We start from the raw sequence: 57,399 nt of genomic DNA, 5'->3' as shown, positions 1-57,399 counted from the left end.
CTGATTCCCGTACCCGCCTGAAGGACGTCTGCAAATAAACGAGAAACATAAGTATGACAGCGCCCGAATAAAGCCACAGCGTCATGCCTTCAGTCACAAACAGGGCAATAAACGGAAAGAGCTGTGAAATAAAGATGCCTGACAACGATACGAGTACCATCAGATAGCTGTAATATAAACCTGCAAACGTATTTTTCTCCAGACCGCTGATCGCTGCCCGAAGAGATGAGTACCATTCCACTTCCAGGTGGGACAAGGCAAAGCCCACACGCTGTTTCTTCCCGCTCTGTTTTATGTGGACGCCGAGCATTAAATCATCATCCGGCCGCATCCGTATCTTCTGGTGAGTGCCAATATCCTCATACGCCTCCCGTTTCAATAAGTTAAAGGCTCCAATTCCCAGAGCATGCTTGCTTTTATCATCATTTGTTTTCCAAGGCCGTTTAAAATACGAAAAGCCAAACATAAAAAAGGAAACAAAAGCGCTCGCCCAATACTTTTTCACGTTCATATCCGGCGCTAAAGTTAAATGATCGACCTCATGTTCCACCGCATAAGAGACTGCTTTCGCAAGAGCCTCCGGTTTGTAAATGACATCTGCATCAGTAAATAGAAGATACTCCCCTTTTGCTTCGAGGTATCCTTTATAAAGGGCGTGGTTTTTACCGAGCCAGCCTTCTTCCAGCTTCTCTATGTGAATAGGAGTCATCCTCGCCTCTTCTTTTCCCAGTTCCTCAATAATCTCTCCCGTTCTGTCTTCAGACCGGTCATTGACGACAAGCCATTCAATGTGCGGGTATGTCTGTTTAAACTGGGACTGTAAGCTTTCTCCTATATGGGTTTCTTCATCTTTAGCGGCGACAATGACAGATACTAAAGGTCCTTCCCTGAGTAAATGATCATTTTCCTGAATGTTTTCCAGTTTCGGCATCTTCCTCATTCCGGTGAAGGCATCAATAAGAACGAAAAGCCAAAACAGACATGTAACAGCTGCCAAATAAACCATCTTCCCCACTCTCCAGTTTCCGTGACGTGTGACTACATTTTATCACTGCCTGACGCTCAACTGCCAGAACCTCGCCCTGGCGCCTGTCTCAATTAAAAAAGTCTTTTTTTGCCGCTCTTCTGCGCTTCTTCCCTTCTGCCCTTCGCCCCCGAATACTGTACTCTTCCCAAAGCAGAGCTTTCACCCCCGCCTTTTTAAAAAAATAAACCATAAAAATTATCTGCTTTCCCCTTAGTCCTAAACGCCGACTGGAAAATAAATGAATATTATCCAATGAACTAAGCAATCTAACATAAGAGACTGACTGGGAACGGAGAGGTGTGTATGGATTCAGTATTGCTATCACGAATGTTATTCGGAACTTCAATGGCTTTTCATATTATTTTCGCAACCTTGGGGGTAGGAGTGACGCTGATGATCTTTTTCGCAGAGCTCATGCACTGGATAAGAAAAGACAGGGATTACGGGGTTATGGCAAAACGCTGGACGAAAGGGTTTGCCATTTTATTAGGAGTGGCGATTCCGTCAGGCACAATAGTCGGGGTTATGCTGTCTTTGTTATGGCCGGGATTTATGGAAATCGTAGGAAAAGTAATTGCCGTGCCCTTTCAGATTGAAATCTTCGCCTTCTTCCTCGAAGCTGTGTTTATGTCTATTTATGTGTACGCAGCCGACCGGTTATCAAGCTTAATGAGGATTATCAGTGTAGCGATCGTCGCATTCGGAGCGTCTTCCTCTGCCGTTTTAATTAACATCGCCCACTCCTGGATGAACACACCGGCCGGCTTCCAGCTGACTGAGGGAAGAGTGACTGATGTCGACCCGTGGGCCGCTGTTCTGAACGCCAGTATGCCCGTGACTTCAAAACATGTGCTCGCAACAGCTTACATGACAGGCGCATTCGTCCTCGTCTCAATTGCGGCATACAGGCTGCTTAGAAAAGCAAGCTCAGCTGCCGAACGGACTTACCATAAAAAAGGCTTAATGCTGGCCCTCGCAGTCGCTCTCTTAGCCAGTATTTACACCGCTGCAAACGGTCACGACACCGCAAAAATGCTCCATAACGAAATGCCCTTAAAACTGGCAGCCGCCGAAGGTCTGTTTGAAACGCAAGCAAGCGCGCCGCTCGCCATTATGGGCATACCCGATCCCGAACAAGAAGCCGTCGTCGGAGGAATTGAAATTCCAGGAATGCTCAGCTGGCTCGCAACCGGGTCCACTGACGGTGTGGTCCAAGGCTTAAATGACTTCCCGCAGGAAGAATGGCCCCCTCTGTTCGTCCATACGCTCTTTAATCTCATGGTAGGCATCGGATTCTCGCTGATTGGCATAGCAGGCTTTGCCCTTCTATGGTCCATCTTTTTCAGAAAGCGCGGTTTCCCGGCATGGCTGCTTATCCTTTTAATAGCAACCGGTCCTCTGTCGATGCTTGGAATCGAATTTGGGTGGATTTTCAGTTGTGTAGCCAGACAGCCATGGACCATATACGGCATTCAGTTAACAAGCAATGCCGCCACCCAATCAGGGAATATAGGGATTCTTTTCTTCCTCTTTATCACCTTATATATTGTCCTGCTCGTTTTAACAATCTTAGTTTTAAAATACTTTTTCTCAAGAAATCCTTTGCAGCGCGAGCTGACAGTATCTAACGGGGAGGCATTCTGACGATTATGACTGAACCTTATATTGCCATATTGATTATATGGGTGTTCTTATTTGTCTACGCCATCGCCGGCTCGATTGACTTCGGGGCCGGGTTTTGGGCAATGTACTACTCTGACAGGGAAACGAGCGCGACAGTCCTTGCCAACCGCTATTTATCGCCGTCATGGGAAGTAACTAATGTGTTTCTTGTCCTTCTCGTTATCGCACTCGTCGGCTTCTTCCCAGGCGCAGCGTTTTACATGGGCACATTAATGATTTTGCCTTTCAGCCTGGTGCTCATCCTGCTCACAATCCGGAGCGCCTTTATGGTTTTTTCATTCACTGTGAAAAAATATACGAAAGCTCTTGTCTACATTTCAGGTATCACAGGCCTGTTAATTCCTGCTTTAATGATTGCCGTTCTCCCTGTTTCTATCGGGGGGTTCATAGGCGGGGGGGAGCGGCAGTACATCTTATTTAACGAAACCCTTGCCAGCCCGGCTGTTTACACCCACGTCGGCTTCGGACTTGCAACAGAGCTGTTTTTATCCGCGCTGCTTTTAAGTGACTATGCCCGTGAATCCGGCTCAGAAAAGGCTTATGCCATATACAGGAAAAATGCTGTGATCCTCGGGCCAGTCACATTATTTTTTGCCGTCACTGCGCTGCTGACACTGATCCCGGAGGCTCCCTGGATGGTTGAAGCGATGGTCGATGTCTGGTATTTATTTGCTTTATCGCTGATCGCTGCAGTGATTGGCTACAGCTCGTTATGGTGGCCCTCTCAAAGCGCAGCGCCCGGCCGCCCGAGGGCAGGCGTCCTCCTGATCGTCTTACAGTTCGGGCTGGCCAGCTTCGCTTACGGCTATTCCCATATGCCGTATATCCTTTATCCGGATTTAACCATTCAGGATGCTTTTACAGATCCTGTGATGTTCAGGTGGCTCCTATACGGATATGGAGGAGGCCTCGCGATCCTTATTCCTGCTTTTTATATTTTCTGGCGTCTGTTTATGAAAGATAAACGCTATCTGCAGGCGAAACCAGAAGAAGAGAACCAGTATTAAATGTCATTCTTTCTGATGGTGCTCCCCTGCTTCTTCCATAATAAAAAAACCGTTCCTGACTCCATCAGAGTCAGGGACGGTTACATCCACGCCGTTTACAGACGTTCCAAGTGCTCGAGGCACTCCGTATAATGTTCATCTTCATCAGCCTTAAACTGCGTATTCATAAAAGTAATCTTGCCTTCTTTATTAACTACGAATACTGACCTCTTTGCCGTCTCATCTTCAGGGTTGAAAACACCATACTCCTTCGCGGTTTTTTTAAACCAATCGGATAACAGCGGGAACGGCAGCGTACCAAGGCTTGCCTCAAACACGTTATGCGAGTATATATGATCCACACTGATCGACAGCACTTCTGTATCGAGCTTCTGCAAAGCTTTGTAGTCCTCTTTCCAAGAGGTTAATTCCTTAATTCAGCCAGGAGTAAAATCCAGCGGATGAAAAGCTACAAGCACATTTTTCTCTCCCCTGAAATCACTTAATGAAATTCTTTCTTTTCTCGTGGAGGACAAGTTAAAATCCGGCGCTTCCATTCCGATTTCCAGTTCAGCCATATACTACACCTCATTTCATTTATTTTGACAGGTTATATCGCTTTTTAAAAAATTCCAGCCTTCTTAATTTAAGCTGTTCTTTACTGCGAATATGATTTCTTTCCCTTATCATTACCTGTAGTTATCCATTCCACTCCTCTGTCTTATATAAAACACTTTTCCACGCCCATCCCAATATCCAGAAAGCAGACAGCCGTTAAGCTGTCTGCCCGGAAGAATTAAACACATCATGTAAACGTCCGTTTTACTGCTTGCGTTTAATATCTCTCATAATTATTCTGCTTTCCGGAATTGTAGGAATTTCAGTCATGCTGAAAGATAAATCCTGCTCCGGCATAGAGTACGTGAGGTGATTGACAAGGTAGTCAAGACTTTCTTTCATAATATCAATAGTGATCCATTCTCCAGCGCACCTATGGCCAATGTCAAACTCCCCTCCACCTTGCGGAATGAAGTCAAATGGACTTCCATCCCACTCTTTAAACCGTTCCGGTTCAAACCGGTTAGGGTTTTCCCAGTCATCCGGGTGGTGGTTTGTACCATACAGATCCAGCAGAGTCATTGTTCCCTCTTCAAATTTGTAGCCGTCCCAAGTAAAGTTTTCTTTAACTATAGCTACTGTAAAAGGGAAGAACGGATAATAACGGCGGACTTCCTGAATGAAATATTGGAGCTGGTCTTCGTCCCCGCTCTCAAGAGCTTTCACTTTCTCAGGGTATTGATGAACCGCTAAAGCTGTGAACGCGATATAAATGGAAATGGCCACCATCGGACGCAGCAGATTTAATATCTCTACAGCCACAACACTTTCGTCCAGCAATTGATCTTCATGGTCTTTATGCCATGAAAACGCATATAAAGCCCGGTATCTGTCCACTTCCCGATCATGATTACGTACTTCTTTAACGAGCTCTTCAATCCAGTCTTCAGCTTTTGAACGGGCTCTCCAGCCTTTGAAGTGACTTAAACCGACCTCCGCAGGCTTCTCAAACATTTCACTCAGCTGGTCTGCCCGGTGGTCCACCTCATCTTCTTCAAGCGGTACGCCAGTCCATTCACAGGCAACCCGGGTTATGATTTTCTTAACTTCTTGATAAAGCACGATCTCTTCACGGGATTCCCAGTCTTGAGCTGCCTGTTCCCAGTATTTTTTTGTTAAACGACGGATTTCTGCTAAATCATCTTTTGACATTAATGACATAAACATCGCTTTCCGGTGTTTATGGGCCAATCCATCTAACCCTTGGACTCCTCCCTCGCCAAATAGCGTCTTTTCCACCGGTTTAGGCGCCGCTCCTTCCCGTTTAAACTTATCATTATCGTAAAAAATTTTAGCGGCTTCGCTTCCTGAAAGGCAAATCGCTTTATCACCGAGAAGCTTTGTCTCAAACACATTCGACTGCATCGTGTGGCGCCGGTTAATAATAAACTGGTAGCCTTCTTTCAGCAGCTTTAAACTGTGGTCAAGACCTTCCTCTTTTGGCATATTGTTTTCACTGCTCATATTATCCCTCCATATGACACCTGAATTTCCATTCACTATTAACCATTCCTTGGAAAACCCTTCATTCAAACCCCTTATTAGAAAATAAAAGGGCTGTTTTAATTTAGGACTTATCAGCATAGAAGCATTCCAGGAGAAACAGGCAGCGTTTAAGCAGCTTCATAACCTTCAAAAAACAGCTGAAAAACCCCTATTTAAAAACAATGAAAACGTTCACAAAAACGACACACTATTTCAGCTGAAAATAGGTTATTATATAAGTAAGAAATAAATAAACAAAAGTTGTTAACACCGTAGGAGACTCAACCATGCGGTTGGTTCCAATTAAAAAAACCAACAAATTTTCAAAAACATCTTAAGTAAAACCGGACAGTAAGTAAGGCTTAAAAAACCTGTCTGCCGGAAATGGATGGATGAAATTGATTCATGAAAGTGGAAAGATGATATCCATTTCAAAAAGATTGTTTTTGAAAGCGTCTGCAGAAAATGCTAATCATTCAGAGCCAGTAAGTGAAGTAATCAGTTAACAAAGTTTTATGAATGGCAGTTGATCCGCTCCCCGATAGTAGTAGCTGGTTTATTATAATCGGAAAGATCGAAGCCATTTAAAGAAACTGCGTTAATAGTATTTCTAAACTCTGACTGGATAGGCAGCATAGCATGCAGAATGGTGTTCAACGGAAGCAACTCACTTTTCATCTGTAGCATTTGAAAAGTAAGAAAGCCGGCTTTTGAAAAAAAGCTAAAGTTGAAATCACACAGAGTCGAAAAGTGAAATGGTTGGGTCCCCTAAGGTGTTAACCTGAAAAACGATCTTCAGCAAAACTGGAGGTCGTTTTTTTATTTGCCTGTAATCCGCCACTCATCATATTGCCTGTTTGTCCGGGACACACTAAAAAATAAAAACACCCAGGAGGCTTTTCCCAATGGACAAAAAGAACAGAACCGTGGCAGGAACAGACATTGACGAAGTGAAACGTTTAAACAGGAATTCAGGACTCACTTACAACCAGGTAAAAAACGTCCTGGCTAAAATGAAAAACTCTAAGCCTTCCCCTCCTGAAAACTAAAAAAGCTTTAACATGCCGGTTTCCTGCTCCAGACACAAAAAAAAAGCTTGAGGCCACTGCTTTATGCAGTGCCTCAAGCTTTACTCTCACTAGCTTAAATATTACTGATTACTATTGTCGTTATCCTCAAAATTTAAGCCGTCATCATTACTTCCGGCATCTTCTTCTCCGCCTTCAGTATCTTCTTCTCCACCTTCATTTTCTCCATCTTGATCCTGGCTCCAAGTCCACTCTGTTTCATTTTCCTGTTCAGCGAAATCGATTGTAAGAGTGTACTCCTGGAAATCATCTTCGTTAAAATCGAACGTATCAGCGATTTCAGAAGTGATTTCTTCCTGCTCACTTGCTGCATTTACATGGAATTCAGATAAATAAGATTCCATTTCTTCTACTGCTTCTTCACCTTCAAGGTTAATATCGTCGCCGCTTATTGTAGCTTCAGGCTCTTCTCCATCTTCCTGAGCAGGATTATAATTAAACTCCCATTCAGTGTCATCAACTAACGTCACGTTAAGATCAAAGTTTTGGAAGTCTTGATCCATGACTGCTTCAGCTTCCTCGCCGTCCTCTTCCATATTGTTTGCGGCATTATTATCATCGTTTAAGCCTGCATCATTGTCTGTGTCAAGCTCATCATTATTTTCGTTGTTGTCAGCCATGTTTACATCCGGCTCTTCGTTTACTTCTTCTGTCTGTCCATTGTTCTGGTTAGTTTCGTTTCCACCACCATTATTTCCTTCTTCAGTATCTCCGCAGCCTGCAATTGCCAAAACAGTTGCTGTTGCTGCTAAGCTCATTTTAAATTTCTTCATAATCTAACCCTTCCTTTCAGCAAAATAATAATTAATAGTAATTTTGAGGACTACTGGGGGTGTTTCCTATTTATTCATTTATTAAACAGAAACAGGTACGATTAATACTTTAGGGCTAAAAATTCAATTTTTTTAAAAAAATAATAACTCTTTCCATTAAACATTTACTGTTAACGCTAAAAGAGCTTGAGTAAGGCTTTTATCCGGCCTGCTTCCCGAATCGCATACTCCTTGTGAGAGCATAAACACTCCGCTGCCTGCAAATAATAAGGAAGGCTATAATTAAGCCCTTTGAAGGAGGATATTTCATGACAATAAAAGAGCAAAACGAAAAAAGTGACTATTCAACAGCGGCACTCAGTCCCGATCATCTTGACCGCCTGATTACGCTGGAAAAGGACTTTGCTGATTTTACCCATAAAGAGATTGTTTTGATCGCATATGAAAAAGAAGAGTTAAAATAATAAGGAGGCATAAGCCCTGTGACTGAGAAAAAGCGCCACATCGAAAAAAACCTCAATGCTGAATTAGGCGGGATGCGCCTGTATGGGACAACAAGCAACGTGGAAGTTGAAGGATATGAAATGTCCGGTGACATTGAAAACGCCGGGCAACTTGATAAAGGCTTTAAACGAAATAAAGAGCGCGATGGCGAGACAGCTTACTTTATTACAGATGAACTGCCAGATCAAAAGAATGACCGCGGCGGTTATGTTCTTGATCATCCAGATGATCAAGACACGGAATCACAAAGACCACGGCACACAGGCAAATAAACGCAAAAAGAGGGCGTTTCCTTTCGGAAAAGCCCTCTTTTAGTAAACCATTTACTAATTTCGTTCCGTTTACACCCCCGGTTCTTTAAGTTCACCAATCACTGTAACAGGCGAATGCACCAGCTTATTAATTATATGTAAGTCGTTTTCACCACAGGTGAGCAAAACACATGTTGCGGGACCTGCGGATTGCTTAAGATCAAGTGACACATCCGGCCGACCCACAAACACCTTGCCTACGCTCCGGGCCAGTTCCTCTGCCTCATACTGTACCCCTTTTGAACCTGCAGGCAATAGATCGTGGACGACCGCACTTTTCCTTAACTCTATCAGTTCCCTTAAGGTCACGATGTCGGGATCATCCGGATGTATGTCGTAGTCAGGCCCGCTCTTAGGGATGCCTACACATACGACCTGGTCTTCTCCTCTGGAAGCTCCAACAGGGAAACCTTTCCGGTCAGCAAGCCCCAGAATGGTCACGCCGATTCCTGATTGAACTGTCGGCACATTCTCTTCAGAACTTCCTGTAAATTGAATATCGTCCGTGATCCCAGCTTCCCGTACATATTGTTTAATTTCCGCCAGGATTTTTTCACCGGAAGGATCCATTTCAACTGCCAGGCAGTCGATGACCATAAACGGTTTCGCTCCGCATGACACGAGTTCAAACAAGGGGACACGAACAGCGAACTGGGCAAGAATCTCTTCCGGCACTTTTACAGTATCATACGGTTTGCTGCCTATTCCGCCATCTGAATCACATGCAATTACCATATACTGCTCATCGTTTACAGCCATGAGTGTCAGATCTCTTACTTTTTTCAATAATTTTACCGGGTCGTCAATATACATTGCGTTTAACTCCTCTTCCTTCCACAGGTGTCCTGAACTAGGGCACATTATAAATAACCTTCTTTTATTTCAAAAAACTCTCCGAGGATGTCCGCCAAAAAATTTAAAGGTGTTGTTTCCACCTGGCGATAGCCTTTCTCTGTATAAAGGTGTGTTGCATTTGGCAATTCCCTTTTCAGCTGCCGCCTCAATTTTTTCCCCGGATCGTCTGCATCTACCAGAATATAGACATCGAGATCTTCGATTGGATAAATCAATGTTTCCAGTTTCTCCTCGCTGAGCGTGCCGTAAGTGCAAATAATTTCAACGGATTCATCAAGCACCTGTTCAACACGCTTGCGGTCATTCTTACCTTCCACGATCAACACTTTATCTAACATTTCAAACATGAAAGCTCGGCCTCCTCAGTTCTCGCTCACTAAGTTAAAGCTCGTCTCTATTTTACTCAAAAAACGGGTTAACAACAAAACGCAGACGAAAAAACAATTTAGCGGACCACAAAAAACTACCGTCAGGGAAGAAACGAAAGTGATTCCTATTAATATAAGTTTATAAACTGTGGTAACGTGAGCTTTGCGACAATTCCATAACCTCTTCCCCGGCCGAGCGGCTTAACGATTACCGATCCCATATTAGGGATTGGCCCCAGTCCTGTTCCTTCCGGGAAACTGTGAGCTATAATTACTTTATTACATCCCCGCAAGGGCGGGGATTCCAGCACCTCATTAAGCACTTTTGATCCCGCCTGTTTTTCTTTAAAAGATGTCTCAGCAGACAAGAGAAACAGTTTTTCAAGAGACCAGTCGACTTGCACGTTTTCCTTTCCGAAAGCGAGCTCGACCGATTCTCTCGTCCTGCAAAAAGGACTCGCTACAACCGGGTATTGGACAGGTATAGCTAGATGGCGGAAGGTCATCCCGTATAAAGAGGCCTGATACCGCCCCTTCATCGACAAGTTTCTTTGAGTGGAACAGTCCATTAAGTTGTAATCCGGCTCGTCTTCTCCTATCGTTGCTTCTCCATGTCTTGCGTAAATAATTAAACCCCCAGATTGAAGAATCTCTAATAGTGAACCTTTCATAAGCAATTGAGGAAAGGAATGGACGCACACACGGTCGGAGAAATTATTATACGAAGTGCTATTTACAAAAGCAGGAATATTAGACGAATACCCAGGAAACCAATATGGATTCAAGCTGCAAGGACAGAAGAGATGAGGGTTAAGTAATTCCCCGCCATTCAGTTTAGGATAGCCCCTCAAGTGAATATGCTGCCAGACGTTAGGATTTAAGACTTCCGCCTCCTTTGTAACTACAGCAGCCATTCCAAGCCAGCCAGTAATCACTTTTATTCCTATTAATATATGTGCCTGCCTCGAATGTTTTACCCCTTTTTAAAATTCATTTTAAAAGTGCCAGTCCCCTTGCGCAGTAACGCATTACTGCATGAGGGGACTGACCCCCATTCGCCAGCAGCAGGAGCCGGGTTAAATAGATCACTTGTATATAAAAGGAATGAGAGGAGGAGATTGGGTACACCCCTTTGTATTTCTTTTTGAGGTCAGATAGGCTTTAGTTAGCAGATTTATAGGAGGTTATAACGATGAAGAAACTCATAGGATATTCTTTTGCAGCCGGGCTTCTCATCTCAGGTGGTATTATATATGCTACTTATTCACTGACTGATAACTACTTCGGTAGTTCAGAAGAAACAGCCACAGCATCAGGAAATGCATCAGAGAACGTATCAGGTAACGCATCTGAGGAAATAGATCTCGACACAAGCGCATTCGGAAATGATGAAAATGAAGAAGCTGCTAATGATGAAGATGAAAAGGGAGGTAATCCGGATGGGGTATATTTCTTGGATACCGCTATTTTTGATCTCGAACGGTCGGATCATGAGGATGCTATTAATTTTAAAGATGGACAAGAGGAACGAGCCGAAGAAAATATCGACTACATGCATAACGTCATGAATGATATTGTCGGTTATGGAAATGTCGATACCCTCGACTTCGATGATGTTCGAAATGGAGAGTATCATGATACTAAAAAGTTTATGGAAGGGATCATGGAACTGCAAGATGACCTTCTCGATGATTCCAGAGCCATTAAGGACATTGATATTTTTGAAAACTTTTATAAATTAGCTGTCAGTCACCACACCGAAGATCGGATGGCCCTCCGCTATGCTCACCGGATCATCCATGATCTCGATATCTATGTAAATGGAGATGGATCGGATGACGATCGGAGAATTTGGGGAGTAACACAAGCATTTGGGGATGATGACCGGATCGAAAGCATGTATAATTACCTTAGAGATCACGCCCAATAGCTGTCATGACAGGAGTTTAACCGCTCCTGTCATGTTTTTATATTATGGTCCAGGCTTCTACTCCTGAATCGTAAACTCTGCGGCAAGCTCCGCTGAAATATCAATCCCGTCAGCATACATATCTTTTATTAGCCTGTAAGTTCCGCTGTCCAACTCTGTCATATCGACCGTATCCATATGCTCTTCCCCAATACCCACATAAAGCCCAATATCATTAAACGCTAATTCAAGAGGCACCTTCCTCCATGTATCGCCCACTTTTTTCTCAACCGAATAATATTCGCCGATAAAAAGATACGTTGGCCCGGCATTTTCCAGAATTAACTTAACTTCCTCATCAGTTTCAGTGTAAGTCTCCTGATCCGTACTTAAAGAGGCATTCATTTCCGGCACCGGCACATACATAAAAGACAGCCGGGTGTCTTCCACTTCCCCTTCGTCATTTATGACCTCCACACTCAACAGGTAGCCGGCATTTTCGTTATCGGGCAGGTTCCCGGAATAGACTATTTCACTGCTCCCTGCCGATTCCACGTAGACTGTTTCATCCACGATCTTCTCTTGTTCTTCTATCTTTTCCATTTCAGTTAACCGCACTCTGATCTCGCGCTCCATAGTAACTCCGTCTTCCTCGTGAGCGATAAGTTCAACCGAGAAGATTTCCCCTGCTTTCATCGTTCCTGCAGGCATCCCGTACCCCAGGCTGCCTTCACCGTCCTTAAAAAACCACGTTCCGGTCGGAGCTGCATAATCTGTTTCTTTCCAAAGCTCCTCGCCATGGTCAAAATAGAGATATGTGTTCAGGAACGCTTTTTCTTCCGGAGAAAGATCCACACTTTGAGGGTTACCGACACTGTCAGGGAGATCCCCCCGACCTTCTTCCCAGTCTTCTTCCGGCTCCCATACTCCTGACTGGCCGTCCTGCCCGCAGCCACCAGCCAAGCTTGCGATCATAAAAATAAGACCCGCTGCAACCCATCCTTTATTTAACCGGATAAGCATAAGCCCATCCCTCCCCGTCCTTTTAGTCATTAGACGTTTCTTTTTAAAATAAGTTTCCTTCTGCTCAAAAAACATCCCGCAAAACGGCCAGGCATCCTCACTCTTTTTCACAAAAAAGAGCATTCCACCTAGGAAATGCTCTCTCTATGTAACACACTGTATATCATGCAGGCTCACACTGCCCATCGCTGCCGCAGATTAGCGGTAATTAATAAACTGGAGTGGAAGCGGCAGGTCAGCCTCTTTGATTGCTGCAATCACTTTCTGGAGGTCATCACGGTTTTTCCCGCTCACGCGGACCTGGTCGTCCTGAATCTGCGTTTTTACTTTAAGCCCTTTATCTTTAATAAGCTTAGTAATTTTTTTCGCGTTATCCTTATCAATGCCCTGAATAAGCTTCGCGCGCTGCCGGACTGTCCCGCCCGAGGCCGGTTCCAGCTTGCCGTAATCAAGGCTTTTTAATGAAACATCCTGTTTGATGAGCTTGCTTACAAGCACATCCTTCAACTGGTCCATTTTAAATTCATCGTCTGATACAAGCACCAGTTCTTCATCCTCAAGGGTCAGCTTGCTTTTACTCCCCTTAAAGTCATAACGGTTCTGAATTTCTTTCGTCGCCATCACAACAGCATTTTGCACCTTTGAAAAATCAACTTTGGATACGATATCAAATGAACTCTCTTTAGCCATTATTTACCTCCGAATAGTTTGTCTCCCTCATTATAGATGATTCCAGCCCTTGAATAAAGTCTCCACCGGCCTCATTGATTAGCCGCACACCCCGGGGATCTTGATCCTTATTCACCTTTAAGATCTTCCGTATAAAAAACCGGTGAATACGCATAAACAGCAGGGGTTCCTCCTGAATGAATAAACAGCACGCTGTCGCCTTTTTTAAAGAAGCCTTTTCGAGTAAGGTCAATGAGACCATCCATTGTTTTTCCAGTATAAACAGGGTCAAGAAGGAGAGCTTCAGTCCGGGCTGCCGTCTTGACCGCTTCAATCATCCCGTTTGTCGGAAGGGCATACCCCGGGCCGACATAGTCATCGAAACACGTCACAGCCCCATGCGGAATCTTCTGTTTCACCCCAATATGGTCAGCTGTTTCCTGTACGAGCTTATACACATTTTTTTCCTGCCCCGCCTTCCCGCGGCTCACGTTAATGCCTATCACTTCTGTGCGGGCGCCGAGTCCTTTGAAACCGGCAATCAGTCCGGCATGCATCCCCCCGCTTCCGCTCGTGCAGACGACATAATCAAATGAGAGGCCCTCAGCTTTTGCCTGATCATCGATTTCTTCAGCACATGCCGCGTACCCTGTTATTCCTGTTACATTGGATCCCCCAACCGGGATCACATAAGGCTTCCGGCCCTCCCGGCGCATCTCGTCCGCCGTCATTTCCATCTCTTCATACACATCGGTGCCGTTCGGGACAATATGAAGCGCTTCTGTCCCCAACAGCTGATAGAGAAGAAAATTCCCGTTTGTCTGCGTATCATACTGCGCCTTTTCATTTTCCTCTAAAATCAACACACATTTCAGGCCCTCTTTTACACAGGCAGCCAGAGTGAGCCGGCAATGATTCGACTGAATGCCTCCGGCTGTAATAATCGTATCTGCCCCTTTTGCCTGGGCATCAGCAATGAGAAATTCCAGCTTCCTCGTTTTGTTGCCCCCTTCAGTCAAACCGAGCAAATCATCTCTTTTTATAAAAATATCAGGCCCGCCCAGCATGGCTGATAAACGTTCGGCTTTTTCAATGGGTGTCTTAGACTGAGAATATTGATTACGCGGAAAATGAGACAAATTCACAGTGTCATCCCTCCAAACTCAAAAATATGATCTTTCCGGGTGCCCCTACAAAAATAAATACGAGAGAACCGCGGTTAGAAAGTTAGGCAATCCGATCATTGTAAACATCAAAGCCTTTCCCTTCCGCCTTCGGGTTCTCCGCCCTTTTCGTTCCATCTCTTCCTCCGTCCAGTTTTTCTCTCCGCCTTCTATAGCTCTCGAGGACAGAGCAGCCAGTAAAAAACTGACAGCGGCCGCAAGCCCGGACAGCGCAAAAATAACATCGGCATCTTGTATAATAAGGGCGAAAAGCAAGATTACACCCACGATTCCTAAACCAATAAAAATCGCTTTTTTCATAAAACCACCGGTCCTCTTTCCATTAATCAACTAAAACATCATTAAATCTAATCATATCTTAACTAGTCAATTTGCGTAATATCCCACGCCGTAATCATTCCTAACAATTTTTCCGTTTTCCTGCCGTGATGGGTAATTAATAACGCATCCAGCCTGGCAAATTCGTCTGCGCCCTCGTTCTTGAACAACTCTTTCGCCTCGTAAACACTCGTATGGCGGGAGATAAATTTGCAGTTATTTTTTGCTTCCTCTAATGATAATACCATTTCAATGGCAGTTTCAGGCAGTGAAATCAATTCCTCCTCAACATGCCTGGCTAAAAAATTTGTAATGCCATTCTCTGTCAGAAGCCCGGCAAATTCCCCGTCTTTATAAACAGGGAACTGTGAGAAAGCCTGATCTTTAATCACCCTTAAAACATCCGATAACGTATGGTCCGTTTCAAACGTCTTTACATCTTTGCTGAACATCGGAATCACTTCTTTAGGTTTTGAGATTTCCGCTTCGATCCTTTCAATAAGTGACACGGTGGAATCATGAGGCTCCGCAATGACATAGTCCTGCCGCGTTTCATTATGGATAATCGCATTCCGCAGGTTTCCAAGCATTTTAAGATCTTTTTCAAACCTTCTGACGACGTAATTATGTTTTGCCGTCCGGACGACCAGCTCCGAAAAAGGCAAGTAACGGTCACTGTTTTCCTGTTCTCGTAATTTAGCGTCAATCCTGTTATAGGCAGTCGTGAATCTCTGTGAATTTTTCATATATATGTTCTCCTTAAAAAGGGGCTCGGTCCCTGTTTATAAATTAATAATACTAAGAAGTGACAGCCTGTGCAGCCTGCAATATTACTTCAACACGACCAACCGCTGTCCCTGCTTCAGGGAAAAGATTCACTCAGTCACGCTGCGGGGTTACGTGGCCGTTATCCACAAAAAAATCCCCATCGCTTCTAGCGACGGGGCCAAATCTGTTAACATAGCGTCGGTGGCTGTCACTTCTTCCTTTTCTCAGAAACGACTTCGGTCACTTTTTCGTACATTCTGTCAACTCCGGCTGGGGAAGCTTCAAAGGCAAACGCATGATCCTCAGAAATACCAATACTGCCTGCTTCCTTTGCTGTATCAATGTTTGCGCCCATAAACACAAACTCCCAATTGTATGTCTCCTGCTGGTGTTTAATCAGTTCTTTAACTTTCTCATAAGTAAATTCCGTGCTGGCATTTTCCATTCCGTCTGTCGTAATAACGACGATGACTTTAGAAGGCCTTCTCTCCTCACTCGTATGCGACAACCGGTAACCCACATCCAAAATCGTCTTTCCGACTGAGTCGAGAAGCGCTGTCATCCCCCTGACACAATACTCTTTCTCAGTAAGGGTGACACTTCCTGCATCCACCCCATTCCAAAGGACTTCGTACCGGTCATCAAACAATGCAGCGGTTAAAACTGTCTCTCCTTCAAACTTACACTGTTTTTTTACGAAGGCGTTAAAGCCTCCGATCGTGTCGCTTTCAAGTCCTGCCATGGAACCGCTTCTGTCCAGCAGGAAAACAATTTCGGTTACTTGCCTTGTCATATTCCTCACCCTTTCCTGTTCTTGGTATAATAATAGATGAATAAACCTATCAGCAGGTCGCCTCGCAAGCGACATTTAGGGGAGGCAAAGGCAATGCTCGATTCTAAAATACTGAAAGAACTCGATGACTACATACAGGAGCACTTAATCGAATTAAGTTTAGTCCGTAATCAGCTCTCTGAAGAAATGGAAGATTTTATGTACGAGGAGATGAAGATGACGGATGTAGAAGACTTTATTGAATTAAATCGCCAGCCGTCCTTCAACTCCGTTTTATTTGCCTTTATTGACCAGAAAGGTGTCACTGACCCTGAACTTTACAAAAAGGCCGGTATTGACCGAAAACTTTTTTCTAAAATACGTTCTAAGACCACCTACCGCCCTGGCAAAAATACGATTCTTGCGCTCGCTTTAGCCCTTGAATTAAACCAGGACCAGACAGAGCAGCTTCTCAGCTCAGCGGGGCACTCATTATCGAATAATGCGACGGGCGATTTAGTCATTCAATTCTGTTTAAAAAAGAAAATTTATGATATAGACAATGTAAATCAGGCCCTCGTTTATTTTAACGAGAAGCCATTAACAGGCCTGCAGTAAAAAGCGCCTGGCCCCGACGCTAAGAGCACATCTTTAAGGCACAGGCGCTTCTATGAAAATATGTATGGAAAACTGAAGCTGATAATGAGATACACCAGTGTCCCCGTCAATAAAGGGTTCCACCTGGCCAATGCTTTTTGAGCTTTTGTCGATCCATGGAGACCTCTTGATTCCACATTCGCCTGCGCTTGCGATCCGACAGATAACCCCTCACCGCTAAATGAAAAAAACAGAAGGACGCAGAAAACAAGTATGGCTGCCATCCCTGCAATGTCAGACCAATGGAACCGCGTTAATCCACTTATTAATACGACGCCAATATGCAAGAGGATTCCTGTTCCTGCCGCCCAATATAAGTGCTTCATTTTTAATCCCCCTTTTAACCCTTATATGGAAAAAGATCTTATAAGTAATTGTATAAAAATATAAGGGAGAAGTATATTACTATTGGAAAAATAAGGGACAAAAAACCTGCCTCCAAATCGCAGCGTTCACGAACCGGAGGCAGGGACCTAGTAACTCTAAATAATTTAAATTAGATTGTACGTACTCTCACCATACCGTCAATCTGCTTAATTTTTTCCTCAAGACCCGGCACAACGTCGCCGTTTACTTCGCTGTCAATATCAATCATAGTGTAAGCATAGTCTCCGCGGCTTCTGTTAACCATGTCAGCAATGTTCAAGTTAAAGGTTGAAATAGCGGAAGAAATTTGTCCAACCATGTTCGGCACATTTTTATGGAACGCCGTTACACGGGGCTTGCCTGCGTAAGGCAAGGACGCGTTCGGGAAATTCACGGAGTTTTTAATATTACCTGTTTCCAGAAATTCTTTTTCCTGGCGCGCCGCCATAATTGCACAGTTCTCCTCAGACTCTTGAGTAGAAGCACCAAGATGCGGGATCGGTACCGCGTTTTTCATTTTCAGCACATTTTCCGTCGGGAAGTCCGTAATGTATTTGCCAACTTTTCCGGCTTCAAGAGCTTCTGCAATATCCGCTTCGTCTACAAGACCATCGCGTGAGAAGTTCAGGATATGAACGTCCGGTTTCATCAGGCTGAAAGTTTCTTTGTTGAACATGCCTTTCGTGTTATCAGTCAAAGGCACATGGACAGTAATATAGTCACTGTTGGCGAGAACCTGTTCAATGGTAAAGGCTCTGTGGACGTTTCGGGATAAGTTCCAGGCTGTATCTACAGAGATGAACGGATCAAATCCGATAACCTCCATATCTAAATCGAGCGCGTCATTAGCCACCATCGCCCCAATAGCTCCAAGACCGATTACACCAAGCGTTTTTCCTTTAATCTCTTTACCAACAAAATTTTTCTTCCCTGATTCGACGAGTTTAGGAACCTGGTCGCCTTCCCCTACAAGCGTTTTAGCCCAGGCGATTCCGTCAAAAAGGTTACGTGAAGAAGCAATTAAGGTGGTCAGAACAAGTTCTTTTACCGCATTGGCATTGGCCCCTGGTGTATTGAAAACGACAATGCCGTTTTCTGTACATTTATCAACCGGGATATTATTTACACCGGCTCCGGCCCGTGCAATAGCTTTCAAATTACTGCCGAATTCCAGGTTATGCATATTAAAGCTGCGGACAACGATCGCATCAGGATCCTCGCTTGTATTATCAATTGTATACTGATCCGTGTTAAAAACATTCAGTCCTTGATCCGCAATATTGTTTAATGTTTTGATTGTACGTGTTTTATCCAAAGTAAGTACGCCCATCTCTAAACTCCCTCTTTCTCATCCAAAATAGTAGTTTGTCTCCGCTCGAACGTCAGCACCTGCCTGCATACAACCTATCTAAACATCGCCTTTCCGCTTCAACGATCCCCCCTCAAATAAGCATAAAGAGGTAAGGGATCTGAAATCCCTTACCTCTGCCCAGGCGAACGGCAATTCGACACCATGTGCTCCCTCACGGTACTCCGTGTTCGCCAGTCACACACAGTCACTTAATTTCTCTCATACTAACAGACTCCCGCTTAACCTGCAACCCCTAAAAATAAAATTTTTAGAATCTTTCGTCAGACGTTATTCTATAAAAATATCATCCATCAAGGAGAAAAACAGTAGGAGGCTGGGACAAAACTAAAACATGTGTGTAAAAGCGGAAAATCGAACAAATCAGTAGAAGATTTGTTCGATTTTCTTTAGGCTTACTATTCTTTTGTGCCAGTCTCTTCGTATCCAATTTGCGAATACCCAAATAATGGGGGGACAGTCCCCCCATTTAGTCCCCCCATTTATTGGTAATCATCCAGCCCAACTGAACTTAAGCTGCAATATAGCTTTTACAGGTGGATCGTGACATCCGCGTCTTCACGAAGATTTTCCACAATTTCCTGGGCTGCTTGTCCTTCTTTTTCAGCTCTTACTTGTTCTTCAAGCTCTGGTTTAACTTCTTCAAATGATGGGACATCACCTTCTTGCCCCATCTGGGCATGCTGTGCTTCCAGCTGCTCATATGTCTCTTCCAGCTCTTCATCTGTCACTTCAATGTCGCCTGCTTCACTCGCAACAAGCTGGTCCACTTTTACTTGCGTTTCAACCTGAGACATCACTTCTTCTTCATCCGTGCCTTGTTCTTCCAAGGCAGCCAGGAATTCCTCTTCAGACGCCAGGCCGCTTTGCATCGCTATTTCTTCCAGCGTCTCATCAATTTCTTCTTCTGTCGCTTCGTATCCCTCATTTTCAGCTTCCTGAACGAGAAGCTCCGTATTAACCATATTGTCAGCGACCTGTTCTTTTAACATCTCCTGATCGACTTCTTCACCAGTCATCTGAGTTTGCATTGCCGCTTGCTGGAACTGTCCTTCGTATGCAGGCTCAAATTCTTCCCTCGGAATTTCTTCACCGTTTACTTCTGCCACCACATCAGGTACGCCTTCCAAGTCAGGCTCAGGCATTTCCGACTGTTCGGCCGTTTCTCCACCTTCACCTTCCAAAGCGGCTTCATTGTTAGCAGCCGGCTGCCCCTCCTGGGTCTCTGATTCTGTATTGTTATTCCCTTCTTCTGCATCACCGCAAGCCGTCATAACCATTGCAGCCGCAGCAAGAGATACGGCACTTAACCACTTTTTATTCATAGCCATTCCCCTCTCTTCAATCAATTTGGTGGTTATTCTACCATATCAATATGCCCTGTAAACATGTAATCAGATTGACGAGCCATAAAGAGGGAAGCAAGCCTGAAAGCCTAAAAAAATATGTATTAGACTGATTATTAAACAGTCCAAAAGTTTAGCTCTGTGACACCTTTCAACAAGCCTGAACTTAATCGATTTCACACGCGAAAGCCTCAAATAAACCTTATTATGTAAAAGTTTGTAATATCATCTTCAACGATGGAGAGGAATTAACTTACAAATAATAACTATATAGTGAAATAGCTATACCTTAATAATAGGGATCCTATTTGATAGCGCAGTGCTGATACTCTTTTAATAGAAAATCATTGCTCATATTTTAATTTCTTCACTTGGTACATGACAAACCCAATAATTAGCCCACCTGTCGCCAAACCTAATAAGTTCGGTAAATAAGAAACTGCCTCAATTGGCTGCCCTAAAAAATAGTCAAATATGATTAAGAGAGCAGTCACTGCCAAAGGAAAGACAATAAACCAAAATAACATAGTTTTAATTAACACCGTCTGAAACCTCCTATGTAATTTGTTAGCCCTGCTTGTTGCTTGCCGTGAAGGAAAGCCCCCATACCAGCGGGATACGTCCTGCTGGCCGCGCTTTATCTAACTTAGGTAATCCTCAACTTTTTCCACATCTGCAGAGCCGCTTTCCGTCAGAAACTGGCTGAGTAAATGAACATGGGCCCCACCTATGAGAACCAAAATCCGGTCTTCTGTATTTTCGGCCAGTTTCATTATGTTATTAAATATGATGAGATTTCTCTGGTACCACCAACTGACCCAGTCGACCCCGATATGATTCGTTCCGTCACTGATCTGGGCAATGTGCAGATACAGTTCATGTTCCACGTGTAATCTTTCTTTTTGATTGATATGTTTCAATCTCTCAACAATCGATAACCCTTTTAATTCAGGTGTAATCTGAGGAATGTAAAAACCGGTTATTAAATCATACATGTCTGTTTGGTTCGCTTTTGCCCATTCCAGCACGTCTCCAATGCTTCTATTCCCTATATCGCCCATCCAGTCTACCGCATAGATTTTCTCGTGGGCCATCTCCTCACATATCCGGAATCCTAATTGATAAATTTCACTTGCCGGGAGGATCACATGCTGGGCAAGATAGTCTTCATATGTTTTATTAAGGGCATCTTCTTCTGCTTTGACTGCTTCAACAGCCACTTTGGTTGGTTTAAATTCAGCTATTTTTTCCGCAGCTAATAAGACTTCTTTTTGTCTATGCTGTGAGAAGATATCGCCTGTGTCAGTCTGGATCATATCTGGTGATTCTTCAAAATGAAAGGTTCCAACGATTAGCACTTTAGGTCTCTGGTTATTCATTATTCCCCCTGTTAGTAACTGTGTTTATTAAAGATTCACACCTCTGCTCACTGAAATAACTTTTTAGGATAACTTTCGTAACTTTAAATGGTCAGCCCCTTCTATTTATGCCTAACTGTCCATTAATTTTCCGGCAATTAAACCTAATAAGACATTGGTTATTAATAAATTTAAATTGCCCGGAATTAAAATGGTAAGGATGCCTGCTATTATTCCATACGATAGAGCATTAGCATTAAACTTCATGCCAGATTCCCCTTTCCTTCCCAAGGATCATTCAGACGCTTGCCGCCTGCCATTTTGGTTATTTATATTTCCGCGCGTAAAAAAACTCAGTAATAGGCTGTATGATTAATGCAAGACCAACGACCATTAATAATGGGATATTCTCAATGTTATTAGCATTCACCCCTTCAGAAATGATTAAGATTAATCCTGCAGAAATCATTAATATGAGATAAGCAATTTTCCCGCTTTGGTTTTCTATAAGGTGGGCCTTGCTGTCATTCCTGTTCCCGCTTTCAGGATCACGTAAATTAAGTACATGAAAGAACACGGATAAGTGGACAAATATCAATAGAATTGATGCCGTATAAAAAGTATGTAAGTGAACCCAGGTGTATAGCGATAGACCGCTGACAACAACCAGTAATATAAACGAAATTGGAACTAAAAATTTTTTAGTTTCACTCATCTTTCTTCCCCCCTTTCTCTTAATAGCATGTTTTCATAGTGAACCTCCTAAGAAAATTTCTTTTTCCCGCTCTAATCCCTTCAGCTGATTTTCACTAGATCCTCTCAGTAAAATTTTAACATAAATATCCAAATCCCTTCGGTAAAATCCACAAAATCGAGTAGGGATAGCCATTACTGACTACCCCTCTCCCTCAACATATTTCTTGATTCCACGCATCACTCTTTCACTGCCTTTGGCACTGAAGTCATCTGCGAATCGCACGATTAGGTGCCCTCGTTCCAGTTATCGGCGGTGGACGGGGTACCCTTCTGTTCTGTACATTCACAGAATTTAACTAAAATAATATAAAGGACTCCGAGTCATCGAAGTCCATCAGAATTCGTTATTTTGTACTTGTAAACCCGCCATCAATACGGATAACCTCGCCGTTAATGTATTCGGCACCTGATGTAAGAAGAAATGTTACAAGCTCAGCAACCTCTTCAGGTGTTCCGAGTCGTTTTTGGGGAATGCCCTGTTCTGCCATTTCCTTCATTTGAGGGTTGTCTGTAAAATATTTCTCTACCATAGGTGTTTCTGTGCCACCAGGCGCCACTGCGTTAACTCTTAAACCGTCTTTTGCGTACTCAGCAACCATACTTTTCGTCATACCAACGATACCATGCTTTGTGGCGGAATATGTCACGACAGTACTTTGACCTATAACCCCTGCGCTTGAAGACATGTTCACGATGGAGCCGCCACCGTTTTTCACCATGACTTCAGCCACAAACCGCATGCCATAAAGCGCCCCCAGCATATTAATTTCAACTATTTTATTTATTTCTTCAATATCTGACTCCAGGAAATACTTCCCGCTTCCTGATATACCGGCGTTGTTGAAGAAGTAATCAATCGTGCCATATTTTTCAACCGCTTTATCCACATAATGTTTCACCTCTTCAGCTTTAGACACATCGGCTTTTATGAAAATGGCATCGGAACCCGATTCTTTTACTAAATCAACAGTTCCATGACCACCATCTTCATTTACATCAACAACCACAATGTTAATACCTTTCTCAGCCAACTTCTGAGCAGCGGACCTTCCTAAACCACTTCCTCCACCTGTAATCACAGCTACTTCACTCATGAAAACCCCTCCTTTAATTTTAAGGTCTATACATATAATTCCTTTTATGAGCAGTGGTTAAAACACTGTTATTCCAATGCCTGAACTTTATTTTTTCGGCCATATCCCAGGAACCTCTGGTGAGCCTGTCCTTCTAGGGTGATTTCGTAAAGGTGGCCTTCTACTTGTTCTAGAACAAAATCTTCATCTGATTCATTCCATTCATTAAAGTCTCCTACAAGGAAAATATCTTCGTCCGGTGTTTCTTCCGGCATTTCTACGCTGAACGTTACAGAATAATTTTCATCTGGGATTTCGCCTTCGACTTCTTGAACAGGTAACATAACCTGATCCGACATTAAAATTACAGAATCGTAAGGTGCAAGTTCAATGCCATCTCCATCATTATGTGGGCTGCTACACGCACAAAAACATGGAGGTCCATTTGAAACCCCCATGCGTAGCGTATGATGACCAGCTTTGTACCCTTAATTCAGAGCCATTCCTAATGGCTATCTGATACTGTGGAGTTTCTTTTCCTCCACAATCGATTCTCCAATCAGAGTAATGTCCTTGCCGGAAGAGACGACTTCATAGTAATCAGGAATTGTGACGTTTTCTCCAATAATGGCATTCTCAATTCTAGCGCCCTCCCCGATGACAGCGTTCGGGAGTACGACTGAATTTTCCACCACTGCACCTTTCCCTACTTTCACTCCGGTAAACAAAACCGAATGGTCCACGGCGCCGTATACTTCCGCGCCTTCGCTGAGCAGGCTTTGGCGAACAGCCGCCGATTCGTCAACGTATTGCGGTGGATAGCCCTGCTCCACGGTCATAATTTCTACTTCTTTGTTAGCGAGAAAAATGTTGCTTTCTTTTTTCAGCAAATCCATGTTCGCTTCCCAGTAACTTTCCAGCGTCCCGACGTCTTTCCAGTAACCGTTAAAGCGGTAAGCATACAGCGCGCACCGGTCGTGAAGCATTCCCGGAAGGATGTCTTTTCCGAAGTCATTCGAAGAAAATTCATTCTTTTCCTCTTCAATCAGCACGCGTTTTAACACACTCCACTTAAAAATATACACGCCCATGGACGCTAAATTCGACCTTGGAAAATCCGGCTTCTCGTTAAACTCTTCAATTTTGTTGCCGTCCCCGGTATTAATAATTCCGAAACGCCCAGCTTCGGTCCACGGAACTTCCTTCACAGACACAGTCGCATCAGCGTTTGTTTCGATATGATGCTCCAGCATCCTGTTATAATCCATTTTGTATATATGATCGCCTGAAATGATGAGGACATGTTCAGGATCATACTGGTCTATATAGTGTAAATTCTGATAGACAGCGTCAGCTGTTCCTTCATACCAGTGTGACGTATCTTTGCACTGATAAGGAGGAAGAATTGACAGGCCGCCATGTTTCCGGTCCAGCCCCCATGCTTCTCCCCTGCCGATATAATTATGCAGCGTATGAGGCGAATACTGGGTAAGCAGGCCGACAGTATCAATTCCGGAACTTTGACAGTTGCTTAAAGTGAAATCAATAATACGGTATTTCCCGCCGAACGGAACTGCAGGCTTTGCATTGTGCATCGTTAACTCTTTCAATCGTGTACCTTTCCCGCCAGCTAAAAGCATGGCAACACAACTTCTTTTTTTCATTGCACCCTCCAATGTATGTAGTATAGTTTTTAAAATGGTATTCTTTCTGCCACTTAAATAACACTCGCAGCCACAGATTTTAAAATTTTACATACACTTCCTGATATTGTCTTTCATACCGGCTTTATAATATCACAGGAAAGCACCCTCTTAAATTAAAACTTTCTGACTTTTCCTGACGGGGTGTGACACCATTTTACGTACTGAATAACGATTATTCCCGATTAGCTAAAAATCTCTAAAAACTGCCGGACACACGTCGAAAAGTTTTTTCACAGCACATACCGACTCAGCACGGGCTGAGGGCAGTATTTAAACAGTCATTCCACCAGTTTCAGCCCGCCGGTTCACAAAAAAGGCGTTCCATCTACGGGAAATTAGGGAAAAAGAAGTAAATAACACCCTATAGCACGGAGGTATGTCATGGTTAAAACGTATGCGAGACGATTGGATAAAATGGGCAGAATTGTTATTCCGAAAGAGATCCGTGAGGAACTTGAGCTGAATGACCATAAGGTTGCCGTGGACATTTTGACAGATAATAAAGCCATTCAGCTGTCGAAACCAGAGAAGCAAACGGAGGAGACTGAATCGCTGGATGATTTTGGACGGTTAGTCATTTCAGATGATATAAGAGAAGACTTTGACTGGAGTGACAGTCATGATATTGAATTTAAACTGGGAAACGATTTCGTTCTTCTAAGTCACTCTCTTCAAGTGTGTGAGCTTTGCGGCAATACGGAATCACTCCTTGAAATCCAGGATAAATGTTTATGTGAAAAATGCCTGGATGAGGGCACGCGAAAAAGAAATGAGCATTGGGGCGCTCCGCTTGATACACTCGTTCATGACTTTACAGACGCGTGCAAACAGGCTGCAGATGACCAAAAGCTTTCTCATCTACAGCAGGCCAAAGCAGCCGCTGAACAGCTTCAGACACTTTTTCAAATGCAGGAGATCCCTTCTGACCATCAGGTTCTGGTTAGACTTAAGGAAGTGGACAACCGGCTTGGAAAACTGATTAAACAAGAACTTTTTGCAGAAGACTTTGAAGCCCGCCACCTGCTCGCAGAAAAAGCTGAAGACAATAAACTGGCCAATTTGTTTGCGCAGATGCATCAGCTTGCAGATAAGAAACGGAACAAACAAAGGAAAAAAGTAAAAAAAAGACTTCCACAGTTAATTAACGATGAGTTTCTGGAGGAATGGAAGAAGTTCAAAGAAAAGGACTTGTCCATTGACGCCCTGTCTTCCCAACTTCACAGCCTTATTGAAGAAGAGGAACAGCGTGCAAGAGCAGCTGAAGTGGTCATTGATAAAGCTGCAGAAGAGAAAGGTGAGAACTCCGTTGAGACATTGGAGGCATCTGAACACCTCTTAACTCATAAAAAACGCCTGCAGGCTGTATACAGCTATTTAGGAGATGTCAAAGACGACAGCCGCTATAAGGAAAAAGCAGAAAACCTTCAGAGTGAGATCACCGAACTTTGCAAAGTAACAGCTGTGAAAGACCGTGTAAAAGAATTTGATAAAAGATGCAAAAAACTGGATGGCAAAAAGAAACACATGAAAGAAGTCAAACAGGCACTCATGGAAGAGATTCAGGACTAACCTCTTAACCGAGATCATACGAAAACGCCCGCTCCTTGTTCAAGGAACGGGCGTTTTATCATTTGTGGAAGTTAAGTTCCGCAGTAAGTGCGGTAAGGCTTATTCGACGGTTCCGGTGGTGAAGTGTAAGGCTCCTGGTCCGCGGTATGCGCGTATGGGTCAGACAGAGCGTTCAGCAGATTTTCCATGACGGTGTAGTCTTCTTTCTCCACGGCCGCTTCAAGGGCTTCTTCCACCCGGTGGTTTCGCGGGATAACTGCCGGGTTATGCTTCTTCATCAGGTCATGTGACTCGGCGGCTGATTCTTCCTGGCGGCTGAGCCTTTCTTTCCAGCGCTCTTGCCATGATGCAAAGTCTTTGGCACAGAACAAGGCGCCTTCACCGGTTTTATCAAATGTTAACGCACGGAACGTATTTGTAAAATCGGCTTCATGCTTTTGCATCATACCGAGAAGCTCGTCAATCAGGGTCTCGTCTTCTTTTTCTTCGTTAAACAGCCCGAGTTTCGCTCTCATCCCGGAGAACCAGTGAGATTTATACAGGTCAGTGAACCCGGAGATGACCTCCTGGGCCTGTTCAACCGCTTTTTCCTGGTCTTCATCAATGAGCGGCACAAGTGTTTCTGCGAAGCGTGCCAGATTCCAGCCTCCGATCAGCGGCTGATTGCCGTAAGCATAGCGGCCCTGAGCGTCAATCGAACTGAACACCGTTTCAGGGTCATACGTGTTCATAAAGGCACACGGCCCGTAATCGATCGTCTCTCCGCTGATAGCCATGTTGTCGGTATTCATCACGCCGTGGATAAACCCGACAAGCTGCCAGCTCGAAATCAGTTTGGCTTGCCGCTCGGCTGCTTTTTTAAGAAGAGACAGATAGCGGTTCTCATCCTGTTCAACCTCCGGGTAATGCCGTTTAATTGTATAGTCGGCAAGAGCCTCGAGGTCTTCGATGCTTCCCCATTGCCGGGCATACTGGAACGTGCCCACACGCAGATGGCTGTCAGCCACCCGGGTCAAAATCGCGCCAGACTGAACTGTTTCCCGGTATACCGGCTCACCGGTTGTGACGACACCGAGACTCCGGTTCGTTAAAATGCCGAGCGCATGCATCGCTTCACTCATAATATGCTCGCGCAGCATTGGACCGAGCCCCGCCCGGCCGTCTCCGCCTCGGGAGAAAGGTGTTCTTCCCGAGCCTTTCAGCTGAATATCCATTCTGTCGCCTGAAGGCGTGATCTGCTCCCCAAGCAGGAGAGCCCGGCCGTCTCCGAGCATTGTAAAGTGGCCGAATTGGTGTCCCGCATAAGCCTGGGCAATCGGTGTACTCCCTTCAGGAAGCCGGTTGCCGGCAAGGACCGCCACGCCTTCTTCGCTGCGCATCTCCTCTACGCTTAATCCAAGGGATTCAGCTAACGTATCATTAAACACCACCAGCTCCGGTGAACGAACAGGATCCGGATGGCGTTCAGAATAAAAATTTTCCGGCAGATCAGCGTAACTGTTCTCGAGCTTCCACCCTGCCTTCGTCATATCCGTTTTCTTTACCATACTATCCCCTTTTCTCCTTTTGACTTTAACGCCTCGTTTTTTTCGAAAAAACGAAGGCAATCTATGAGATGTCACTATCGTTTCGTTGACTCAGAAGCCTGAATTTATCATCTGCTTCTGTCCAGTTATTATACCCGTTCTGCCTGATGTTCACGCCCATTATCCGAGAACTTACAGGCGGAGACAGGCAAGGACCGCTCCGGGAACGCCGGCATCAAAGGGGTGCAGCCTGCTAATTTTTACTGATTTTGTAATAGTCCATTCTCGAGGTCACTTCAAAGCCGCACGAGCGGTAAAGTTCCAGGGCATGCGTGTTATTCGCCTCCACCTGGAGCACGACGTCCTGCACGTGCTGTTCCTGCAGCTTTTCAACAGCTTTCATCAGAATGCTTCTGCCATAACCGTTTCTCCGGTAATCGGGAAGCACCCCGAGCCCATAGACTCCACCCGTTTTACCTGTGACTTCAAGATGCACTTTTCCGATGACTGCGTGATCGACCTCAGCCATATAACTGGCCACTCCGCGTTTAGCTTCTTCTTCAGGAAGGGTCAATTCCTTCTTTTCTATGCCAAAAAAGATATGATTCTGCCTGGCAATCTCTTCAGCATCGTCATTCGTTGCTTTCCTCAGCTCCAGTCCGGTTTTGGCCGTTTCAATAGTTGGTTCGCCTTTTAAAAACATGTCGTACTCCGAATGTGCATAAGACGCCCCCATTGATTGAATAAAAGCCAGACCTGCCGGAGAGTAATGGTCGCTCAGCAACAGCATCTCCCGGTTGTCTCTTCTCGCCCATTCATCTTTAGCTAAAGTGAACAGCTTCGTAAAAATCCCCTTCCTTCGGTAGTCCGGATGAACCATCCCGTTCACTTCCAGCGCCTCTCCGCCAAAATGGCTTATACCGAGGTAACCGATCAGTTTATCTTCCGTATAGCACATGAATTCATTCAGCTCGTTTAAATCTTCACTCTCATCAGCAGCTTTACTCAATTTATAATCCAATTCGAGCTTGAGGCTGACACCGTCTTTTTCAACGCATTGCTTTTTGAGGAAGTTAATCTGATCGTAATCGTGTTTGTTAAGCTGCCCTTTTAGTTTAATGCTCGGGTTGATTAAGTGAGTCATCTGTCAGTTCTCCTTTTTTCAGCTTGGCTTTTGGCTGTGGTGCCGCGCGGGATTTCCGGGGACTTTGGTCGCTGAGGCTTCAATCAGAGTTTGAGCCGGGGCTGCCCTGGCTGTTCTCCCCGTCCAGCTCTTCGACGACCTTTTTGCCAAAGTGGCCAAGCTTTCCTTTCGAATAGGCCCTGACCACTTCCGGCATAAGCGAACGGAGAGCCTGTTCTCTGTAGACCTCGGAATAGCCTTCGTCGCTCATTTTCGTTTCCAGTTCCCTCGCTGCCTTAACAGCATGATAAGTGGCCAGTTTATTTACTTTTTCAGCTAGGGATTCGTCAGTTGTTTCCACTCTTCCTAAGGCTGTGAATCTGTTCAGAAGACTTTCATCTTTTTCATTTTCCGCTTCCGATATAAAAAGTCCATCGCCGTAGATTTTCAAACTTTCGGAGTGGCCAACAAACTTCATAGCGGCCCATTTAAGATCGGGAAATTCTTTTTTCAGTTCTTCTGTCGGCATTTTGGTCGCCATGTTTATGAGCACCGGCTTTTCGAGTGGCACACCGGACGACTTCAGATCGGTGATAAAGGGAATGATTTGGTCAGGCGGAAGAGCTAGAATGAGGTAATCAAGTCCGGCCAAATCTTCTTGTGCGAGCTTCCTGGCAGAAGGAAACTGGTTAACGGCGGAGCCGGCTTTCTCAGAGTCTGGATGATAAATGCCAGTTTCCAGCTGAAGCCGTTCCCATTGAGTAAGGATCGCTGTCCCCAGTTTGCCAATTCCGGCAATTCCCCACGTTGTTTTGTCGCTCATTAAAGATCCTCCTTTTTTGCAGGTTTGGAGGAAGTGACGCTTTTATCCTGGGAGCGAACCGTGAAGAAGCCTCCAAAGGGGGGATATATTGTGCGGGATCTTGTGCGGCTCGTTCTTCGGCAGGACTGCAGCGTGAATTTCCTCTTTTTTGTATCGTGTTCACTGCCATTATTATGCCTCATGGAAGGGCTTCTTGTCACTGAGGCTGCTGGAGGTGAGTTTGGGCTCGTATTCTGCCATATCGGCGCGGAACTTCATTTTATAAAAAATAGTATTCGATGATATAAAAGTGGGACTCTACCGTATAAAGAGTCGACTCTACGTTATAAATGCAAAACTCTACCGTATAAAGAGCTGACTCTACGTTATAAATGCGGAACTCTACCGTATAAAAAGCAGACTCTACCGTATAACAAATTTCGACAAAATCCTCCGCAGTTAAAAACCTAAATCACACGAAAAAGGCGTCCCCCTTTCTAAGGGGGAACGCCTGAAAATCTTATTTATTTATGCTGCCTGTTCAGCTGGTTTCTCAAATTTCTTTTTGAAGACGACAGTGCGGATATAAGGGATCACATAACGGTCGCCGCCGTATTTACCTGCATTGTAGCCAGCTGCAAGGATGAAAATGGTCAAAAGGACTAACAAAGGGTTAGAAGAGATAGTACCAGCGAACATAAACGCAAAGTTCATCACAATACCGAAGAACGCTGCTGCCGTTGTAAGAATTCCAAGGATTAAACCGAGACCGACCAGTAATTCGCCCCAGGCGACCATAAAGCTGAACACACCGGCATTCGGCAACGCAAAGTTCTCAATAAATGCGTGATATGTCGGATACTGCTCGATGACTGCTTCATTATTTACTACACCGGTTAAATAGCCGCTTGCATCAAACGGTTCCCCCGTGACTTTGCCCCATCCTGCTGTGAGCCATTGCCACCCAATGTACACCCGTAACACCGTCAAAACTCCCGCTGCAATTTTGTTATTTCTTAAGAAATCCATAAACATTTTTTATTCCTCCTCAGGAACCGTTTTTTTAAGAAGTCAAGTCGGCAATCACCGGTTTTAAAGAATAAATAAGTCCGCTTAGTCCTTTGGGATTTGAGGTGTGACGTTCCGTTCTCCCGCGTCCCAGTCTGAGTTAGCGATTACTAACTTTCTTTCTTGATTTCATTATATAATGGTTTTTCCTATTACGAACGTGCCAACTGTGAATAATTAGTTGCAGCTTCGTGTCCAAAGTGTGACATAAATCACACGTCATAAATTAGGGTCTCCTCCAACATAAAAAAGCCCTTAACTTTGTATTTAAAGTTAAAGGACTATTGAATAACCGGGCATCCATATCCCGTTTTGCCGGTGGCCGCCTCCAGGAGAGAGCGCTTGCCTTTAATATCCCGGTGTATAAAACAAGTGTGACGCACACTTGCAGTCAGATGACCCGAATCCTTTCACTGGAATGCGGCCGTTCTTCTCTTCCATCAGTCTGTGAAAAAGCCCGCACTCCCCTTCCTCACCCGAATAGGTTTGAACATCTGTAATATGGAGGTGAGGCCGTAAGTAATCATAATGCCACCTGAATTTCTTTTCTATTTGTACATGCCTGTTAATCCGTGAAGCGATCCGGCGTTTAGCGCTGCCTACATAGACATATAAGCCTTTTTGAAAAGAAAAAGTTCCCAGTTTTCCAATGGTAATATTTCTGGCCGATTCAGGCATTCTTGCCGTGATGGCGTATAATGTATCACCTTCGTTGATCTGAAACATGTGACATTCCACTTCCAGTCACCCTCTCATTATAAAAATACCGTGATTAGAAATACGTATGTACAAGCAGAATAACAAATTAGGATAACAGCCTGGAAAAGAAAATTTGTTGCACAGTTGCTGTTAAACCAGGATATGATGTATTACGACTAGCTTTTTTGAAAAATTAATAGTATCTTTCGGCGTGAAAGCCTGGGGCGAGTTTATCACCCGCTCACTTGCCCTCAAGCTCGGCGAGTGACTCGTATTCCTTTTTTATGCGAACGACCACACGTCAACTTTAAACCTATGATACGAGGTGCATCACTATGAAAAACAACAAATTATTAAAGGATTTGGCGAGAAAATACTCATCTAAAAAGCCTGCCCTTGCCTGCCGTCCGCTGCGAGGACTTAAGGTTAAAACAGGCGAGCCGTTTATAATCCCTTTTAATGATCCGAGAGACAGCAAAAGCCTGGCTCACAAAAAAAACCGCAAGTAACTATGTACTAGCGGTTTGCTTGTTTAATTCGTTTATCCAGCTTATTAAAAAATGTAGCCGAGGCCGCTTCATTACTGTTTTTATGCAGCTTTGCGTATTTGTTCAAAACGGCTTTCTGGTCCCTCGTATAAGGCCTTTTATCCTTCTCCTCAATAGGTAACCCCATCAAAACCGCCTCCTTTAATTCATATTTTATCACAGGACTTTAATTTTTTGTATCATCAAAAGAGCCACTATTTCCACTGTCATCTGTTCCCTCATCCGACTCCCCCGGCAATAGCGTGACCATATTAATCATCTCATACAGGATAATTGAGTATTCGATGAGACTCGCAATCGATTCTTTATCGTAGTTGTCAAAAGGATAGTCGTAGTTGCTTCTTGCGATCAGCACCACACGCTCCACGTCAGGCGAAAATTCCACGACTCCTACCATTAAATTGGTCCCGTTTAAAACCCGGTTCACAAATGTATTACTCATGTACGGAGATTTTTTGACTTCCTCTAAAAGCTTCTTTTCCTGGGGAGCCGTGACCTCTTCTTCTTGGCACACTTCTATTTCCAGAAAAACACCGCTGTTATACTCGTTTACAAATCTTTTGTATTTTAAAGCGAGCTGTTCAACGACTTCATGGAGCTCCGTCGTGTTATTGCTGATCATTTCCCTGATCGTATTGGAATTATTATTTAACATCGTCGAAATAAATGTAAATTGATTGGCCACCATGATTTCTTTCGCATATTTGTTTTCAAATTCAAATTCCATTTCATAAAACCTTAACCTTTTAAACGGGGCCATGGAGATAACGGTTGTAAAAAACAAACCGAAAAACAATACTGCGGTCATTGTCACTAACGCAATGAACAATGGCGTAGCAAGATGCTGCATAATCGTTTCCGGATTGGTAAACATCGGATCATTGTAGTAATTTATAAAAACATTCCCGCCGATCCCAGCGGACAAAACAATAAAAAAAGTCATCGAAAGAAAGTAAATTTCTCTCCTTCTGCTTTGAGCCCGGTCCACTAACCGCGAGGTGACTTGGAATAAACGAAACATCTTCACGCTCCTCTGCAATCGTTTAACCGCATGGTTTATAATTCCAGTATATCAAATGTTTATTTTTTACAGGAGATTTTCATGCAGGTTATCAGGAAGTTGAGTACTTTTTTTGGAGCCGTTATCAGTCAAATGCCTGGAATGCATGACGCATATTTATTTATTTTTTTGCCCTGCGCATTGCAAAGAAGCTACTGATTACAGCTGCACTCATATTCTTTAAATTTATATTCTTTATACAATCTCAATTCTTTAAAGTCACTTGTATGTGATTCATAAACCTTTATTAAGGGAGCAACATCCCTTTTTGCCAACTCCCTTATTTGTTTATCTAAATCACTGGACGTATCTAAACAATATTCGTTCATATCTTGATATAAATCATTGTGTTCACACACGTCATACGTCACTGCAAGATAATGTTTAGTCATCCCGGCACCTCATTCTTCATCAAAATTTTATAGCATTGATATATTTCTCCACAGCTGTCAACTACCGTAATTCAGCGTTTAAACCTTATTACCAGCCAGCTCGTCCATAAATTCCGCTAAGGACACAAGGGTGTTCCCTTCTCTGCCTGTGGTCGTTTTTGCGGTGAGCATGGAGTTAAGAATCGCCTCTTCCGCCGCGTCAGCGACAGCTGTAAATGCCTGGTCAATATCATCCTCGTGGATCGTTTCACGTTTTTGCAGCGTACCGTTTGAGTGGTGGCTTACCGGGTTAGCTGTTGAGAAGCCCAGAAAGATGTCGCCGCTCCCGTTTCCCATATACGATCCTGTCCGGCCGAGCGCCACACCGGCCCGTTTAATAATCCGTTTAAGCTGCCGCGACTCGACAGGCAGATCAGTGGCCACAACGATAATGACCGATCCTTTATCACCTTCATCCATATGATCATCAAGCTTCGCCTTTATTTTTTCCCCGGCAAGACCAATCCCAGGCATCCGGAAATGCTCCAGCTGGCCGAAATTAGAGAGGACTAAGACGCCGAGCGTATACGCGCCATGAGGGTACGACAGGATTCTCGAACTCGAACCTATTCCGCCTTTTAGCCCGAAACATTTCATCCCTGTTCCGGCACCGACTGCTCCTTCATCAAATTCACCCGATGCACCGGAAAGCGCCTCATAAACATGATGTTTCTTGACAGCCTGGCTTCTAATATCATTTAAAAACATATCATTACATTCAGCCACAAGCGGATTGACTGTGCCTGTCGTTGTCCCTATTTCTTCGTTACGTTCGAGCATGTAGGTGATTAGGCTGTTGGTCACTTCTCCGATGCTTAAAGTATTCGTTAACAGGATCGGTGTCTCGATCGTTCCCAGTTCATCCACCTGAAGCGTGCCGGCCGCCTTGCCGAATCCGTTCAAGACATAGGTGGCGCCGACCACTTTATCGGTAAAAAGATTGCCGCCATGCGGGTGAATCGCGGTCACCCCTGTTTTTATATCGCCATCGTCAATCGTCGAGTGACCCACAGTGACCCCTTTTACATCCGTAATTTTATTGCGCGGTCCTGTTTCCAGGCTGCCAATCGTCATGCCGTAATCTCTTAATCTCTTTTGCAAAATGGTAAGCCTCCCCGTCCTGTCATTTTTTTCTTAATTATAACCTGAGAGATTTTATTACACAGCCCTGGATTGTTACCGAACTGAGGCTGGCCGACCTCAAATAGTATACTCACTCGATTGTTACCGACTCTCTCTATTTTCCGCTGTATGGTAAAAATACAGGCTCCTTCCTTCCAGCTTGCAAAATATTATTCAATAAAAAGAACTTTTTTCCTATTAATCCCAATCTTCAAACGAATTAATGTTAAAATTACCATAGATTATTAAGCTATTTAGTTAGCGTAAGAAGGTTCATAAAAAGTATAAAAGGGAGATGAAAGGTTGATTAAAAACGGATTATTTGTGTTAATGCTTATTTTATTGTTAAGTACCTGTAACGATAATGAACTTAATGCTTCTGAGGAAAAGCAATTAAGAGATCAATTGTATGCAGTTATTCATCAGTCAGGGGATCTGACAGAGGCAAATAAAGCAGATATTGATGAAGCGTTAAGTCAAGTTGACCAGCTTAGTCTTCAAGAAGAAGAAAGAGATTGGTTTGTTCAATATTACTTAATTTATTCTTCTTATGAGGGAGAAACAGATACAGAGCAGGTTTACGAAGGTAGTCAATTAAGAATGCTGTATGAAGAAACGTGGCAGGAGTTAGCTTTTGAAAGATACGGAGTTACCTTAGAGGAAGAAAGGGTGGAGGATATTATTAAAGAAGATTTAAAGCCCTTAATAGAGGATGCACTTTCTTCTGAAGAAGATGGAGAGCTTGATATACATCGTTACCTTGCAGAAAAATCAGGATATAGTCTCGAGGAACTTTATCTCCAATTTTCGAAACATATTTATGAAAGAAGGGCTATAGGCGAGGACTTAGAACCCATCTTAAAAGAAGAATATGGGATTACTGACATTCATGAAGTACGTGAGAAATACCGTATAGAAGTTTTTGATGAAATAGTGAAATCTTATTCTTGAAAGCAAAGCAACAGGTAAAGGATATTAAAAAAGGCCAGGAGAACTGTTCTCCCGGCCTTTCATATGATAAAAAATTTGCAGTCACACTTGATTTGTCCCCAAGGCTTCGCAATCAGCCTTCACCAGCTAGCTCGTAAAAGAGAGCTACTCCTCTTCGATCGTTCTTGTCACATCAACCATTTCGTACAGGCTGCTCGGGTGAATGTAGAAGTTTTCGATATCCGAGCGCAGTCCGGCAAGATGTTCGATGTGGTAAAGGGGCACCATTGGCGCTTCGTCCACAATGATTTGCTGGGCTTCATGATAAAGTTCATCGCGTTCATCAGGATCCATTTTCTGGCGTGCTGCATCGAGCAGGGCATCCACTTCTTCATTACTGTAGAACATGCGGTTCCCCGTCATCCCATGGCTGTCTGAATGGAACACGGGATACAGACCGTAATCCGCATCGCCAGTGACGGTGCCCCATGAACCAAGAAACAGTTCATGTTCTCCTTCAGAAACTTGTTCACGGTGGGCTCCGCTTTCCATAGAGACGATCTCCACGTTCACGCCGATTTGTGCCAGGTGGCTTTGAATCAGTTCTGCTGTATCAAGCCGGACACGGGAATCATCCGTCCACAGTTCTGCCTCGATTCCGTCTTCGTATCCTGCCTCCGCGAGCAAGTCGCGGGCTTCATCCACATTTTCCTCAATTGAATCAAGATTATCTGAAGCACCTGTAACTGGCGGAGCAAGAGGGCCCTCTGCTTTCAGTGCCGCACCGCCCATGACGCCTTCAACAATATCATCTTTATTAATTGCCATGGCAATCGCACGGCGGACATCCGGGTCATCAAACGGCTCCACTTCCGTATTAAAACCGAAGTACGCTAAGGACGCACTGTCATGACGAGCTACTTTCGTCTCCTCATTCTCTTCAAGACGGGAAATGTCATTCGGATTTAAATGGCCGATTATTTGGGCAGAATCAGTCTCAAGCTCGCCGACACGGGTCAGGTCTTCCGGCACGATTCGGAAAGTTAATTCATCCGCTCCCGCTTCCCCATCGAAATAATCGTCATTTTTCACGAGGTGAATTTCTTCACCGGCCTGCTGGCTGTCGAATTTATAAAATCCTGTTCCGACTGGATTCTCGTTAATGACAGAGCCAGGCTGCTCGCCATCCTCAACTGCCTGCTGATCCTCTTCAATCAGAGCCGGGCTGATCATCTGGCCGGCAGGATGTGCGAAATGCTGTTTCAACGGAGCAAACGGATACTCCGTATAAAAACGGACAGTATAGTCGTCGACTACTTCCACTTCTTCAATCATTTCGAACATAAACGCCACTGGAGAAGCCGTTTCCTCATCAAGCATCCTTTCCACGTTTACTTTCACCGCATCAGCATTGAATTCAGTGCCATCGTGAAACGTAACATCCTCTCTTAACGACACCTCCCAAACGTCGGGCTCCTCCTGCTCAAATGATTCGGCCAGGCTCATATGTATATCCAAATCCTCATCTGTGCGTACGAGCGTATCGTAAATGGTCCGCTTAACGTTAAGCGACGCGTGATCATTGCCGAAATGAGGATCAAGTGAACTGACGTCCGACTGCATATTCACCGTCAGAGCATCCGGATCTGCATCGATCTCCTCATTTTGCGGGCTGTTACCGTCAGGCGCGTTTGCCGTTTCTTCTGATTCAGGCGGCTCACCGTTTCCCGCGCAGCCGGTTAACACCGCCAAAGCGCCCGCAACTAAATACCAATGTTTCATACAAATGTCCCCCTATTGCTTTATTGTTATTTAATCCTATCTGATAACTTGGATATTTGCAAGGATTTCTCTACTTTGAGTTGAAACAAAGAATATAGAACGGAAGCTGGTAAATCTCCTATATAAAATTCTTTATAACAACAAAAAATCGTCTTCTTCCTGCTACAGCCGCATATTACTAAAAGGCACACCCTGACCGAATGAAGTAACCACAGAAAAGCCTCCTTTCGTCACGCGGAAGGAGGCTTGCATCAGTTTATTAAGTTGCGGTTTTACTAATTGCGGGAATTAGCCGGCCACTACAGGCTCAAGGCTGCATCCAGACGTATCTCATGTAGACGCTATTGTTTAATTTAATCCCCTGCTCGTGAATCGCCGTCCAGATCATTTTATCAACAGAATAGGGACTTTTTTTCTGTTGGCTTTCTACTTCTGTTTTAGTCAAGTCAATCCTCACCATTTTCCCATCAAGGATCAGCGTCACGGGCACATGTTCCGAAGCCTCCTGCCAGTCATACAGAAGAATGACATTCCAGCCCCATGCTCTAATCTCTTTATAAACCGACTCCATCACACATTCACAAAACGCCTCTGCAGTCATCTTCTTTGCCATCATCCCACGCAGCCATCCTGAATTATTCATGGTGATAACCTCCTTCAACTCAAACATTTATAGACTAAGCCAGCAACCAACTAAATTTAAGTAAAGTACAGCCATTATACCCTATTTACAGGCCCAAAAAAACTTAAAAATTGAATTTTCACACATTTTTCATTATGTTTTATCAGCGTCAAAAAAACTGTACGAGTCAGTGACTGACCATACAGTTTTTTGCCTAGTTACAGTTTATAAATAAATGTCTGAAAACGTGCCCGTACACCAGGAAAAGCCTTCAAACCTAAGCTTAATAACTCCGCTTTCAACCGGTTTCTCGCTTCTTCTTTTTTCCGGTTGTAAGACGCTTCAATTTCCGACACGAGAGCTGAGTCACACTCTGTCCCGTCCAGCTTTGTTTCAAGCTCTGTTAAAACAGCCTCGTAACGCTCGTCAATTTTCCTTTCGCTCTCTTTCGCCTGCTTATATAAACGATAGTAATCGGAAAAGCCCGGCTCCTCTTTCCCTTCCCAAGAGTGGATCATATCTTCAATGGCGTTGTACGCGTCATTTTCCAGCTGGTAAAGCTCTTCAATCAGTTGCTGTTTGCTGAATCCGCCTGCTTCCACGGTAAAATCGGCAGGGGAGATGATTAGGAAAAATGCGACAAGCAGGCTAGCGGATTGTAAAAGTGGTTTCATAGCTTAACTCCTTAAAAATGTCCGGCATTATAATCGTCATATATTCAGTCTTAACAACTGTAAGCGCGTTATACCGGTGAACGGAAGTGTTCGGAGTTTTGCCACATCCCCCTGGCTATGTTTCTGGAAGTAACTGGGGGGTCTGTCCCCCCAGTTACTTCCAAACGGGGCAGGATCAACCCACTTATTTCCGCGGCTAAACCGGGATGTTCAAAAACCAACATGGTTAGCTACCAGATTAAAAGAGCTGTCCATAATTATGAACAGCTCTTAGTAATATATATGCTGGCACAGACTTTTTTAACTTTTTCTCCCCTCACTCGTCCTCGATCACTCTGGCTACACTCTTCCCGCACTGTTTACAGTCTCCTTCAAGTAAAAGACCGTTTTTGAGAGTCTTCAAATCGTAATTCACAATAGTCGTATTAAAACAATCAGGACAAAACACGTTGTTAATCAATTTGTTTCTAATATTAGCGGGAACCTTCCGCCACTTTTTGTGGGCATTTATATCTGTTAATGACACCTGTTTCAACTCCTTTCTGAACAACTATAAACCTAAATATCACCACTATTTTTATATAGAATTCTTCCTCAAATTTTTTCTCACCTTTTTAAGTTCCTCTTTAAATGCCGAACGATGCTTATATTTTTCCTCCAGTTGTCCAATCAAGCTTTCCGCTTCTTTGATCCCGCACACGCTTCCAAACATTCGAATAGTTTCTCCAATTGATTTGTATTTATTTCGGCTGCCGGCACTTGACGAGCTTGCTTGGATAGATGTTGCAAAAAGGTTTTTAACCTCATCCTTGTAGTGAGGAAGAAGAGAGGGGTATAATTTCGTTACATCATCCAGTCTACTTTCGAAATAAGATGAAAGTTTCCCGGTTTCGTTTTCTTCTATTAACAGAGAAATGTACGCCTCTTGGACTTCAGGTGCTTCTTCCATTTTCCTTATAATAGAGGCTTTAGTTTTATTCCAATCGTCTGGAGCCGTCAGCTTTTTGAGAGGTTGATAATAGTCAAAATCCCCCTCAATGATCAGCTCCATAGCTGCTTTCCTTTGGCCTTGCTGATTGCCTGCAATTTTATGGATATGATAGCGGAGAGCCTTCCATTCTTTTCGAGGTACTGGCCATTTTTTAGCTTCTTCTTCTCCTTCAATGCACAGCCGCTCCGCCTCGGCGAAATCTTCCTGCTTTATCGCTTGATCAATGGCCTTTTTTCTTAAAGGCATTAGGTTTAGGTTATCATAGACAAATTTCTTTAATTTCTCAGGCTCACCAAAACGCTCTAAAAGCTTCAGCTGAAAAAGTTTATAATTCTCATTAATAAAGTGAAAATCACCGGAATCTTCAAGCTCTGAGTGTATCTTGTCCTCAAGTTTCTTCCTCACGGCAGGGTCGCTCCCAAAATGACTAATCACTTCCATTAACGGCAAATTCAAATCATGATCGTAGCCACGGTCTGAAAAATCATTTACTGTTCTCATAAGATCGTCTGCAACTTTCTTTTTCAGCTTTTCATTTTTCCCGTTAGCTATCTCCTGTGCTATTGTATCGATGAGTTTAAGAGTTTTATCGACAAACCCTTCCAGCTCTTCTGGATTATATACCTCTTGAAGGAGAGGATAGGTTTCCTGATAAACCATCAAACCTATCTTCATCGCAAGCTCGGTGTTCCCCTCATCCCGTCTTACATCAGCCTTTTCCAGTACAATTTCTACTTTTGTTACTGCATCTTCTATATCTGCCCCGATCTCAAAATTATAGATTCCGGCCGCATCGAAGCAGGTTCTAATTAACTCCCTGCAGAGACTAACGTCATCTTGCCCATCTGAAAACCTTAATTTAACTTGAAGACCAAATAATCTATTGTCCTCATTTATTTCAAGCAGTAATTTCACAAGGTCCTCTTTTGACAATTTGTTAAGCAGATCACTAAGTGAGCGATGTGTATGTTCTTCTACTGCTGCTTGTTTTTCGGACATGTTCATCCTCCCTTACTCATATTTCCTTTGATTCAATTATGCAGGCTTGCTCTAATTAAAGCATAAGATTAGTCATTAAACTAACTGCATCTTTTCAGCAAGCAGATCCGAATTTTTTTACTGTGTGGATGGTTTTCCCAGGAGTTCAAACATAAATAGGAAGCCTTTACAGCTTGATTTTTTCAACACGACGTGTGGCCCTCCTGCAGGTGAGCACCTAAGTCTTTTTAGATCCTTTCAGGCGATTTCTCCACAAGCTTTCACCTTCCGTCCCGTCTCTCTCGTTATATATTACACTATTTTTTTAAAATCTTTAAGAAGCCGTAATGACTCCTTAGTTAAATGGAAATTTTCTCTTATTCAGAGAGGCCAGAAATATAAACAGAAAGTTTTCTGTCTTTCTATTAAGGGTAGCCTAACATATAGGACATTCAAGGGGCATTTTTTAAAGATGGCTCTTGAATGTTAGAATGATCGAAGAGACTGTAATAATGAGTTAATAAAGGAGGAGAAAAAAGCATGAATGAAAAGCATTTTGACCGTATCAAGAATAACCGGGGGTTTATCGCGGCGCTCGACCAGAGCGGCGGAAGTACTCCTAAAGCTTTAGCTGCTTATGGTGTGACAGAGGATGCCTATGACAGCGAAGAGGAAATGTTCAACCTGGTACACGAGATGAGAACACGTATAATCACCTCCCCAGCTTTTAATTCCGATCAAATTATTGGCTCAATTTTATTTGAACAAACAATGGACCGTGAAATTGAAGGGAAATATACCGGCGACTACCTTTCCGAAAAAGGCATCGTCCCATTTTTAAAAGTTGATAAAGGGCTTGCCGACCAGGAAAATGGCGTTCAGCTCATGAAGGATATCCATGATTTAGACGACACGCTGCGCCGTGCGAATGAACGGCATATTTTCGGAACGAAAATGCGCTCCGTCATCCACGAACCAAATGAAGAAGGGATTAAGGCTGTCGTCGACCAGCAGTTCAAAGTGGCAAAACAAATTATCGAAGCAGACCTCGTACCAATTATTGAGCCTGAAGTCGACATTAACAGTACGGACAAAGAAAAATCAGAACAACTCTTAAAGGACGAAATTTTGAAGCATCTGGAAGATCTGTCTAACAGCCAGCACGTCATGCTGAAGCTGACCATCCCGACAAATGCAAACCAGTATAAAGAATTAATCGACCATCCTAACGTCGTTCGCGTCGTTGCTCTGTCCGGCGGCTATCCGCTTGATGAAGCAAACCAAAAACTGAAAGAGAACGATGGTCTGATTGCCAGCTTCTCACGCGCGTTAGTCAGCGACTTGAGCGTCGAACAGTCTGACGAAGTATTCAACCAGCAGCTTCAGCTAGCTGTTGACGCCATTTATGACGCGTCAGTTAATAAAAACTAATTTATAAGATAGACCGGCCTTGAGTAAAGCACTTGAGGCCGGCTTTTTTTGGCGCTATGGGTTGGGGCGTGGGCGTCATGTTTTTCACCGGGGGAGTATTTGTCGAAATTTGTTATATGGTAGAGTTCTGAATTTATACGGTAGAGTTTCCCCTTTATACGGTAGAGTGACACATTTATAACGTAGAGTTTCTCTTTTATACGGTAGAGTCGAGTGCCCTAAGTAGAAGGTAGAATCACCTATTTAAATAGTAATTCGGCAGTTTTTTCACTTTTTTAAAGTAAGCCTCATTATCAAAGGGGTGTCCTAAGATTACTATTCTACCAATTTAAAAAAGAGAATTAAAAAAGCCGGCTGAGCACGTAATTGAATCACGTTGCTCAGCCGGCTTTTCTGTTACAAGTCCTTTTGCGAAAATCTATGAAAATAATAAATTGACAAGCCGCTTACTAGCACAATTAAAATAGACGCCAGCGAAGCTTCATGAACCATTTCATCATTGGCGAACCGGTAAGCCTGAGTCGCCAGCGTGGAAAAGTTAAACGGCTGCAGGAATAAAGTGAGGGGAAGCTCCTTAAGAATATCGACAAATACCAGAATAAACCCTCCGAAGATAGCCCCTCTTAAAATTGGAATATCGACTTTAAAAAAAGTTGTAACTGTTGAAAAGCCGAGACCTCTCGATGCCTCTGTGAAACTAGTGCCAATTTTTTCAAAGCCCGCTTCTATGGCGTTATAGCCCACTGCCATAAATCGGATAATATAAGCAGAAATAAGCATGACAAGCGTGGTCCTTAATACGATCCCGCCGTTCAAATTTAATAAAGATAAAATTGAAAAAATAAAATCATCAATAAATATAAATAAGGTTATAACGGCGATTGCTATGGCGGCACCTGGAATAGAATAACCGAGAGTAATCACCCGGGATATAATTTTTGGAGCTAAACCTTTGTGAAGACGTGTGTAATTGCCTACGATTAACGAAATACATACGATGATAACCGCTGTAACGGTGGCGACAAACACAGAGTTAAATACGAGAGTAATAAATTCTCTTGTAAGTATATCTTCATAAGTAAGCATCGCCCAGTAAATAAGCTGCACCATTGGAATGATAAAAGCAAAGCTGAATATGACCAGACAATATGAGAATATTAACCAGCCTTTTATCCCTTTTACCTGCTGAGGCTCCACAGTCCGAATGTTGGCAGATGAGAAACTGTAATTTCTCTGTCCGCGAATGAGCCTTTCTAAAACGAGAATAATAATGACGAGAAACATGAGTATCCCCGCCAGTTTCATTGCTGAATCAAGGTCTTTCATCCCGTACCATGTTCTGAAAATCGCGGTACTGAATGTCTGGATACCGAAATAACTGACGACACCGTAATCGTTAAGCACTTCCAGAACGACAAGAACCACTCCGCCAACGATTGCCGCACGAGAGAGCGGAAGACCCGCACTGAAAAAGGTATTAAAAGGACCGCTCCCAAGAAGCCTCGCATTTTCAAACAGGGAGGCTGATTGTTTTTCGAGAAACCCTTTTGTAATAACATACACGTATGGGAACAGAAACAGCGTGAAAATAAATACCGCTCCCGGAATAGTCATGATATTAAAGTAAGCCTGGTTAACGCTCACATCAAATGTATTTCTTAATGTCGCTTGAATAACACCTGTATAATTCAGTATACCGTGATAAGCATAAGCACCGATATAAGCCGGAATAGCTAACGGTAAGATAAGCCCCCACGCAAAAAAATTCTTTAATGGAAAGCGATAATTTGTCACAAGCCAGGCTAAACTTGTCCCGATAAGCATCGTCGCTGCACCTGTAAAAACGATTAATAGGACTGTATTTATAATATATTCCTGAAGCAAATAGTCCTTTATATGCTGCCAATTTTCGTTGGCTTCTGTAAACAGGTTAACACCTATTAATAGATTTGGAATAATAATGATTGATATAAAAAACAGACTTAATACCGCCCATATGTTTAAATACTGTCGTAATCGTTTGATCAGTCTCATGAAGACACGCCCTTGATGAAATATTTAATCAATCTATTCAATTCAGTACTGGAACAGATTGAAGCCCCAAAAATTATACCGGAAATCATACTCAAATGGAATCAGTTAAGCATTGAATACGGTAAAAACCGTACCGGCTGCTAACCGATACGGTATAAGATTATATACTATTTCCAGCCAACTCGATCAAACATACGGATCGCTTCCTGTTGGTTTTCCCCTAATACAGATAAGTTAATGTCTTGTTCTTTGAATTCCCCCCATGATTGAAGCAACTCTGTCCACTCAACGTTTTCATTTACAGGGTATTCGTTATTTGCTTCTGCAAAGCTTCCCTGAGCCTCTTCACTTGAGAGAAACTCAATAAATTTCACAGCATTTTCCGGATTTTGGGAGTGATTTGTCACACCAGCACCGCTTATATTTACGTGAGTTCCAGTCGTTTCCTGGTTAGGGAAGAAAACGCCGACAGATTCCGCCACTTTCTGTTCTTCAGAATCTTCTGATTCCAGCATACGTCCAATATAATACGTATTCATAATTGCAACATCACCTTCACCAGCTACGATTGCTTTTGCCTGGTCACGGTCATTTCCCTGTGGCTCTCTTGACATATTGTCAACAATGCCTTGCGCCCATTCTTCAGCTTCTTCTTCGCCGTTTACCTCGATTAATGAAGACAGTAACGAAATATTATACATATTATCAGATGTTCGGACCGTCACACGGCCTTCCCATTCAGGCTCTGTCAGTGCCTCGTAAGTACTTAATTCATCAGGATCGACAGTGTCTTCATTATAGACAATCACACGGGCACGTTTCGTAAGTCCAAACCAGTGATTATCTTCGTCACGAAGCTTCTCAGGAATATTTTCCGACAGTAGCTCACTTTCAACTTCCTGCAGTAATCCGTCTTCTTTCGCTGCATGAAGATTTCCGGCATCAGCTGTAATGAAAACATCAGCTTCTGTATTTTCTCCTTCTATATTCATTCGTTCAATCAGTTCATCACCGCCACCTTCAATGACATTGACTTCAATTCCGGTTTCCTCTGTAAACTGATCATATAAGTCCCGGTCAGTGTCATAATGACGGCTTGTATAAAGATTCACTTCGCCAGCATCTTCATCAGTGGCTGCATTCTCTTCATTGGCTTCTTCTTCATTGGCCGCTTCCTCATTGGCAGCTTCTTCATTGGCTGCTTCTTCATTGGCTGCTTCGTTTTCAGTTGCATTTTCAGAAGCTCCCCCGTTATCTTCAGCCCCTTCATTATTGCCGCATGCTGTAATGATTAATAACATGGCAGCTACTAAACTAAACATAAACACTTTCATAGATTTACTCATCTTGTTACTTCCTCCTTGAGTATGTATTTCTTATTAAGCAAAAAATTGATAATGATTATCAATTAAGCTCTCAAAGGCGATTCTAATGCAAATGATAATCATTGTCAATGAGATTTCCATTCTTTTTTAGATATATTTTATATTTTTATATCAAAAGTCACCATTTCGTCATTTTTTCACCTGGGATCATCTCTATAAGAAGCTAGAACTTTATGTATTCTGGTTAAAAGGCGTCATTGGGTTTGTGTGTTTTACAGGGGGAGTTTTTGTCGAAATTTGTTATAAGGTAGAATTCTGTACTTATACGGTAGAGTTTCCTTTTTATATGGTAAAGTTCTGTAATTATACGGTAGAGTCCCCTAATTATAACGTAGAGTTCCCCAGCCGCAGACTACAGGTATAATACAGATCATCAAATTCTTCCAGAAGTGTCATAATTCACGCTCCTTTTCCACAGCATTTCTTATACTTCTTCCCGCTCTCACATGGACAAGGCTCATTCCTGCCGACCTTTTCACTTCTGACGGGAGCCTGCCGGAAATCATCTTCAAAAATATCGTCTTTATCCCACTCTATACCGTCTGATGGCTCCATATAATAATTGTCATAATCAAATGGGTCGCCCGCCTCCACGCCATCTGTGCCTTTCATTAATTTATAATAGTAACCCGGCAGCTTCTCCAGTTTAGCCATATATCCTTCACTATCAAAAAGCTCCCCTGTCTGCACCATATAATAGAAATCATTAAGAAAGACAGCGCCAATCATTTTCTTGGATTTCAGTTCTGTATACCCTTCTTTTTCAATCTATTAAAAACCTGGGTTATACCTTTTGGTTCATCCGCACTTATTTGTTCTTCCACGCCTTTTAATACTGTAGCCTGCATATTTTTATAAACCATTTGCCACCTCTCCTTTTCACACAATTTTAACGGTACAAGTATTATAACTTTGAGTTACCTGAACCATTAAAACAGCCTCATTTGGCGTTTTTCTGTTTGTTCTTTACCTTCGACCGCATAGCCGAGGCGCTTATAACCTTTCAGACGTTTGTCGTACATTGCCAGTAACTTCCCTACATTGTGGTCCACATAATCATAAACTTCGACAGTATCCTTTCCATCATAGGCACGGTGCAGCCGGCCAACGTATTGCTCCAACGTACCTTTCCACGAAACTGGCATTGCGAGAAACATTGTATCAAGCCTTGGGTCATCAAAGCCTTCTCCTATATATTTTCCGGTCGCTATAATAACACGTTCTTCTGTTTTTGGTATATACTTCAGTTTCTCTTGCAAAGCAATCTTTTCCTTTTTTTTGAGTTGGCCGGTTAATATGATGATATTTTTCGCAAACCCTTCTAACCTTTTGGCAAGCAGTTCTACGTGCTCTATTCTTTCGGTCAGTACAAGCGGACTGCGGCCTTTATCTAAGGCAAACAAAAGATCATTAAAAATCAGGTCATTCCGCTTTTCATCTTTTACAAGGTAGTCCAGAAGCTTTTGGTATGGCATCTCTTCCCTAAAGGGCTGAAAGGATGTCTTCCTCGGCTTTAAAATGTGATGGAAGCTTCTAACGTCTGCCATATTCTTCGAAGTTACCTTATACCGAATTGGGCCACATTGCATCAGCATGAGGGGATGAAGACCGTCTTTTCTCACTGGAGTAGCCGTGAGCCCATGGACATACGCCGCATCTACCTTTTTTAAAATTTCCTCAAAGGAATAAGCAGAGATATGATGACACTCGTCTACAATTACTTGCCCGTAGCGGTGTTGCAGGGGACGATTACGAATTGTCTGGATTGTGGCAATATCAATAATCCCGGTAGGCTTCTGCTTTCCTCCACCTATTCGGCCTATTTGATTCAAATCGATGTCCAATAGTGACTGCAAGCTAGCAACCCACTGGTCGAGGAGCTGGTTACGGTGAACAAGGACAAGAGTGTTCACCCCTCGTTCATGAATTAACCCAGCAGCTACGACGGTCTTTCCAAACCCTGTTGCCGCAGATAGCGTACCCGAATGATGAGGAAGAAGCGCGCTAACTGCCTCCTCCTGCATTGGATAAAGCGTTGCTAAAAGCTTTGCTTTAATTTTTTTTCCGTAACACCTCTTATCCTGGATCCTATGTTCAGGCAGCTGAACTCGCAATTCCTCCGCCTCTCCTCTCGGTATAAGGATATACTCCTCTGTCTCGTCATATCCTGAGATCCGACTCGGAATTCGATTTGTAGAGAAACGATTTGCCTTAGCCTTATAGTACTCAGGGTTATGAAACGAGCACACTTGTTTGAGCTCTTCAAGCTGTTCTGTCGTAAGAATATTTTTTGGGACCGCCAACCCTTGCTTGTGAAAACCACCTTCTCTACCGGCACATTCATCAAGTGGTTGGCCTGATCGCATCATATCAGCAAGCTTCGCGTCCAACTGTTTCCAAGAATATCTTGGTCTATTCTCTAAATAACCCCACTGATTATTAATTTCATTAAACTGTTTATCAATAAATATTGTCTTTCCTTCCTTCCGCCTTTCTCCTTGAAGAGGTAGAGCAATGAGATTCCCAATTCCACCTTCTTTAAGTGTATCCTGGGTCGGAAACATACGGTCAAATGAAGATAGTTTTTTCTTCCCTCTCAATTCTGAAGCTTTTTCCAGAAGACTCTGCCCTATTTTTCTTGCAGTCAATGCAGGCACCGATTCCGAGAAGAAAATCCATACGTGACAACCTTCTCCAGACCTCGAACGCTCCAGCGTTACGTCTAAATTAAAATGACGACATACTTCTGAAAGTGCTGTTACATCCGGCTCCCATCCTGAACGGTCAAAATCGAAAGCTAAAAACCAGCATTTATGCTGGCTAGATAGTGCATAAACGCCTACTGTTTTCTTTCCGGCAAGGTGCTCATAAATCACATTTGGCGTTATCGGCTCGAAGTCGCCATTCGATAATGTCACCGGAGAATAGCCTGACTTTTCACCTTTTTTCCATCGAACAGCATATACATCTGCACGGCCTTTAAACAATGACATAAATAGGCTTATACGTTTCCGAATCGCCTTCTCTCGTTGTTCACGAGTGACATCCCGAGGCAGCAATCCGTGCTGTTCCAGAAGTGTTCTGTATCTCTTATTCTCTTCTCTCAACCTTTCACACTCCATTAAAGCTGCCTGTAGCTGCTCTTCAACCGACATAAGCTCCCTCCATTCGCTTAGCGAGCATCAATGTATTTCTTTAATTATACCTATAAATACTTTCAAAATAGAAATACATACAGTCACTTTCAAACAAATAATGACTAAAGTTATTTTCTTTTTATTATTAAACAAAAGAATGTTTACGAACACAGGTTCCTATTATATAATTATAGTATACTTCTTACTTCTACGATTTCGGGCTGGTTCCTTTCCAGACTCTTCCAAAATCGCCAGCACGCGCTTCTATAACCTTCATTGGCATCAGTCATCCCAGGAACTGCTACCTAACGCCAAATCCAATACGTAAGGTGGTGAGTGGCGCCCGAATATAGTTCGACCTTCTCTTTTGTTTTTGATAGAAATCAGTTAAACTAGCTATTAAAACTGCTCCGGTATGTAAAATTTCCACTTACTAATTTCTTAACCTGGGAGGAATTGTAATGAGCGACAAATTACTTCATGAAATCATAAATACATTGAATGGTATGAAAAGCGATATCTCTGAACTTAAAGAAACAACTGCTCGAATGGAGAAAAAGCTCGATACAACATTTGATCAGACTGGGAAACTGACAGAGCAGCACGATACGATGATGGCCCGGCTCGATAAGATGGCTACGAAAGAAGATCTTGAGTTTTTTGACATGAAACTGGGTAAACACGACCGTGAAATTTACGATCTGAAAAAGCAGGCATAACAAAACCCTGACTTGATCCACTCAAGTCAGGGGTTTTTTCTATTCCCCAGTTTACTCCCCCGCAATTTCAAACCTTTATCTCAATTCTTACTCCCTTTTATCCTTTCAGTTATCAATCAGCAAAACAAGCATACTTATTAAATAAGCATTTAAAAACACTTTAAAATGAGGGGGATAAGATTTGGAAGCTGAAGCAAAGGAATTTGGGATGAAATTTATATTAGCAGTGATCAGTTATATAGTAGCCGGTATATTCACAGGCGTCGGGTTCCATAAACTATTTGTTTATGAAAGCCATAACATTCTTTTTGAAGAGGCTAAAAACGCGTATGTAGAGGGCGATGCGTATAACTACATAATTAATGCCAACTACGCAACGGCTTACTTTACGCTAGCTATTCTCTTTACAATGATAGGAAGCACTTTTTTAATAGCGAATTTCCTTACAAAGCGGGCTGAGAAAGAAGGCTGCGATGATGACAGCACTGCCGACACACATTAAATAACTCACAGTTTAATAAAAAGGTGAGGCGGAAAATTCGCTTCATCTTTTTTAAAAAGGTTTGTTCGTTACTGCGTCCCAGTCAGAGAACCTATAACTCCCCGCCTGAAGATCATATTAACACTACTCCACTCCCCTTCCACATTTCTCCATAAAACTATATAAATCTATTTACAATATTTAGTTTTACTCATACTAAAAAAGTGAAAAGCCCCCGTACAGAAAAAATCCTCATTTAAAAAATAAATGAAGAGATGGACAGGGGGCACGGTTATGAACAGAACACTATTAGGAGTACTCTGTTTATCTTTAGCGGCAAGTCTGTGGGGAGGAATGTTTGTCTTCACAAAATACGTACTAAATTATATTCCTCTCTTCACGTTAATCTGGCTGCGCTATATGATTGGTTTTTTAGTATTATACTTTCTTCTGAAATGGCACCAGAAAAAATATGGACAAAGAAAATCCTATACAAAGAACGACTGGCTGGTTCTTATCAGGCTTGGGTTTATCGGTTATTTTGTCACGATCGTTGGCCAGTATATAGGTGTAGAGCTGTCTAACGCTTCAACCGGAGCGCTCATCACCGCTTCATCCCCGGCCTTTATACTGATCTTTGCCCGCATAATGCTGAAAGAAAAGTTAACAAAAAGGAAAATCACCGCGCTTCTTCTGGCAACCGCAGGAGTCATCATGACGATTGAATGGGACACCAGCAACAACGGCGTCCTGCTGGGAAGCCTGGTGCTCTTCATGGCTGCCATTTCGTGGTCGTTATTTTCGGTGTATGTGAAGCTGGCAGCCAGGACATTTACTTCCCTGGAAACCTCAGCTTACGGCCTTCTTGCAGCCACTGGTTTTACAACCCCGCTGATGGTTTGGGAGTTGCAAAGAAGTGAGGTCTACTTTGGAAGCCCGCTCATCATACTGTCCGTGTTATATTTAGGTATTGCAGCAACGGCAGGGACATTTTATTTGTGGAATAAAGGTATGGAATTAATGGATGCCGGCGTCGGCTCGCTGTTTCTGTTTTTCCAGCCGCTTGTCGGAGGCCTGCTCGGGTGGCTCTGGTTGAATGAAACCATCGGCCTGGACTTTCTCGCCGGCGGCCTGCTGATCATGCTCGGCATCGTTATTGCCACTTGGAAGCATAAGAGCAAGAGGTACTACAGGAGAGAGTATAGGAAGACAGGAAAGAGAATGGCATAAAATCGACAAGTAGGCACTTGTCGATTTTATTTTCGCGATTTTTCATTCTAATCCTGCAAGTTAGGGGGACAGCAATAATTTCTCTCCTTCTGTAATACTTACAAATGACTCACCGTATTTTTCATCGTTAATTTAATGATATTTATGAGCGCACCTTTACTTTTTAAAAAGTGAGAAGAATTTCGCCAGTTCCATTAATTACTTTCTTAATATCTTAAATGCTTTGTAATTCTTGTTACAATTTACTGATAAAACATTTACTTTGGAAACAATTGCTTTTTTAGGCCCTTTCTTAACTTTTTCTATGAAAAGCTCCATCATTTCAGAAGATCCTTGAGCAACAATTTCTACACTGCCATCTGGTTTATTTTGGACCCAACCTGCAATGTTGTAAAGATATGCCACCTTACGTGTATATTTTCTAAAGCCTACACCCTGTGTATTACCAAAAACCAATAAACGTTTTGTTTCCATTTATATACACCCCTCCCTTATTTATAAAATATATTTAATATAAGTTCCCTTATTGTAAATTTAGAGGTTACACAGATTTAGTTAAAAGTAATTGTTGCTAATTATTAAATTAAGCCTTGAATTAAATCTTCCCTTTATTGTTGATTTCACAATCTAAATACAGGTTGTATTTTGCTCTAATTTTTTTAGTAAGTTAATCTTTTTTTAATTTATTCTAATTAAATATAAATGTATAGACGGCAGATACTATGCATTTGAACTAATTTTCATAGTTTCTTCCCGTTCATTATCAATACTTTCTCATTCAATTCACTTAGTAATTTCAGACTTTATTCAGGAGATGTACGAATAAAGGAGTCAAACGGAGGTCTCATGGACGACTGGTGAAGGCACACGCGGAGAAAAAACTCATTTTGTTTATCATAAAAGAACTACTTCTGTTACAAGTGGTGTATTATATTTATTCATCTGTATTTTACTTAAATCACGGAATTAGCCATGACAATTACACCATGCGTGTAAATATATGAAACGCACTACTCAAATCATTGTTTCTGTCAATTGACAAGTGACAGTGGCACATCAAAATGATTCGGCAAATGATATAATGTAAAAGACTGTTTTATACAAATAATTTATCAGGGGTATAATACCCGTTAGAATGCCTTGAGGATGGTGAGAATGCTGAAAAAAGTCACAGTTCAAAATATAGTTGAAACATTTTCATTGAAAGTATTAGCCGGGGAAAAACATTTAAATAAAACAATTACACAATCAAATGTCCATCGGCCAGGACTTGAATTCGTCGGTTATTTTGATTTTTTTCCGACTGAAAGAATTCAAATATTAGGGACAAAAGAAATTACCTATTTGCACATGTTAAGCAAAGAAGAACGGAAAACCCGGATTGGAAATATTGTTCATTACCATCCTCCTTGTTTTATCGTAAACTCCGAAGAAGAAGGACTTACATATTTAACACATCATTGCACAGAAGAAGAAATCCCGTTATTAATTACAAACCATAAGGAATCATCAACAGATTTTATTGAAAAACTCAGATTATACTTGTCAAAAGAACTGGCTCCGCAACTATCCATACATGGCGTATGTATGAATGTGTCCGGCATTGGCATATTGCTCCGGGGAAATTCAGGGGTGGGAAAAAGTGAGACAGCCCATACGTTAATTGGTCGTGGCCACCGTCTCGTCGCTGATGATATTGTGGTCCTTAAGAAGATCGGCCTTCAGGCTCTTCTCGGAACCCACGATAAAAAAACGAAGGAATTTCTGGCTCTTCGCAGTATCGGCTTGCTGAATGTAGTCCGTTTATACGGAAGTAAGGCTTTCCAGGAAGAAACCCGGATTGCTCTTGATATTAAATTGACGAAATGGGAAAAGGACGACTTGAATAACGAGTTGGACCAGGAATTTCACTTTACGGAATATATGGGTGTTAAAATTCCTTCCGTTGAAATTCAAGTTCAGCCTGGACGTGATGTGGCAGGATTAATTGAAGCAGCTGTACATAACTGGATTCTGAAAAAACAAGGATACAGCGCCGCAGAAGAATTCATGAGCAGGATTGAAAGCGAGATTGAGAACTCTGACTAACCGGGTGCAGGCATTGTCTTAATAGCATCCGAAGTGGTAGAAAAAAACCTGTTCAAGTTAGCCCATTTCAGCTGACTCGAACAGGTTTTTTAAAAGATTTTTATTTTGAAACCCTAAGCCAGCCATGTACTTGCAGTCTGCCTTCATAAGGCCCTGCTGATTTAAGTCACTGTTTTTGGTCAGGAAGCAAGACAACCTTGCCTAATTTACCTGCCTTTTTAAAATAAAGTTGAGCTTCTCCCGCTTTTTCTAAAGGAAAAGTGCAATCGATTACTGGTTTGATTTCCCCTTCAGAAATCGCGTGAAGCATGCGTTTGAACTCTTCCCTTGTTCCCAACACAGAACCATAAAGAGTAATATGCTTTAAGTACAACGTTCTAAAATCAAGCTCTGTCTTCTGACCGCCCGCAGAGCCAGATGTACAGAATTTCCCTCCTTTCTTCAGTACGTGAAGGGACGTTGAAAACAGCGCATCGCCTACCACATCTAATACTGAGTCAATCGGTCCCTCATTGACTTCTATTATGTCTTCAGCAAGGTTCTTTGAATGATAAGACAGTACATGAGTTGCTCCCAGTTCCTTCATTTTTTCTTTCAAACTTAAGTCACCAACAATTGCAATCACCTTAGCACCAAATACTTTAGAGGCAATTTGTACATTTAATGATCCAACCCCACCATTTGCTCCAGTTACCAAAATAGACTCTCCAGGCTGGACTTGAATTTGTTCTGTCATATGCCATGCTGTCAAACCACTAACAGTAAAAACAGCACTTTCTGTGAAATCGGTAAGAGGCATATCAAAACAAAGGTTAGCCGGCCACACGACATATTCCGCATATCCGCCATCATATTCTGACCCTATAAAGGACATATCTTCTGAAATATGTTCGACACCATTATCTCCAGTAGATGTAAATGGGAAAAGGACAACATTTTTTCCAATCATGGATTTATCAACAGAATCCCCTGCCTTGACGATGCTTCCTGTTATATCAGAACCGGGCGTACGAGGAAATTGTACTCCCTCAGGTTTCCACCCTGACTTTGAACCAGTCCCATAAGCCCCTTCTCTCATCCAAATTTCTGTATTATTTATTGCACAAGCTTTTACTTTAATTAACACTTCATGTTCTTCAGGTTCCGGAATAGCTTGTGTAACCACTTCTAACTTATCTACATCACCGTATCCTGTGACTTGTACTGCTTTCATAACGGTTGCCACCTCTTTTGTTTAGATTAGTCCAGTTTCAATTATATATTCTTTCATAGCTTCTTCAAAATAACAGCTTCGTTACTTTAAGTACACCCATTCACGTTGACAAAATAAGGAGATTGATCATATAATACAGTCAATTACACAACCTTCACGTTGAGTACCCAAATAGGGTAAAAGAGGAGTTTGTTTTATGAGTGTGAATGTTCTTAACTAATCCGTAATTGGATATGTACGAAAGGTTTAAAAATCGACATTACGTCGGTTTATTTAGTGTTCCTTTTCGTACGTGTTAAGAACCAAGCATTTAAACAGCACGCTTCTATCTTATTTCAGGTGCGTCTGTTCAACGTGAAGGGCGGACGAACGCCTCAAGCGATTGCTTGAGGCGTTTTTTGTGTACAATTTTAATGCCATATGGACGGCACAGAGCTGTCGTCTGCATCCATCTCCTGAAACGATACAGCGTAAAAATATAATGACTCATTTTTTTAATAGAAAGGAAGATCCTTACGATGAACCAATCATCATTGCAGCAACTTGACTATGACAACATATTAAACACCGTGGCATCCTTTGCCCACACTGATCGAGCTAAGGAAACGATCATGGCAAGTGAACCAAAGCTTGTAAAGAAACATATTGACCAAATGCTTATAGAAGTTAATCAAGCCGCGCGTATTTTAGATATGAGCTCCAGTGTGCCCATCCACTCTTTGGACGAAGTGGCAACTTATCTTAAACAAGCTCATAAAGGACTGTTTTTACGACCTGACCAGCTTGAACGTGTGGTTTCTTTTCTCGAACATTGCCGGAAGCTTAAGACGTTTATGAAAGATAAAACTTCCGTGGCTCCGGATGTTGCTAATTATGTGCATTCCATAGCGGATATGACAACCTGTGAAAATGAGATTAGCGGCAGCCTTCGTCACGGGAAAATTGATGATTACGCCACTCCTGAGTTGGCGAACATACGACGCCATCTTCGCTCGAAACAAGCAGAAGTAAAGGAAAAAGCTGAAGCCATGTGCCGGTCTAAAAAGATGACCCCCTACCTCCAGGAGAGTATGGTCGTTGAGAAAAATGGTCATTTTACGATACCAGTCAAAAAACAGTACCGTTCAAAAGTGAATGGAAGCGTGGTGGATACCTCCGCTTCTGGCGCAACTGTTTTTATGGAACCGACTGAAGTGGCGGCCATATATGAGGAATTGAATCATCTTATCATGGCAGAAGAACATGAAGTTGAAACCATCCTTTATCAGCTAACGGCTCTTGTTCTTGAAATAGAGCCGGATCTTCATATCGCTATGGAAACAATGCATCATTATGATGTGATATTTGCTAAAGCGAAATATGGCCGTTCCATCGATGGCATTGTTCCCGAGCTTAATGAATCCTTTACGATTCACATAGATCAAGCCCGTCACCCATTGTTAGGAGAGAAAGCAGTACCTCTTTCCCTTCAACTTGGTCTACAAGAGCGTGCACTTGTCATTACCGGACCTAATACCGGGGGAAAAACCGTCACGTTGAAAACGGTCGGACTTCTAACATTAATGGCGCAAACGGGCTTGATGATTCCTGCTGGGGAAAAAACGTCGCTCCATATTTTCCAAAAAATTTATGTGGATATTGGCGATGGGCAGAGTATTGAACAAAATTTAAGCACGTTTAGCTCTCGTCTTACAAACATCATCGATATTCTGGAGCACGCCGATGATAAAACGCTCGTTCTTATCGATGAACTTGGCTCCGGAACGGACCCAAATGAAGGCATGGCCCTTGCTCAAGTCATCCTTGAGCAAATGTTTGCGAAAGGTTCAACCATTTTTGCCACAACCCATTATCGTGAGCTAAAGTCACTTGCCCAAACACATGAAGGTTTCCTTAACGGGTCGATGGCATTTGATGTTCAGACGCTTCAGCCCACTTACCGGCTTTTATTAGGAGAAACCGGGAACAGTCAAGCGTTCGATATTGCTTATAAGCTTGGTTTGCATCCTGAGTTAATCAAACGGGCTCATCAACTAAGCGATCGTCAGTCTGAGGCTGATCGCTTCGCTGTTGACGAAACGGACCAGGCTCAGAAGCGGCGCTATGAGAAACAACTTGCAACGACGAAATACGCCAGAAAGCAGCGAAAGCAAAAGGAGTCCTCCATTCCCATCTTCAATCAAGGAGATAATGTCACCGTCTCTCCTAAAGGTTCGGTAGGCATCGTCTATAAAGGACCAGATGAGACTGGGAACTATATTGTTCAAATCAAAGGAGAAAAGCATCGCGTGAACCACAAACGGTTAACACTAAAGATTCCAGCAAGGGACCTTTATCCTGAGGATTATGATTTTGACATCATCTTTAAGTCCGTTGAGTATCGAAAAACGAAGCATAAGATGGATCGTAAACACGTCGAAAGCTTAACTCTTCATGAAGAAGAGAATTAAGTTTCAACTAAAGATAGTGCAGGGCTCCGCAATTAATTACAAAACTCCGGCAAAAAATTTTGCCGGAGTTCCATTTATGAAATCAACCTCGATAGTGATAGTTAAAGTCTGAAACAGAAACCTTATTTCATCCTGGGCCTCCTGATTTTTGACATAAAAAACCACCTTCGAAAGGAGATACTTACTTCATTTAATCTTGTTCTACAAATTCAACATCGATAATCTCTGATTCATCAAATTGAGTATTGCATTAGGAAAGAGCCAGTTATGCGGACTTTTAAGCCACCAATTGCGGACAATAGAGCCACTCAGTGCGGAACTAAGAGCCAAGATA

At 42.9% G+C, this 57,399-nt stretch carries 60 protein-coding genes and 1 riboswitch (1 of these 61 only partly in view); of the genes, 16 read left to right on the top strand and 44 right to left on the bottom strand.

Features of this window, described 5'->3' with window-relative positions:
• Window positions 1-1,006, bottom strand: the 5' portion of a protein-coding gene (locus BMW59_RS05850; protein ID WP_093048696.1) for a glycosyltransferase family 2 protein. Its footprint begins 143 nt before the window's first position; 1,006 of the gene's 1,149 nt are visible here — the first part of the coding sequence; the start codon lies at window positions 1,004-1,006; its stop codon lies off the left edge, out of view.
• A gap of 324 nt (window positions 1,007-1,330) precedes the next feature.
• Between BMW59_RS05850 and BMW59_RS05845 the strand changes: the two genes are divergently transcribed.
• A complete protein-coding gene (locus BMW59_RS05845; RefSeq protein ID WP_093048693.1) occupies window positions 1,331-2,671 on the top strand; it encodes a cytochrome ubiquinol oxidase subunit I in 1,341 nt (446 codons plus the stop codon).
• A gap of 5 nt (window positions 2,672-2,676) precedes the next feature.
• Window positions 2,677-3,717 carry a cytochrome d ubiquinol oxidase subunit II gene (locus BMW59_RS05840; RefSeq protein ID WP_093048690.1) on the top strand — a complete coding sequence of 347 codons (1,041 nt, stop codon included), beginning with the start codon at window positions 2,677-2,679 and terminating at the stop codon, window positions 3,715-3,717.
• Between the two features lie 95 nt (window positions 3,718-3,812).
• On the opposite strand, the gene BMW59_RS22020 is transcribed toward BMW59_RS05840, so the two are convergent.
• The 3 genes from BMW59_RS22020 to BMW59_RS21565 form a co-directional block, all read right to left on the bottom strand.
• Complete coding sequence (locus tag BMW59_RS22020) at window positions 3,813-4,253, bottom strand: redoxin domain-containing protein (RefSeq protein WP_245732980.1); 441 nt, start codon at window positions 4,251-4,253, stop codon at window positions 3,813-3,815.
• A gap of 265 nt (window positions 4,254-4,518) precedes the next feature.
• Entirely contained in the window at window positions 4,519-5,778 is a 1,260-nt protein-coding gene (cypC, locus tag BMW59_RS05825; protein WP_093048681.1) for a CYP152 family fatty-acid peroxygenase CypC, read from the bottom strand.
• A gap of 534 nt (window positions 5,779-6,312) precedes the next feature.
• A complete protein-coding gene (locus BMW59_RS21565; RefSeq protein WP_177174207.1) occupies window positions 6,313-6,477 on the bottom strand; it encodes a hypothetical protein in 165 nt (54 codons plus the stop codon).
• 227 nt (window positions 6,478-6,704) lie between these two features.
• On the opposite strand from BMW59_RS21565, the gene BMW59_RS21560 reads away from it, so the two are divergent.
• Entirely contained in the window at window positions 6,705-6,848 is a 144-nt protein-coding gene (locus tag BMW59_RS21560) for a hypothetical protein (RefSeq protein ID WP_093048678.1), read from the top strand.
• A gap of 101 nt (window positions 6,849-6,949) precedes the next feature.
• Here the strand turns inward: BMW59_RS21560 and BMW59_RS05815 are convergent, their stop codons facing one another.
• Window positions 6,950-7,660 carry a YusW family protein gene (locus tag BMW59_RS05815; protein ID WP_093048675.1) on the bottom strand — a complete coding sequence of 237 codons (711 nt, stop codon included), beginning with the start codon at window positions 7,658-7,660 and terminating at the stop codon, window positions 6,950-6,952.
• 308 nt (window positions 7,661-7,968) lie between these two features.
• Between BMW59_RS05815 and BMW59_RS21555 the strand changes: the two genes are divergently transcribed.
• Both BMW59_RS21555 and BMW59_RS05810 read left to right on the top strand, forming a co-directional pair.
• A complete protein-coding gene (locus tag BMW59_RS21555; protein ID WP_177174206.1) occupies window positions 7,969-8,124 on the top strand; it encodes a hypothetical protein in 156 nt (51 codons plus the stop codon).
• Window positions 8,125-8,142: 18 nt separating this feature from the next.
• Window positions 8,143-8,436: a hypothetical protein gene (locus BMW59_RS05810; RefSeq protein WP_093048672.1), complete on the top strand. Its 294-nt coding sequence runs from the start codon at window positions 8,143-8,145 to the stop codon at window positions 8,434-8,436.
• Between the two features lie 69 nt (window positions 8,437-8,505).
• Here the strand turns inward: BMW59_RS05810 and BMW59_RS05805 are convergent, their stop codons facing one another.
• The 3 genes from BMW59_RS05805 to BMW59_RS05795 form a co-directional block, all read right to left on the bottom strand.
• Entirely contained in the window at window positions 8,506-9,288 is a 783-nt protein-coding gene (locus tag BMW59_RS05805) for an AIR synthase related protein (protein WP_093048669.1), read from the bottom strand.
• Window positions 9,289-9,335: 47 nt separating this feature from the next.
• Complete coding sequence (locus tag BMW59_RS05800; RefSeq protein WP_342739697.1) at window positions 9,336-9,677, bottom strand: toprim domain-containing protein; 342 nt, start codon at window positions 9,675-9,677, stop codon at window positions 9,336-9,338.
• A gap of 149 nt (window positions 9,678-9,826) precedes the next feature.
• Window positions 9,827-10,633, bottom strand: a complete 807-nt coding sequence (locus BMW59_RS05795; protein ID WP_245732967.1) for a histidine phosphatase family protein — start codon at window positions 10,631-10,633, stop codon at window positions 9,827-9,829.
• 257 nt (window positions 10,634-10,890) lie between these two features.
• Here BMW59_RS05795 and BMW59_RS05790 point away from each other — a divergent pair, with 257 nt between their 5' ends.
• Window positions 10,891-11,628, top strand: a complete 738-nt coding sequence (locus BMW59_RS05790) for a hypothetical protein (protein ID WP_093048666.1) — start codon at window positions 10,891-10,893, stop codon at window positions 11,626-11,628.
• 57 nt (window positions 11,629-11,685) lie between these two features.
• Here BMW59_RS05790 and BMW59_RS05785 read toward each other — a convergent pair whose 3' ends face one another.
• From BMW59_RS05785 to BMW59_RS05760, 6 genes are all read right to left on the bottom strand, one after another.
• Complete coding sequence (locus BMW59_RS05785; RefSeq protein ID WP_177174205.1) at window positions 11,686-12,660, bottom strand: immunoglobulin-like domain-containing protein; 975 nt, start codon at window positions 12,658-12,660, stop codon at window positions 11,686-11,688.
• A gap of 168 nt (window positions 12,661-12,828) precedes the next feature.
• Window positions 12,829-13,320 (bottom strand): YajQ family cyclic di-GMP-binding protein, encoded by a 492-nt coding sequence (locus BMW59_RS05780; RefSeq protein ID WP_093048661.1) that lies wholly within the window; start codon window positions 13,318-13,320, stop codon window positions 12,829-12,831.
• A gap of 107 nt (window positions 13,321-13,427) precedes the next feature.
• On the bottom strand, window positions 13,428-14,444 hold the full coding sequence (gene cuyA, locus BMW59_RS05775; protein WP_093048657.1) for a D-cysteate sulfo-lyase: 1,017 nt from the start codon (window positions 14,442-14,444) through the stop codon (window positions 13,428-13,430).
• Between the two features lie 45 nt (window positions 14,445-14,489).
• Window positions 14,490-14,783, bottom strand: coding sequence for a DUF5316 family protein (locus tag BMW59_RS05770; protein WP_093048654.1), 294 nt, complete (start codon window positions 14,781-14,783; stop codon window positions 14,490-14,492).
• A 62-nt stretch (window positions 14,784-14,845) separates the two neighbouring features.
• Window positions 14,846-15,547: a CBS domain-containing protein gene (locus BMW59_RS05765; protein WP_093048651.1), complete on the bottom strand. Its 702-nt coding sequence runs from the start codon at window positions 15,545-15,547 to the stop codon at window positions 14,846-14,848.
• Between the two features lie 230 nt (window positions 15,548-15,777).
• Window positions 15,778-16,362, bottom strand: a complete 585-nt coding sequence (locus tag BMW59_RS05760) for a vWA domain-containing protein (RefSeq protein WP_093048648.1) — start codon at window positions 16,360-16,362, stop codon at window positions 15,778-15,780.
• 93 nt (window positions 16,363-16,455) lie between these two features.
• Between BMW59_RS05760 and BMW59_RS05755 the strand changes: the two genes are divergently transcribed.
• Window positions 16,456-16,959: a hypothetical protein gene (locus BMW59_RS05755; protein ID WP_093048645.1), complete on the top strand. Its 504-nt coding sequence runs from the start codon at window positions 16,456-16,458 to the stop codon at window positions 16,957-16,959.
• Window positions 16,960-17,009: 50 nt separating this feature from the next.
• On the opposite strand, the gene BMW59_RS05750 is transcribed toward BMW59_RS05755, so the two are convergent.
• From BMW59_RS05750 to BMW59_RS05710, 9 genes are all read right to left on the bottom strand, one after another.
• Window positions 17,010-17,324 (bottom strand): hypothetical protein, encoded by a 315-nt coding sequence (locus BMW59_RS05750; RefSeq protein ID WP_093048642.1) that lies wholly within the window; start codon window positions 17,322-17,324, stop codon window positions 17,010-17,012.
• A 170-nt stretch (window positions 17,325-17,494) separates the two neighbouring features.
• Complete coding sequence (locus BMW59_RS05745) at window positions 17,495-18,694, bottom strand: phosphoglycerate dehydrogenase (RefSeq protein WP_093048639.1); 1,200 nt, start codon at window positions 18,692-18,694, stop codon at window positions 17,495-17,497.
• 150 nt (window positions 18,695-18,844) lie between these two features.
• A riboswitch (ZMP/ZTP riboswitch) is annotated at window positions 18,845-18,924 on the bottom strand.
• Between the two features lie 339 nt (window positions 18,925-19,263).
• Complete coding sequence (locus BMW59_RS05740) at window positions 19,264-20,058, bottom strand: SurA N-terminal domain-containing protein (protein ID WP_093048636.1); 795 nt, start codon at window positions 20,056-20,058, stop codon at window positions 19,264-19,266.
• A 365-nt stretch (window positions 20,059-20,423) separates the two neighbouring features.
• Window positions 20,424-20,621: a hypothetical protein gene (locus tag BMW59_RS05735; protein WP_093048633.1), complete on the bottom strand. Its 198-nt coding sequence runs from the start codon at window positions 20,619-20,621 to the stop codon at window positions 20,424-20,426.
• Between the two features lie 99 nt (window positions 20,622-20,720).
• Complete coding sequence (locus BMW59_RS05730; RefSeq protein ID WP_093048630.1) at window positions 20,721-21,458, bottom strand: DUF5694 domain-containing protein; 738 nt, start codon at window positions 21,456-21,458, stop codon at window positions 20,721-20,723.
• Between the two features lie 304 nt (window positions 21,459-21,762).
• Complete coding sequence (locus BMW59_RS05725) at window positions 21,763-22,152, bottom strand: DUF2178 domain-containing protein (protein WP_093048627.1); 390 nt, start codon at window positions 22,150-22,152, stop codon at window positions 21,763-21,765.
• Between the two features lie 385 nt (window positions 22,153-22,537).
• Complete coding sequence (locus tag BMW59_RS05720) at window positions 22,538-23,287, bottom strand: SDR family NAD(P)-dependent oxidoreductase (protein WP_093048624.1); 750 nt, start codon at window positions 23,285-23,287, stop codon at window positions 22,538-22,540.
• A 68-nt stretch (window positions 23,288-23,355) separates the two neighbouring features.
• Window positions 23,356-23,610, bottom strand: coding sequence for an early set domain-containing protein (locus tag BMW59_RS05715; protein WP_143051198.1), 255 nt, complete (start codon window positions 23,608-23,610; stop codon window positions 23,356-23,358).
• 168 nt (window positions 23,611-23,778) lie between these two features.
• Window positions 23,779-24,930 carry a glucose-1-phosphate adenylyltransferase gene (locus tag BMW59_RS05710; RefSeq protein ID WP_093048618.1) on the bottom strand — a complete coding sequence of 384 codons (1,152 nt, stop codon included), beginning with the start codon at window positions 24,928-24,930 and terminating at the stop codon, window positions 23,779-23,781.
• A gap of 423 nt (window positions 24,931-25,353) precedes the next feature.
• Here BMW59_RS05710 and BMW59_RS05705 point away from each other — a divergent pair, with 423 nt between their 5' ends.
• Window positions 25,354-26,541 carry an AbrB/MazE/SpoVT family DNA-binding domain-containing protein gene (locus BMW59_RS05705; RefSeq protein ID WP_093048615.1) on the top strand — a complete coding sequence of 396 codons (1,188 nt, stop codon included), beginning with the start codon at window positions 25,354-25,356 and terminating at the stop codon, window positions 26,539-26,541.
• 71 nt (window positions 26,542-26,612) lie between these two features.
• Here the strand turns inward: BMW59_RS05705 and BMW59_RS05700 are convergent, their stop codons facing one another.
• The 5 genes from BMW59_RS05700 to BMW59_RS05675 form a co-directional block, all read right to left on the bottom strand.
• A complete protein-coding gene (locus BMW59_RS05700; RefSeq protein ID WP_093048612.1) occupies window positions 26,613-28,088 on the bottom strand; it encodes a protein adenylyltransferase SelO in 1,476 nt (491 codons plus the stop codon).
• Between the two features lie 232 nt (window positions 28,089-28,320).
• The gene (locus tag BMW59_RS05695; RefSeq protein WP_093048609.1) at window positions 28,321-29,211 is read right to left on the bottom strand and encodes a GNAT family N-acetyltransferase; all 891 of its coding nucleotides are present in this window, start codon (window positions 29,209-29,211) and stop codon (window positions 28,321-28,323) included.
• Between the two features lie 79 nt (window positions 29,212-29,290).
• Window positions 29,291-30,013, bottom strand: coding sequence for a hypothetical protein (locus tag BMW59_RS05690; protein ID WP_093048606.1), 723 nt, complete (start codon window positions 30,011-30,013; stop codon window positions 29,291-29,293).
• Between the two features lie 507 nt (window positions 30,014-30,520).
• Window positions 30,521-31,027 (bottom strand): DoxX family membrane protein, encoded by a 507-nt coding sequence (locus BMW59_RS05680; protein WP_093048600.1) that lies wholly within the window; start codon window positions 31,025-31,027, stop codon window positions 30,521-30,523.
• 381 nt (window positions 31,028-31,408) lie between these two features.
• Window positions 31,409-31,786 (bottom strand): GIY-YIG nuclease family protein, encoded by a 378-nt coding sequence (locus BMW59_RS05675; protein ID WP_093048597.1) that lies wholly within the window; start codon window positions 31,784-31,786, stop codon window positions 31,409-31,411.
• A gap of 308 nt (window positions 31,787-32,094) precedes the next feature.
• Between BMW59_RS05675 and BMW59_RS21550 the strand changes: the two genes are divergently transcribed.
• A complete protein-coding gene (locus tag BMW59_RS21550) occupies window positions 32,095-32,268 on the top strand; it encodes a hypothetical protein (protein ID WP_177174204.1) in 174 nt (57 codons plus the stop codon).
• A gap of 7 nt (window positions 32,269-32,275) precedes the next feature.
• Here the strand turns inward: BMW59_RS21550 and BMW59_RS21545 are convergent, their stop codons facing one another.
• The 4 genes from BMW59_RS21545 to BMW59_RS05660 all read right to left on the bottom strand — a co-directional run bounded on the left by BMW59_RS21545 (window position 32,276) and on the right by BMW59_RS05660 (window position 34,899).
• Window positions 32,276-32,434, bottom strand: a complete 159-nt coding sequence (locus BMW59_RS21545; RefSeq protein WP_177174203.1) for a hypothetical protein — start codon at window positions 32,432-32,434, stop codon at window positions 32,276-32,278.
• Between the two features lie 39 nt (window positions 32,435-32,473).
• A complete protein-coding gene (locus BMW59_RS05670; protein WP_093048595.1) occupies window positions 32,474-33,328 on the bottom strand; it encodes a hypothetical protein in 855 nt (284 codons plus the stop codon).
• 191 nt (window positions 33,329-33,519) lie between these two features.
• On the bottom strand, window positions 33,520-33,759 hold the full coding sequence (locus BMW59_RS05665) for a hypothetical protein (protein ID WP_093048593.1): 240 nt from the start codon (window positions 33,757-33,759) through the stop codon (window positions 33,520-33,522).
• A gap of 78 nt (window positions 33,760-33,837) precedes the next feature.
• Window positions 33,838-34,899, bottom strand: a complete 1,062-nt coding sequence (locus BMW59_RS05660) for a DmpA family aminopeptidase (protein WP_245732966.1) — start codon at window positions 34,897-34,899, stop codon at window positions 33,838-33,840.
• A 324-nt stretch (window positions 34,900-35,223) separates the two neighbouring features.
• Here BMW59_RS05660 and BMW59_RS05655 point away from each other — a divergent pair, with 324 nt between their 5' ends.
• Window positions 35,224-35,871 (top strand): hypothetical protein, encoded by a 648-nt coding sequence (locus BMW59_RS05655; protein ID WP_093048591.1) that lies wholly within the window; start codon window positions 35,224-35,226, stop codon window positions 35,869-35,871.
• A gap of 144 nt (window positions 35,872-36,015) precedes the next feature.
• Here BMW59_RS05655 and BMW59_RS05650 read toward each other — a convergent pair whose 3' ends face one another.
• The 5 genes from BMW59_RS05650 to BMW59_RS05630 form a co-directional block, all read right to left on the bottom strand.
• Window positions 36,016-37,632 carry a glutathione ABC transporter substrate-binding protein gene (locus tag BMW59_RS05650; protein WP_093048589.1) on the bottom strand — a complete coding sequence of 539 codons (1,617 nt, stop codon included), beginning with the start codon at window positions 37,630-37,632 and terminating at the stop codon, window positions 36,016-36,018.
• Between the two features lie 307 nt (window positions 37,633-37,939).
• Window positions 37,940-38,275 (bottom strand): hypothetical protein, encoded by a 336-nt coding sequence (locus BMW59_RS05645; protein WP_093048587.1) that lies wholly within the window; start codon window positions 38,273-38,275, stop codon window positions 37,940-37,942.
• A 197-nt stretch (window positions 38,276-38,472) separates the two neighbouring features.
• Window positions 38,473-38,928 (bottom strand): hypothetical protein, encoded by a 456-nt coding sequence (locus BMW59_RS05640; protein ID WP_093048584.1) that lies wholly within the window; start codon window positions 38,926-38,928, stop codon window positions 38,473-38,475.
• Window positions 38,929-39,244: 316 nt separating this feature from the next.
• Window positions 39,245-39,454 (bottom strand): hypothetical protein, encoded by a 210-nt coding sequence (locus tag BMW59_RS05635; RefSeq protein WP_093048581.1) that lies wholly within the window; start codon window positions 39,452-39,454, stop codon window positions 39,245-39,247.
• Between the two features lie 51 nt (window positions 39,455-39,505).
• Window positions 39,506-40,918 carry a hypothetical protein gene (locus BMW59_RS05630; protein ID WP_093048578.1) on the bottom strand — a complete coding sequence of 471 codons (1,413 nt, stop codon included), beginning with the start codon at window positions 40,916-40,918 and terminating at the stop codon, window positions 39,506-39,508.
• Between the two features lie 519 nt (window positions 40,919-41,437).
• On the opposite strand from BMW59_RS05630, the gene BMW59_RS05625 reads away from it, so the two are divergent.
• Window positions 41,438-42,328, top strand: coding sequence for a fructose bisphosphate aldolase (locus BMW59_RS05625; RefSeq protein WP_093048575.1), 891 nt, complete (start codon window positions 41,438-41,440; stop codon window positions 42,326-42,328).
• A 396-nt stretch (window positions 42,329-42,724) separates the two neighbouring features.
• On the opposite strand, the gene BMW59_RS05620 is transcribed toward BMW59_RS05625, so the two are convergent.
• From BMW59_RS05620 to BMW59_RS05605, 5 genes are all read right to left on the bottom strand, one after another.
• Complete coding sequence (locus tag BMW59_RS05620; protein ID WP_093048572.1) at window positions 42,725-44,362, bottom strand: ABC transporter permease; 1,638 nt, start codon at window positions 44,360-44,362, stop codon at window positions 42,725-42,727.
• Window positions 44,363-44,529: 167 nt separating this feature from the next.
• Complete coding sequence (locus BMW59_RS05615) at window positions 44,530-45,708, bottom strand: Fe(3+) ABC transporter substrate-binding protein (RefSeq protein ID WP_245732965.1); 1,179 nt, start codon at window positions 45,706-45,708, stop codon at window positions 44,530-44,532.
• A 438-nt stretch (window positions 45,709-46,146) separates the two neighbouring features.
• Window positions 46,147-46,476 carry a YecA family protein gene (locus BMW59_RS22015; RefSeq protein ID WP_245732964.1) on the bottom strand — a complete coding sequence of 110 codons (330 nt, stop codon included), beginning with the start codon at window positions 46,474-46,476 and terminating at the stop codon, window positions 46,147-46,149.
• Between the two features lie 11 nt (window positions 46,477-46,487).
• Window positions 46,488-46,610 carry a hypothetical protein gene (locus BMW59_RS22200; protein WP_281244220.1) on the bottom strand — a complete coding sequence of 41 codons (123 nt, stop codon included), beginning with the start codon at window positions 46,608-46,610 and terminating at the stop codon, window positions 46,488-46,490.
• Window positions 46,611-46,676: 66 nt separating this feature from the next.
• On the bottom strand, window positions 46,677-48,902 hold the full coding sequence (locus tag BMW59_RS05605; protein WP_093048569.1) for a DEAD/DEAH box helicase: 2,226 nt from the start codon (window positions 48,900-48,902) through the stop codon (window positions 46,677-46,679).
• A gap of 443 nt (window positions 48,903-49,345) precedes the next feature.
• On the opposite strand from BMW59_RS05605, the gene BMW59_RS05600 reads away from it, so the two are divergent.
• The 3 genes from BMW59_RS05600 (at window position 49,346) to BMW59_RS05590 (ending at window position 51,314) form a co-directional block, all read left to right on the top strand.
• Complete coding sequence (locus tag BMW59_RS05600) at window positions 49,346-49,603, top strand: hypothetical protein (protein ID WP_093048565.1); 258 nt, start codon at window positions 49,346-49,348, stop codon at window positions 49,601-49,603.
• 181 nt (window positions 49,604-49,784) lie between these two features.
• Window positions 49,785-50,105: a hypothetical protein gene (locus tag BMW59_RS05595; RefSeq protein ID WP_177174202.1), complete on the top strand. Its 321-nt coding sequence runs from the start codon at window positions 49,785-49,787 to the stop codon at window positions 50,103-50,105.
• A 273-nt stretch (window positions 50,106-50,378) separates the two neighbouring features.
• Complete coding sequence (locus BMW59_RS05590; RefSeq protein ID WP_093048562.1) at window positions 50,379-51,314, top strand: DMT family transporter; 936 nt, start codon at window positions 50,379-50,381, stop codon at window positions 51,312-51,314.
• A gap of 198 nt (window positions 51,315-51,512) precedes the next feature.
• Here the strand turns inward: BMW59_RS05590 and BMW59_RS05585 are convergent, their stop codons facing one another.
• Window positions 51,513-51,788 carry an acylphosphatase gene (locus tag BMW59_RS05585; RefSeq protein WP_093048559.1) on the bottom strand — a complete coding sequence of 92 codons (276 nt, stop codon included), beginning with the start codon at window positions 51,786-51,788 and terminating at the stop codon, window positions 51,513-51,515.
• Between the two features lie 684 nt (window positions 51,789-52,472).
• On the opposite strand from BMW59_RS05585, the gene hprK reads away from it, so the two are divergent.
• Window positions 52,473-53,402 carry an HPr(Ser) kinase/phosphatase gene (hprK, locus tag BMW59_RS05580; RefSeq protein ID WP_093049391.1) on the top strand — a complete coding sequence of 310 codons (930 nt, stop codon included), beginning with the start codon at window positions 52,473-52,475 and terminating at the stop codon, window positions 53,400-53,402.
• Between the two features lie 166 nt (window positions 53,403-53,568).
• Here the strand turns inward: hprK and BMW59_RS05575 are convergent, their stop codons facing one another.
• Window positions 53,569-54,615 (bottom strand): zinc-binding dehydrogenase, encoded by a 1,047-nt coding sequence (locus BMW59_RS05575; protein WP_093048556.1) that lies wholly within the window; start codon window positions 54,613-54,615, stop codon window positions 53,569-53,571.
• A gap of 518 nt (window positions 54,616-55,133) precedes the next feature.
• Here BMW59_RS05575 and BMW59_RS05570 point away from each other — a divergent pair.
• Window positions 55,134-57,065, top strand: coding sequence for an endonuclease MutS2 (locus tag BMW59_RS05570; RefSeq protein WP_093048553.1), 1,932 nt, complete (start codon window positions 55,134-55,136; stop codon window positions 57,063-57,065).
• Window positions 57,066-57,399: the final 334 nt, after the last annotated feature.

This window comes from Salipaludibacillus aurantiacus, from assembly GCF_900111295.1.
Classification (GTDB): domain Bacteria; phylum Bacillota; class Bacilli; order Bacillales; family Salisediminibacteriaceae; genus Salipaludibacillus; species Salipaludibacillus aurantiacus.
The sequence above is the reverse complement of the archived record's forward strand: the minus strand, read 5'-3'. Positions and strand labels throughout refer to the sequence as shown.

Bases quoted from the DNA above. Each gene is read 5' to 3' on its own strand.
- BMW59_RS05845 (WP_093048693.1), top strand. From the start codon at position 1,331: ATGGATTCAGTATTGCTATCACGAATGTTATTCGGAACTTCAATGGCT.
- BMW59_RS05840 (WP_093048690.1), top strand. From the start codon at position 2,677: ATGACTGAACCTTATATTGCCATATTGATTATATGGGTGTTCTTATTT.
- cypC (WP_093048681.1), bottom strand. From the start codon at position 5,778: ATGAGCAGTGAAAACAATATGCCAAAAGAGGAAGGTCTTGACCACAGT.
- BMW59_RS21565 (WP_177174207.1), bottom strand. From the start codon at position 6,477: ATGAAAAGTGAGTTGCTTCCGTTGAACACCATTCTGCATGCTATGCTG.
- BMW59_RS21560 (WP_093048678.1), top strand. From the start codon at position 6,705: ATGGACAAAAAGAACAGAACCGTGGCAGGAACAGACATTGACGAAGTG.
- BMW59_RS05815 (WP_093048675.1), bottom strand. From the start codon at position 7,660: ATGAAGAAATTTAAAATGAGCTTAGCAGCAACAGCAACTGTTTTGGCA.
- BMW59_RS21555 (WP_177174206.1), top strand. From the start codon at position 7,969: ATGACAATAAAAGAGCAAAACGAAAAAAGTGACTATTCAACAGCGGCA.
- BMW59_RS05805 (WP_093048669.1), bottom strand. From the start codon at position 9,288: ATGTATATTGACGACCCGGTAAAATTATTGAAAAAAGTAAGAGATCTG.
- BMW59_RS05800 (WP_342739697.1), bottom strand. From the start codon at position 9,677: ATGTTTGAAATGTTAGATAAAGTGTTGATCGTGGAAGGTAAGAATGAC.
- BMW59_RS05790 (WP_093048666.1), top strand. From the start codon at position 10,891: ATGAAGAAACTCATAGGATATTCTTTTGCAGCCGGGCTTCTCATCTCA.
- BMW59_RS05785 (WP_177174205.1), bottom strand. From the start codon at position 12,660: ATGACTAAAAGGACGGGGAGGGATGGGCTTATGCTTATCCGGTTAAAT.
- BMW59_RS05780 (WP_093048661.1), bottom strand. From the start codon at position 13,320: ATGGCTAAAGAGAGTTCATTTGATATCGTATCCAAAGTTGATTTTTCA.
- BMW59_RS05770 (WP_093048654.1), bottom strand. From the start codon at position 14,783: ATGAAAAAAGCGATTTTTATTGGTTTAGGAATCGTGGGTGTAATCTTG.
- BMW59_RS05765 (WP_093048651.1), bottom strand. From the start codon at position 15,547: ATGAAAAATTCACAGAGATTCACGACTGCCTATAACAGGATTGACGCT.
- BMW59_RS05760 (WP_093048648.1), bottom strand. From the start codon at position 16,362: ATGACAAGGCAAGTAACCGAAATTGTTTTCCTGCTGGACAGAAGCGGT.
- BMW59_RS05755 (WP_093048645.1), top strand. From the start codon at position 16,456: ATGCTCGATTCTAAAATACTGAAAGAACTCGATGACTACATACAGGAG.
- BMW59_RS05750 (WP_093048642.1), bottom strand. From the start codon at position 17,324: ATGAAGCACTTATATTGGGCGGCAGGAACAGGAATCCTCTTGCATATT.
- BMW59_RS05745 (WP_093048639.1), bottom strand. From the start codon at position 18,694: ATGGGCGTACTTACTTTGGATAAAACACGTACAATCAAAACATTAAAC.
- BMW59_RS05740 (WP_093048636.1), bottom strand. From the start codon at position 20,058: ATGAATAAAAAGTGGTTAAGTGCCGTATCTCTTGCTGCGGCTGCAATG.
- BMW59_RS05730 (WP_093048630.1), bottom strand. From the start codon at position 21,458: ATGAATAACCAGAGACCTAAAGTGCTAATCGTTGGAACCTTTCATTTT.
- BMW59_RS05725 (WP_093048627.1), bottom strand. From the start codon at position 22,152: ATGAGTGAAACTAAAAAATTTTTAGTTCCAATTTCGTTTATATTACTG.
- BMW59_RS05720 (WP_093048624.1), bottom strand. From the start codon at position 23,287: ATGAGTGAAGTAGCTGTGATTACAGGTGGAGGAAGTGGTTTAGGAAGG.
- BMW59_RS05715 (WP_143051198.1), bottom strand. From the start codon at position 23,610: ATGTTACCTGTTCAAGAAGTCGAAGGCGAAATCCCAGATGAAAATTAT.
- BMW59_RS05710 (WP_093048618.1), bottom strand. From the start codon at position 24,930: ATGAAAAAAAGAAGTTGTGTTGCCATGCTTTTAGCTGGCGGGAAAGGT.
- BMW59_RS05705 (WP_093048615.1), top strand. From the start codon at position 25,354: ATGGTTAAAACGTATGCGAGACGATTGGATAAAATGGGCAGAATTGTT.
- BMW59_RS05700 (WP_093048612.1), bottom strand. From the start codon at position 28,088: ATGGTAAAGAAAACGGATATGACGAAGGCAGGGTGGAAGCTCGAGAAC.
- BMW59_RS05695 (WP_093048609.1), bottom strand. From the start codon at position 29,211: ATGACTCACTTAATCAACCCGAGCATTAAACTAAAAGGGCAGCTTAAC.
- BMW59_RS05690 (WP_093048606.1), bottom strand. From the start codon at position 30,013: ATGAGCGACAAAACAACGTGGGGAATTGCCGGAATTGGCAAACTGGGG.
- BMW59_RS05680 (WP_093048600.1), bottom strand. From the start codon at position 31,027: ATGTTTATGGATTTCTTAAGAAATAACAAAATTGCAGCGGGAGTTTTG.
- BMW59_RS05675 (WP_093048597.1), bottom strand. From the start codon at position 31,786: ATGTTTCAGATCAACGAAGGTGATACATTATACGCCATCACGGCAAGA.
- BMW59_RS21550 (WP_177174204.1), top strand. From the start codon at position 32,095: ATGAAAAACAACAAATTATTAAAGGATTTGGCGAGAAAATACTCATCT.
- BMW59_RS21545 (WP_177174203.1), bottom strand. From the start codon at position 32,434: ATGGGGTTACCTATTGAGGAGAAGGATAAAAGGCCTTATACGAGGGAC.
- BMW59_RS05670 (WP_093048595.1), bottom strand. From the start codon at position 33,328: ATGTTTCGTTTATTCCAAGTCACCTCGCGGTTAGTGGACCGGGCTCAA.
- BMW59_RS05665 (WP_093048593.1), bottom strand. From the start codon at position 33,759: ATGACTAAACATTATCTTGCAGTGACGTATGACGTGTGTGAACACAAT.
- BMW59_RS05650 (WP_093048589.1), bottom strand. From the start codon at position 37,632: ATGAAACATTGGTATTTAGTTGCGGGCGCTTTGGCGGTGTTAACCGGC.
- BMW59_RS05645 (WP_093048587.1), bottom strand. From the start codon at position 38,275: ATGAATAATTCAGGATGGCTGCGTGGGATGATGGCAAAGAAGATGACT.
- BMW59_RS05640 (WP_093048584.1), bottom strand. From the start codon at position 38,928: ATGAAACCACTTTTACAATCCGCTAGCCTGCTTGTCGCATTTTTCCTA.
- BMW59_RS05630 (WP_093048578.1), bottom strand. From the start codon at position 40,918: ATGTCCGAAAAACAAGCAGCAGTAGAAGAACATACACATCGCTCACTT.
- BMW59_RS05625 (WP_093048575.1), top strand. From the start codon at position 41,438: ATGAATGAAAAGCATTTTGACCGTATCAAGAATAACCGGGGGTTTATC.
- BMW59_RS05620 (WP_093048572.1), bottom strand. From the start codon at position 44,362: ATGAGACTGATCAAACGATTACGACAGTATTTAAACATATGGGCGGTA.
- BMW59_RS05615 (WP_245732965.1), bottom strand. From the start codon at position 45,708: ATGAGTAAATCTATGAAAGTGTTTATGTTTAGTTTAGTAGCTGCCATG.
- BMW59_RS22015 (WP_245732964.1), bottom strand. From the start codon at position 46,476: ATGATTGGCGCTGTCTTTCTTAATGATTTCTATTATATGGTGCAGACA.
- BMW59_RS22200 (WP_281244220.1), bottom strand. From the start codon at position 46,610: ATGGTTTATAAAAATATGCAGGCTACAGTATTAAAAGGCGTGGAAGAA.
- BMW59_RS05605 (WP_093048569.1), bottom strand. From the start codon at position 48,902: ATGTCGGTTGAAGAGCAGCTACAGGCAGCTTTAATGGAGTGTGAAAGG.
- BMW59_RS05600 (WP_093048565.1), top strand. From the start codon at position 49,346: ATGAGCGACAAATTACTTCATGAAATCATAAATACATTGAATGGTATG.
- BMW59_RS05590 (WP_093048562.1), top strand. From the start codon at position 50,379: ATGAACAGAACACTATTAGGAGTACTCTGTTTATCTTTAGCGGCAAGT.
- BMW59_RS05585 (WP_093048559.1), bottom strand. From the start codon at position 51,788: ATGGAAACAAAACGTTTATTGGTTTTTGGTAATACACAGGGTGTAGGC.
- BMW59_RS05575 (WP_093048556.1), bottom strand. From the start codon at position 54,615: ATGAAAGCAGTACAAGTCACAGGATACGGTGATGTAGATAAGTTAGAA.
- BMW59_RS05570 (WP_093048553.1), top strand. From the start codon at position 55,134: ATGAACCAATCATCATTGCAGCAACTTGACTATGACAACATATTAAAC.